Below are 56,808 nucleotides of genomic sequence, written 5' to 3'. Positions count from 1 at the left end.
CGAAGGCCAGGCGCTGGTCCTGCGACGGCTCGTAGCCGGGGATCGCCGGGGCAACGAGCGCGCCGGTATTGCGCGAGAGGCCCCGCATCGCCCGCTTCTGCACCGCGTCGATGTCGATGGCGCGGTAGAGCGCCTCGCGCACCTTGATGTCCTTGAAGGGGTTCTTGTCCTTGACGTCGCTTTCGACCAGCTTGTCGGTGAGGTTGAAGGCGAAGAAGACCGAGCGCAGTTCGTTGGTCTGCAGCACCTTGACCTCGTTCGAGGCCGAGAGGCGCGGCAGGTCCTGCAATGGCGCGACATTGGTGAAGTCGATCTCGCCGGAGAGCATCGCCGCGACACGGGTCGAAGACGAGGTGATCGGGATGAACTCGATCACATCGATATTGTGCTGCGGCTTGTCCCACCAGCTCGGATTCCTGGCGAAGATCGTCTTGGAGTCGGCACGCCGGCTTTCGACCTTGAACGGTCCAGTGCCGTTGGCATTGTCGGTGGCGTAGCCCTTCACGCCCTTGCCGGAATCGGTCGGGAGCAGCGAGTTGTTCGCCTCCATCCACTCCTTGTCGAAGATGAAGATGTTGGTGAGGTCGTTGAGCAGCAGCGGATAAGGGCCGTTGACCTCGATCTCGACGGTATAGTCGTCGATCTTCTTCGAGCTCTTATAGGCCGGCAGATTGCCCTTGAGCGGCGAGGTGTCGTGGGTGACGCGCGCCAGCGAGGCGATGACGTCGTCGGCCGTGAATGGGTTGCCGTTGTGGAATTTCACGCCCTGGCGCAGCTTGAAGCGCCAGAGGGTCGGCGACACCGTCTCCCAGGATTCCGCCAGCGCCGGCTCGATCTTGAGATCGCCGGTATAGCGGACCAGCCCCTCATAGACGTGGTTCAGCACCGACAGCGTGAAGGTCTCGCCGAAGGAGTAAGGATCGAGCGAGGCGATCTCGCGGGCCGAGCCCCATTTCAGCGTCTTGGCTTCGACCGCGCCGTTCAGCGCAAGAGCGGCGACAGCCGCCAGCAACCAGGCCTTCTTCATCGATCTCTCCCCTTCTCGTTGCTTGCCGGCCCGCTTCGCGCACCGGGGAATGCCGTCCGTTGCCACCTCTGTGATCACCGTGGCGCTTTGCGCGCCATCTCGTGTGCGATCGTTGAGCAAACTTGCATACGATACAAGAACCGTATTGTATGCGATTATTGAAGACAAGCGGAAACTCGATTCATGCCGCGCCCTGCCCGCCCGCTCGCTGCGAACAAGTCCGGCCCCAACGGCAAGATGTCCGAAACGGGCGCGCCGGTGCCGCGCGCGCAAGCGGTCTACAAGGCGTTGCGCCGCGCCATCATCGAGCAGGCGCTGAAGCCCGGGATGAAGCTGCCGGAGGATTCGATCGGCGAGCAGCTCGGCGTCAGCCGCACTTTGGTGCGCGAGGCCTTCGGGCGGCTCGCGGTCGAAGGGCTGGTCGAGCTCAAGCCCAATCGCGGCGCCAATGTCGCCTATCCGACACTGGAAGAGGCGCGCGACGTCTTCGAGGTCCGCCGCGGGCTGGAGCGCCTCGTCGCCGAGAACCTCGCGGGCCGGCTGACCCCGGCGCAATCGGCCGAACTCGAAGCCCATGTCCGGCTGGAAGAAAAGGCGCATGAGCAGGACGGACCGGAATCGATCCGTCTCTCCGGCGAATTCCACATCAAGCTCGCCGAGATGACCGGCAACGCCCTGCTGCTGCGCTATGTTCAGGAGGCGTCGTCGCGCTGCTCGCTGATCCTCGCGATCTACGGCCGCCCGCACTCCTCCGAATGCGCCGTCTCCGAGCACCGCCAGTTGATCGAGGCCCTGCGCGCCGGCGATGCCGCCCGGGCCGCGGCGCTAATGGATCACCACCTGCAATCGGTCGTCACCCGCGCCTTGCTGGCGCCGCGCGGCGAACGCGACATCCGCGACGTGCTCGCACCCTATGCCTTGAGTGAAGGATTGACCCCATCGTGACCCAGACGCTGACGCAGGACCGGTCGGCCGCCGCCGAGATCGTCACCTTCGACTTCGCCGCGTTGACCCCGCGTGAGCGCTACAAGCTGCTGATCGGCGCGGTGGTACCGCGCCCGATCGCGCTGGTGACCACGATCGACGCCAACGGCGTCGTCAACGCTGCGCCGTTCTCGTTCTTCAACTGCCTCTCCGCCGATCCGGCGATCCTGGCGCTCGGCGTCGAATACCGCCAGACCGGCGGGCAGAAGGACACCGGCCGCAATGTCCGCGAGAGCCTCGCCTTCACCGTCAACATCGTCTCCGACGCGCTGCTCGACGGCATGAACGCCTGCGCCGTGCCGTTCGAGCCGGGCACGAACGAACTCGCCGAGGCCGGCCTCACCGCCATGCCCGGCGTCAAGGTGCCCTGCCCCTGGATCGGCCAGGCGCCGGCCGCCTTCGAATGCCGCCACCACACCACGCTCGGGATCGGCAATTCGCGCGAGATCATCCTCGGCGAAGTCGTCTACGCCCATTTCCGCGCCGATACGGTCGATCAGGTGAAGCACTATGTCGACCCGGTCGCGCTCGACGCGATCGGCCGCATGGGCGGGCATGGCTATGCCACCACGCGCGACTATTTCGACCTGCCGACCATGTCCGTCGCCGATTGGCGCGGCGACCGTTCCAAGGCGAAGCGCACACGGCCCGGCAAGCGCTGAGCGAATGCATCATCTGCTCGGGAGCGGTTGACCCGCGGCCGATTTCCGCCAGCAATGCGGCCTCGAAAAATCACTCCGACGAGGCCCCTCATGAACAAGCACGTCTCCGGCATCGATGCCAACAAGCTCGATCGTTTGGCCGAGGTCGCGATCAAGGTCGGCCTCAATCTGCAGCCGGGGCAGGACCTGTTCCTGACCGCCCCCGTCGCAGCGCTGCCATTGGTCCGGCGCATCGCCGAGCACGCCTACAAGGCCGGCGCCGGCTTGGTCACGCCGATCCTCTCCGACGAGGCGCTGACGCTGGCGCGCTATCGTTTCGGCCAGGATGCCAGCTTCGACCGCGCCCCGTCCTGGCTTTATGAGGGCGTCGGCAAGGCCTTCGCCGCCAACACCGCGCGCCTCGCCATCGTCGGCGACAATCCGATGCTGCTCGCCGAGCAGGATCCGGCCAAGGTCGCCCGTGCCAACAAGGCGAACTCGATCGCCTACCAGCCGGCGCTGGAGAAGATCGCCAATTTCGACATCAACTGGAATATCGTCTCCTATCCCGGCGCAGCCTGGGCCCGGCAGGTTTTCCCGGGAGATGCCGAGGAAGTCGCGGTCGCCCGGCTGGCCGAGGCGATCTTCGCGGCATCGCGTGTCGACCGCGACGATCCGATCGCGGCCTGGGCCGAGCATAACGCGGCGCTGGCGCAGCGCACGAAGTGGCTGAACGGCCAGCGCTTCTCTGCGCTGCACTTCACCGGCCCGGGCACCAACCTCACCATCGGCCTCGCCGACGGGCATGAATGGGAGGGCGGCGCCTCGACCGCGAAGAACGGCATCACCTGCAACGCCAACATCCCGACCGAGGAGGTCTTCACCACCCCGCATGCCCGCCGCGTCGAAGGCCATGTCTCCTCGACCAAGCCGCTCTCCTATCAGGGCACGCTGATCGACAATATCCAGGTGCGCTTCGAGGAAGGCCGGATCGTCGAGGCCAAGGCGAGCCGCGGCGAAGAGGTGCTGAACAAGGTGCTCGACACCGACGCGGGCGCGCGCCGGCTCGGCGAGGTCGCGCTGGTGCCGCACTCCTCGCCGATCTCGCAGAGCGGCATCCTGTTCTACAACACGCTCTTCGACGAGAACGCCTCCTGCCACATCGCGCTCGGCCAGTGCTACTCGAAGTGCTTCATCGACGGCACCAAGCTGACGCCGGAGCAGATCGCAGCGCAGGGCGGCAACAAGAGCCTGATCCATATCGACTGGATGATCGGCTCGGGCGAAGTCGACATCGACGGCGTCAAGCCCGATGGCAGCCGCGTCGCGGTCTTCCGCAAGGGCGAGTGGGCCTGACGATCATCTCCACCGGCACCTACCGCCTGAAGCGGTTGCGGTAGGCCGCCGGCGACGTCCGGGCGATCTCGAAGAAGGCCTTGCGGAAGCTCTCCGGCGAGGCGAAGCCGCAGGCGGCGCCGATATCGGCGAGCGCCATGTCGCTCTCTTCCAGCAGCTTCATCGCCCGGACGATACGCTCGCGCCTGAGCCATTTCAGCGGCGTCACCCCGGTGCCGTCGCGGAAACGGCGCAGGAAGGTGCGCTCGCTCAGGCCAGCATGGCGCGCCATTGCGCCGATCTCCAGCGGCTCGGACAGGCGCTCGCGCGCCCAGTCGAGCACCGTTGCGATAGAGCGGCCGGGCCTTGCCTGGATCGGCGCCTCGACATATTGCGCCTGGCCGCCATCGCGATGCGGCGGCATCACCAGCCGGCGCGCGACGATATTGGCGATCTTCGCGCCATGGTCGGCCCGGATCAAATGCAGGCAGGCGTCAATGCCGGCGCTGCTGCCGGCCGAGGTGACGACGCCCTCGTCCTCGACATAGAGCACGTCGTCGACCAGCGTCGCGCCCGGGCAGGCATCGGCGAGATGCGGGGCGTGTCGCCAGTGCGTCGTGGCCCGCCGTCCGTCGAGCAGGCCGGCGGCTGCCAGCACGAAGGCGCCGGAGCAGATCGAGAGCAGCCGCGCCCCGCGCCGATGCGCCGCCCGCAGCGCTTCGATCAGCGCCGCAGGAGGCGCCTCATCGCGATTGCGCCAGCCGGGAATCACGATGGTCTGGGCTTCGCTGAGGATCTCCAGCCCAGCATCGACCTGCAGCGAGAAACCGCCCATCGCCCGGATCGGCCGCTCGGCCGCAGCAACACGGAAGCGATACCAGGAAAAGTCGAACTCAGGGCGCGGCAAGGCGAAGGCTTCGACGACGATGCCGAACTCGAAGGTGCACAGGCCATCATAGGCGATGGCGACGACCTCGTGCGGCGTGGCGAGACGGTCCATTCCGGCGTCAGCGTGCATTTGGCGGAAACCTGCCAGATATTGTCATTTCCGCTACTGCCTGAAATCCGCTGCGGCCGCTACCCCTGTCGCCATCGCAACCTTCTGGAGGATCGCCATGGCCACCGCCGTCACCGAAATAGCCGCCGCTCCCTCGCATATCGCCCGCGCTCATTTCGAGGCGATGCTGACCTTCGAGACCGATTGCTGGGATACCCATGAGGCGCTGAAGACGAACGACCGCGACTTCGTCCTCGTCGATGTGCGCTCGCCGGCACTTTACGCCGAGGGCCATATCGACGGCGCGATCAACATCCCGCACGGCAAGATGACGGCCTCCCGGATGGCCGAGCAGCCGGAGGGCAAGACCTTCGTGGTCTATTGCGCTGGCCCGCACTGCAATGGCGCCAACCGCGCCGCGGTCCGGCTCTCGCGCCTCGGCCTGCCGGTCAAGCTGCTGATCGGCGGCGTCACCGGCTGGCTCGACGAGGGCTTTTCGCTGACCAGCGCCGGCTGAGCTAGGCGATCCGCCCCAGCGCCTGCTCGATCGCGGTGAAGATCTCCTCGATCTCGGCGGGCGCAATCACCAGCGGCGGCGACAGCACCAGCGTGTCGCCGGCATTGCGGATCAGCACGCCGGCGTCGAGGCAGAGCTTGTTTGCCTCCCCGCCCCTGGCGCCATCGGCGCCCGGACGCGGCGCAAGATCGATCGCGCAGAGCAAACCGGCGGTGCGGATGTCGACGACATGGGCCGCGCCCTTCAACCGATGCGCCCGCTCCTCCCAGAGCGGCAGCATCTTGGCGAGCCCGCCAAGGATATCCTGCTCGGCGAAGACGTCGAGCGTCGCGAGACCAGCGGCGCAGGCGAGCGGATGGGCCGAATAAGTGTAGCCGTGCAGGAGCTCGATCGCCTCGGGCGGGCCGGCCATGAAGGCGTCATAGACATGGCCGGCAACGAGAACGCCGCCCATCGGCACCGCGCCATTGGTCATGCCCTTGGCGCAGCTCATCAGATCGGGTGTGACGCCATAGGCCTGCGCCGCGAAGGGGCTGCCGAGCCGGCCAAAGCCGGTGATGACCTCGTCGAAGATCAGCAGGATGCCGTGCCTGTCGCAGATCGCGCGCAGGCGTTCGAGATAGCCCTTCGGCGGCGGATAGACCCCGCCCGAGCCGGTCACCGGCTCGACGATCACGGCGGCGACCGTCTGGGGATCATGGATCTGCAGCAGGGTCTCCAGCGCCTCGGCAGCCGCGAGCCCGCCTTCCGGCCGGCCGCGCGAGAAGGCCATGCTGGTGCGGTCATAGGGCAGCGGCAGATGCGCGACATCGGGCAGCAGCGGCCCGAAAGCGGCCTTGTGCCGGCCGATTCCAGAGACCGAGAGCCCACCCCAGCCCATGCCGTGGTAGCCCTTGGCCCGGCCGATCAGCTTGGTGCGCGAGGCTTGGCCGCGGGCCTGATGATAGGCACGGGCGATCTTCAGGGCGGTATCGACCGCCTCCGAGCCGGAATTGACGAAGAAGACATGGCCGATGCCCTCCGGCGCGAAATCGCAGAGCCTGGCAGCATAGGCTTGCGCATCGGGGTGGCTCATCCTGAAGGAGGAGACGAAATCGAGCCGGCCGGCGGCTTCGCGGATCGCCTCGGTGATCCTGGCCTGGCCGTGCCCGGCATTGACGCACCAGAGCCCGGCCATGCCGTCGAGCACGCGCCGTCCGTCCGGCGTGATGTAGTGCATGCCTTCCGCCCGCTCGAACAGCAGCGGCGCCTGCCGGAAGGCGCGCATCGGCGTGAACGGCATCCAGAACGCGTCGGGAGCGTTGTCGCGGCGGCTTTCGGCGGCAAATGCAGGCGCGGTCATCGGCAGGTCCTCGCTATGGATCACCGCATGATGTCTTTCTTAAGTTCAAAAGACAATAGCGAGAATAGCAGACCGCTTCAGTCCAGCCCGTCCGGCCGGCGCAATTGCATGGCGCGCTGGAGATGGCTGCGCATCAAGGCGCTGGCGAGCGCGTAGTCGCCCGCCTCGATCGTCGCGAGCATCTGCAGGTGCTCGCGGCTGTTCACCACGACGCGCTCATAGCCATAGGCCCAGTCATAGTTGGAAAGCCGGCGCATCTGGTTCTGCCGGCGGATGGCGGAGTGGATGAAGCGGTTGCCCGAGGCCGCCGCCAGCCCCTCATGGAAATCGGCGTTCATCTCGTAGAAGCCGACCGGCGAGCTGTCTTTCCAGGGCTGCAACAGCGTCAGCTCATGCCGCACCCGCATCTCGTCGATCCAGCTCTGCTCCAGCGAGAAGCCGGGCTCGAGAAAGACCATCGGCTCGATCAGCAGGCGGAAGCGGTAGCGCTCGTCATGGGCCGACTGGTCGCGTGCCTCGTGCAGGAAACGCCAGCCATAGCCGCGCTTGCGCTCGACCATGTCGAGATCGGCGAGCCGCGCCATCAGGCGCTGCACCTCGGGTCGGCCAAGCTCGTAGCGCCGCATCAGTTCGAGCTCGGAGATCTCGTCGGGCAGGCGCCCGCCATGGCGGTCCTGCGCCACCTTGACCATGGCAAGCTCGGTCGCGTCCGTGCTCGCGCCGGTTTCCACTGATGCCGCGGGCGCGCTCAGCAGCTCGACGCCCTTGTTGGGATGCCGGCGCACCAGCCCCTGCTGCGCGAGATGATCGATCGCTGCGCGTACCGGCGTGCGCGAGACGTTGAGGCGGCGGGCCGCGCTGTTCTCGTTGAGCCAGGCGCCGGCTTCCAGCCCGTCCTCGCGGACCATGCGGAGGATCCGCTCGGCGATGTCCTGCTGCAATCGTGTCGGTGCCGTCATCGAAAACTCTTGATTGTCTTAGTTCGAAATGAAATACATTATAGCCAGACACAGCACCAGTGCGAACGCGGAGATCCGGTCATGACCTCGCCCTTTCCCTTCGTCGATGTCTCCGGCACGCCCTATGAGCGCGGCCGCCAGCATGGTGCGGCGGTGCCGGGGCGCGTCAAGCGCTCGATCGAACTCTATGGCGGACAGCTCGGCGATCTCGGCTATGACGCCACCGCAAAGTCGCGCCTGATCGGCGAGTTCGCCCGCGAGATCGAGGCGTTCGGCAAGCACTATGTCGAGGAGATGCGCGGCATTGCCGACGGCGCCGGCGTCGCGCTCGAAGACGTCATCATGATCAACGCCCGCACCGAGGTGATCGCCAAGGCGCGGCTGGAGAGGAACAAGCCGGTCGAGGCGACCGAAGAGCTCGACGATGGCTGCACCGGCGCAATCATCCTGCCGGAGCGCAGCGCCTCGGGCGAACTGATCCACGGCCAGAACTGGGACTGGAAGGCCGAATGCGCGGAGACGGCGATCGTGCTGCGCGTGCGCCGCGAGGACGGCCCGGATTTCCTGACCTTCGTCGAGGCTGGTGGCCTCGCCCGCTGCGGCATGAACGCGGCCGGCATCTCGATCACCGCCAACTATCTCGAAAGCGAGCGCGACTTCACCCAGACCGGCGTGCCGCTGGCGCTCATCCGCCGCAAGGTGCTGGAGCAGGAGCATCTCGCCTTCGCGATCAAGGCCGTCGCGACCACACCCAAGGCCTGTTCGAACAACATGATGCTCTCGACCGTCGCTGGCTTCGGCATCGACTTCGAATGCGCGCCCGACGCCGCCTTCCCGCTCTATCCCGAGGACGGGCTGATCGTGCACGCCAACCACTGGGTCGGCCAGGTCGCGCTGACCAAGATCACCGATACAGGTACCCCACGCGTGCCCGAGAGCTTCTACCGTGACTGGCGCGTCAGGAAGCTGCTCAATGAGGCCGGCCGCAAGCTGACCGTCGATGATCTGAAAGAGGCCTTCTTCGACGATTTCCTGACCCCGCACTCGGTCTGCCGGCCGCCGCGCCTCAACGACACCGGCAATCTCTCGGCCACCGTTTCGATGGTGATCATGCAGCCGGCCAAGGGCACGATGGAGGTCGCGCCGCTGCCCGCCCTCAACCGCATCTTCACCCGCTACAGCCTCACCGACGAGCCGGTGACTTTGGCGCAAGCCGCCGAATAAGGCAGCACCGACAGCGTCCAAGCCAGAACCATAAAACAAGGGGAACCCGCCGATGCACAGCCGACGCCGCCTTTCCCTCGCCCTCACCGGATTGGGCCTCGCGACCGCAGCCGCCTTGCCGGCCGCGGCGGCGACGCTGCGGGTGCAGCTGCCCTTCGACATCCGCTCGGTCAATCCGGGCGTGAACCGCGACCACAACACCGACGGCGTCGTGCTGCACATGGTCGAAGGCCTCGTCGCCTATGGCGAGGATGCGGCGCCCAAGCCCTTGCTAGCCGAGAAGGTCGACATCTCCGGCGACGGGCTGGCCTACACCTTCACTCTGCGACAGGGCGTGAAGTTCCATAACGGGGCGGCGCTCACGGCCGAAGACGTGCTGTGGAACTGGAACCGCTACATGGATCCGAAGACGGACTGGCGCTGCCTCTCCGAATTCGACGGTCGCGGCCAGGTCAAGGTCGAGCAGGTGACGGCGCCCGATGCCCGCACAGTCGTCTTCAGGCTCGACAAACCGAGCGCGCTCTTCCTGACATCGCTGGCCCGGACCGACTGCGCCATGACCGGCATCCTGCACAAGGATTCGGTCAAGGCCGATGGCAGCTTCGACAAGCCTGTCGGCACCGGGCCGTTCAAGCTCGCCGAATGGAAGCGCGGCGAATTCATCCGTCTCGAGCGCTTCGCCGACTATTCCGCCCTGCCCGGCAAGATCGACGGGCTCGGCGGCGCCAAGCGCCCGCTGGTCGACGAGGTCCGCTTCGTCATCATTCCCGATAGCGCGACGGCCAAGGCGGCCCTGCTGCGCGGCGATGTCGACATCGTGCCCGACGTCGCCAATGCCGACATCTCCGAGCTGAAAAAGAGCCCCGACAAGGTCGGCCTTTCGGTGGTGACGCATATGGGGCTGGTCGGGCTGATCATCCAGACGCGCGATCCGGTGCTCGGCAACGCCAAACTGCGCCAGGCGATGGCGGCGGCGATCGACACGCCGGAGCTCGTCGCCCAGGTGACCGACGGCATCGGCAAGCCCAACCAGTCGATCGTGCCGGCGCTCTCGGCCTATTACGGCCCGGTGCAGAAGCAGGGCCGCGCCTATGATGCGGCCGCGGCGAAGAAGCTGCTTCAGGAAGCCGGCTACAAGGGCGAGAAGATCGTCATGCTGGCGAACAAGCGCTATCCGCAGAGCTTCGACGCAGCCGTGGTCTCGCAACAGATGCTGAAGGCCGCCGGCATCAATGTCGAGATCGAGGTGCTGGAATGGGCGACCCAGCTCGACCGCTACAACAAGGGCAACTACCAGATCCAGGCTTTCCCCTATTCGGGGCGGCTCGACCCGGCGCTCTCCTTCGAGTCGATGACCGGGCCGAAGGACAAGCAACCGCGCAAGCTCTGGGACGACCCTGAGGTCCAGGCCCTGCTCGACAAGTCGATGGTCGTCGGCGACAAGGCTGAGCGCCAGAAGATCTTCGACGAGCTGCATCGCCGCTTCATCGCCGACGTGCCGATGGTGATGCTTTACAACGGCATCGTCGGCGGCGCCCATGGCAAACGCGTCAAGGGCTACACCTCGTCGCTGACCTCGCTGCCGCGTCTTTGGGAAGTGAGCATCGCCGACTAAGCGGCGCCATTGACCTCGATCAGGTCCTTGGTGATGTGATGACTGGTGAGCGCGGCGAGGCGCTCACCGTCTCCGGCGCGGATCGCCGCGACCATGGCGTGATGGTCGGCGTCGCTGGCGAGCAGGGCTTGATGCGAGGCCCAGACCGTGACCGCCGAGCCGCGCGAGCGGTCGCGCAGGCTCCAGATCGTCTCCACCAGCACCGGATTGCCGCAATGGTCATAGATCAGACTATGGAAGGCGCGGTTGATCTCGCTCTGCTCGACGCGCGTGCCGCTCTGGACCGCCCGGCTAAACTCGTGGGCGAGCGCATCGAGCTTTACAAGCGCGGCGTCGTCCATCTTGCCAATCACAAGGCGGGACGCGGCACTTTCGAGAATGATGCGGGTGTCGCGGATGGCGCGATAGGTCTCGAGGTCGATCTCGATGACACGGTAGCCGCGATTGGGCACATGCTCGATCGTCTTGCGCACGGCAAGCTCGTCGAGCGCGGCGCGGACATCGAAGCGCGTCGCCTGGAAGGCCTCTTCGAGATCGATCTGCCGCAGCCATTCGCCCGGCCGATAGGCGCGGACATGAATCGCCCGGGCGATCTCATTGGCGAGTTCGCCCTTGGCGCGCTGGGTCTTGGGACGAGGGGCCATAGCGGGTCTCTAGAGCATTTCAGCGACGCTTGTGAACTGGTTCACCCGCATCGCACACAGCCGGCACGACGTCTGTCGAATCCCGCTTGCAGCGCCCATCGTATCATGCAACAAAATTGGCGCCAATCTTATAACCAATCAGGAAACGCCGCATGACTGCTCCCGTCGCAAGCCAGGCCAAGCAGGACGACGCGGCTTCAATCGCCCGCGCACTCTACGATTTCGGCCCGACGCCTGTGGTCGCCTGCAAGGCCGACCCGCGTTTCAGCTACTGCCTCTATGTGCCGAAGAACCTCGGCAAGGGCGGCCAGGCCCCTGAGCTCGTCGTCACCATGCACGGCACCGGCCGCGGCTTCATCGGCTATCGCGACGCCTTCGAGGCTTTCGGCCGCTGGAACAACTGCGTCATCCTCGCCCCGCTCTTCCCGATCGGCGTGATGGGCGACGGCAACCGCAACGGCTTCAAATATATGCGCGAGGGCGAGGTCCGCTACGACCACATCCTGCTCGCCATGGTCGAGGAGGTCGCCCAGGCCTATGGGCTGCACTTCGACCGCTTCGCTTTGTTCGGCTATTCCGGCGGCGGCCATTTCACCCACCGCTTCCTGATGCTGCAGCCGAACAAGCTCTGGGCCGCTTCAATCGGCGCGCCGGGCTCGGTGACCCTGCTCGACCCGACGCGCGACTGGTGGGTCGGCACCCGTAACATGGCCGAACTCTTCGGCAGCGCACCCGACATCGAGGCGATGCGCAAGGTCGCGGTCCAAATGATCGTCGGCGCCGCCGATCTCGAAACTTGGGAGATCACCCACAAGCCCGGCAATGCCAGCTGGATGCCCGATGCGAACCATGCCGGCGTGAACCGCCCGGAACGGCTCGATACCCTGCGCCGCAACTTCGAGGAGCACGGCATCACCGTGCGTTTCGACCTTGTGCCGAACATGCCGCATGACGGGCTGAAGGCGGTCTCGCGGGTCGAGGACTTCTTCGCCGACGTGCTCGCCAAGCGCCGATCCGGTGCTGCCAAGGCGGCCTGAGACCGTCCGAACCGGGACAGCGAACAGCGAGGGGAACGACAATGAACCGCCGACTCATCTCCGCCTTCGCTCTCCTTGCTCTCGCGAGCCCCGCAACGGCGCAGACGATCAATGTCGCGCTCAACGCCGACATCCGCTCGACCAATCCGGGCGTCAACCGCGACGACAACACCGACGCGGTCGTCCTGCACATGGTCGAGGGCCTGGTCGGCTATCGCGAGAACGGCGCGGTCGCGCCACTGCTGGCGGAGAAGGTCGCCGTCTCCGCGGACGGGCTGACCTACAGTTTCACCCTGCGCAAGGGCGTCAAGTTCCACAACGGCGCCGAGCTGACCTCGGCCGACGTCATCTGGAACTGGACCCGCTACATGGACCCGAAGACCGACTGGCGCTGCCGGTCGGAGTTCGACGGCCGCATCGGCATGAAGGTGACCGGCGTCACCGCGCCCGATCCGTCGACCGTCGTGATGACGCTGGAAAAGCCGAGCGCGCTCTTCCTCGACACCATGGCGCGGACCGACTGCGCCATGGTCGCGATCATCCACAAGGACTCGCTGAAGCCCGACGGCACTTTCGACAAGCCGATCGGCACCGGCCCTTTCATGCTCGGCGACTGGCGCCGCGGCGAGTTCGTCTCGCTGAAGCGTTTCGATGCTTATGTCTCGCCGGCGGGCGACAAGCGCGACGGCTATGTCGGCCGCAAGAACGCGCTGGTGCCGGAGGTCAAATTCCTCGCCATCGCCGACGGCGCGACCGTCAAGGCAGGTTTGATCTCGGGCGCGCTGCATGTCGCCGACATCCCGGATTCCGACCTGCCGGAGATGCAGAAGAGCAATAACGTGCAAGTCGTGACCGCGCCGAGCGCGACCAAGCATGCCCTGCTGCTGCAGAGCCGCGATCCGCTGCTATCCGATGTCCGCATGCGCCAGGCGATCGCGGCGGCGCTCGATCTCGACGAGCTCGTCGCCCAGGCCTCGAACGAGCTGGGCAAGGTCAACAACTCCGCCGTTCACATGGCTTCGCCCTATTACAGCGAGGTCCAGCGCCAGCGTTACAGCAACGATCCGGCCCGGGTGAAGAAGCTGCTCGCGGAGGCCGGCTACAAGGGCCAGACGATCAAGCTGATCGCCAACAAGCGCTCGACCGTGCCGAGCTTCCCGGTCGCGGTGGTGGCGCAGGCGATGCTGCAGGCTGCCGACATCACCAGCGAGATCGAAGTGCTGGAATGGGCGACGCAGCTCGACCGCTACAGCAAGGGCAACTACCAGATGATGTCCTTCAGCTATTCCGCCCGCATCGATCCGGCCCAGAGCTACAACCAGTTCAGCGGTCCCAAGAACATCTATCCCTCAAAGGCCTGGGATAGCCGCCGCGCCGATGAGTTGATCGAGAAGGCGACGATCACCGCCGACGAGGGCGAGCGCCAGAAACTGTTCGACGAGTTGCACAGACTGATGCTGGCCGATGCGCCGCTGATCTTCCTCTACAACCAGGTCGACACCGCCGTCGTGTCGAAGCGTCTGCAGGGCTTTGCGCCCTGGGTCGCCTCGAAGCCGCGGCTCTGGGAGGTCGGCCTCGCCAACTGAGCCGTCGCGGACGCGGCGGCCTCACGATCACAACGACAACTTAAAAAACGACAGGGGACCGAGATGAAGTATCTTTTTGCGCCGGCCGCCGCCCTCATCGCCACCGCCGCCCTCGCCGCGCCAGCCACGGCGCAGTCGATCACCGTCGCGGTCGCCGCGGACATCCGCAGCAACAATCCCGGCGTCAACCGCGACGACAATACCGACGATTTCGCGCTGCAGCTGGTCGAGGGCCTCGTCGGCTACAATGAGGGCGGGGTCGCGACGCCGCTGCTCGCCGAAAAGGTCGATCTTTCCGCCGACGGCAAGACCTACACCTTCACGCTGCGCCAGGGCGTCAAGTTCCACAACGGCGCCGAGCTGACCTCGGCCGACGTGCTGTGGAGCTGGAATCGCTACATGGATCCGAAGACCGACTGGCGCTGCACCATCGAGTTCGATGGTCGCTCGGGCCTCAAGGTCGAGGAGGCGACGGCGCCGGATGCGCGTACTTTCGTCATGAAGATCGACAAGCCGAACGCCCTCTTCCTCGACACGCTCGCCCGCACCGACTGCGCCATGACCGCGATCCTGCACAAGGATTCGGTCAAGGCCGACGGCTCCTGGGACAAGCCGATCGGCACCGGCCCCTACAAGTTCGGTGAGTGGAAGCGCGGCGAGTATTTCACCATGACCGCCTTCGAGGGCTACAAGTCGCCATCCGGCGGGCAGCGCGACGGCTATGTCGGCTCAAAGCGGCCGCTGCTCAAGGACGTGAAGTTCCTGATTGTCAAGGACCCCGCGACCGTCAAGGCCGGCCTCATCTCGGGCGCGCTCGACATGGCTGATATCCTGCCGAGCGACGCCGCCGAGTTGCGGAAGAACCCGAAACTTGCCGTTGCGGTCGAGCCCAATGCCGTGCGCCATGTCTTCCTGATCCAGACCAAGGACGCGGTGATGGGCAACCAGAAGCTGCGCCAGGCGATCGCCGCTTCGCTCGACATGGATGAGATCGTCGCATCCTTCTACAACGACCTCGGCAAGCCCAACACCTCGCCGATCTATTCCGGCTCGAGCTATTTCGGCGAGATCGAGAAGAAGGGCCACACCTACGATCCGGCCCGCGCCAAGAAGCTGCTGCAGGAAGCCGGCTACAAGGGCGAAAAGATCGTGATCCTCGCCAATAAGCGCCCGGTGGTGCCGAGCTTCCCGGCCGCGGTGGTTGCCCAGCAGATGCTGCAGGCCGTCGGCGTCAACGTCGAGATCGAGGTGCTGGACTGGGCGACCCAGCTCGACCGCTTCAATAAGGGCAACTACCAGATGCAGTCCTTCTCCTTCTCGGCCCGCTTCGACCCTGCCATCGCCTTCGAGCAGTTCTCGGGGCCGAAGGACAAGCAGCCGCGCAAGGTCTGGGACAATCCGGAAGCGCAAAAGCAGATCGACAAGCTCTTCGTCACCTCCGATCGGGCCGAGCGCCAGAAGATCGTCGACGAACTGCACAAGCGCGTCATCGACGAAGTCCCGATGATCTTCGCCTTCAACGGCCTCGACATCATCGCTCATGCCAAGCGCGTCCAGGGCTTCAAGCCGTGGCAGTCGAAGCTGCGCATGTGGGAAGTGACGCTGGCGAACTAACGTCACTCGGATCATCCGCACGCCGGGAGGAAACCGATGCTGCGCTTTGCGCTGACGCGCATTCTCATGTCCGTGCCGACACTGCTGATCGTGTCGGTGGCGGTCTTCGGGTTGATCCGTCTGATCCCGGGTGATCCGGCTTCGCTGATGCTGGGCGATCTGGCGACGCCGGCCTCGATCGCCGACCTGCAGGCCCGGCTTGGCCTCGACAAGAGCATCCCGGTCCAGTTCGGCATCTGGTTCGGCAACCTGCTCAAGGGCGATCTCGGCCAGTCGATCAACTCGCAGCAGGCGGTGCTGCCGCTGATCCTGCAGCGCTTCTGGATCTCCGCCCAGATCGTGCTGGTCGCGGTTGCGCTCGCCAGCCTGGTCGCGGTGCCAGCCGGCGTGCTCGCCGCCTGGAAGCAGGATTCGTCGCTCGACCTCAGCCTGGTCGCCGTCGCGACGCTGCTCCTGTCGATCCCGACCTTCTGGCTCGGCCTTTTGCTGCTGCTGTTCTTCGGGCTCAAGCTCGAATGGCTGCCGGTGGTCGGCTATGTCTCGATCGCCGAGAACCCCGTCGCCGGCATCCTCTATTTGATCATGCCGATCATGACGCTCTTCCTGCACGAGATCGGCGTCATCCTGCGCATGGCCCGCGCCTCGACGCTGGAGGTGCTCCGGCTCGACTACATCACCCATGCCAGGGCCAAGGGCCTGACCGAGAGCGCGGTGCTCTGGAACCACGCCTTCAAGAACGCCTTCGGCCCGACCTGGACGCTGATCGGGCTCGTGCTCGGCAACCTGCTCGGCGGCATCGCCGTCGTCGAGACCGTCTTCACCATCCCCGGATTGGGCCGCCTGCTGGTCGATTCGATCTTCGCCCGCGACTATCCGGTGATCCAGGGCTGCATGCTCTTCGTCGCCTTCACCTATGTCCTGGTCAATCTGGTGATCGACCTCTGCTATCCGATCTTCGACCCGAGGGTGGCTGCGCAATGAGGCTTCCCGCTCCCAACGCCCTGGTCGGCGGCACGCTGATCGGCTTCCTCGGCCTCGTCGCCGCAGTCAGCTCGGTCTGGACGCCGTTCGACCCGCTGAAGCTCTCCTTCCGCGCCAAGCTGGCGGCGCCCTCGGCCATGCACTGGCTCGGCACCGACGAGTTCGGCCGCGACGTGCTCTCGCGCCTGATGGCGGGCGCCGCCACCTCAGTCTGGATCAGCCTGCTGACGGTCGCGCTCGCCGTTTCGCTTGGCACGGTCATCGGCCTGTTCTCGGGCTATGTCCGCGGCTGGGTCGACCGCACCATCATGGCCTTCAACGACGCGCTGCTCGCCTTCCCCGGCATCCTCCTGGCGCTCGGCCTGCTCGCGGTCGTGGGCGCCAACAAATACGGCATCATCCTGGCGCTCGGCATCGCCTATGCGCCCTCGGTCGCCCGCATCGTACGCGGCACGGTGCTCTCGCTGCGCGAGCGCGAGTTCATCTCGGCCTCGCGGGTGATGGGCAATTCGGAGGGCTTCACCATGGCCCGTCATATCCTGCCGAACTGCATCGCGCCGCTGACCGTGCTGGCGACCTCGATGTTCGGCTGGGTGCTGCTGGCCGAGAGCTCGCTCTCCTTCCTCGGCCTCGGCGTGCCGCCGCCGGCCCCAACCTGGGGCAACATGCTGGCGGGCTCGCGGCCCTATATCGGCCAGGCCGTCTGGCTCGGCATCTTCCCGGGCCTTTGCATCTCCCTGACCCTGCTCGGCATCAACCTGCTCGGCGATGCGCTCCGCGACAAGCTCGACCCGCGGATGAGGGGTGCACGATGACCTCCACCAAACCTCTGCTCGAGGTCGATGGCCTCACCCTCAGGATCGGCGCGAGCGGCCGCACCGTGGTCAACGATGTCAGCTTCAGCGTCTCGCCCGGCGAGATCGTCGGCATCGTCGGCGAGTCCGGCTCCGGCAAGACACTCGCCGCCCGCGCGGTGATGGGCTTCATCCCGCCGGCGGTCCGGCTGATCTCAGGCTCGATCCGCTTCGACGGCGAGGAGGTCACGACCATGGCGCCGAAGCGCCTGCGGGCGATCCGTGGCGCCAGGGTCGGCATGGTCTTCCAGGAGCCGATGACCTCGCTCAACCCGTCCATGCTGATCGGGCGACAGCTGGAAGAAGGCCTCGCACTGCATCGCAAGCTCGACGCTGCCGGCCGGCGCGAGCTCATCCTCGACATGCTCCGCCGCGTCGGCATCCGCGATCCCGAGGGCGCCTTCAACGCCTATCCGCACCAGTATTCCGGCGGGATGCGCCAACGCATCATGCTGGCCTCGGTGATGCTGCTGAAGCCGGCGCTGCTGCTCGCCGACGAGCCGACCACCGCGCTCGACGCCGTCGTCCAGCGCGACGTCATGGAGCTGATGGTCGACCTGACCAAGGAGAACGGCACCGCCGTGCTCCTGATCTCGCACGATCTCGGCATGGTCGCGCGCTATTGCAGCCGCATCGTCGTGATGTGCCAGGGCGATGTCGTCGAGCAGGGCAAAAGCGAGGATATCCTCGCTCGCCCGCAGCACCCCTATACCCGCAAGCTACTCGCCGCGATGCCGCATCGCGAGCCGGCGCGGGAACTGCCGGAGGCGGCAACGCCGCTGGTTTCCGTCGACGGCCTCGTCGTCGACTATGGCGGCCGCCAGGGCTTCTTCCGCAAGGAACAGCCGAAGCGGGCCCTGCACGGCATTAGCCTGTCGGTGAAGCCGGGCGAGGTCGTCTCGGTCGTCGGCGGCTCCGGCTCGGGCAAGACCACGCTCGGCCACGCCATCGCCGGCCTGATCAAGCCGAGCGAGGGCGCGATCCTGTTCAACGGCAAGCCGATCGCCAGGAACGAGACGGCCTATTGGGACTACCGGCTGAACTGCCAGATGGTCTTCCAGGACCCGTATTCCTCGCTCGATCCGCGCATGACCATCGGCGAACTCGTCGGCGAACCCTTGCGGCTGGTGAAGGGCATGGGCGCGGCCGAGAAGAAGGCGCGCCTGCAGGAGGTCTTAAGCGAGGTCGGGCTCGGCGACGGCTTTTCCGAGCGTTATCCGCATGAGCTCTCCGGCGGCCAGCGCCAGCGCGTCGCCATCGCCCGCGCCATCATCCGCCGCCCGAGCTTCGTCATCGCCGACGAGCCGGTCTCGGCACTCGACGTCACCGTCCGGGCGCAGGTGCTGGAACTCTTCGCCGAGCTGCAGAAGAAGCACGGCTTCTCCTGCCTGTTCATCAGCCATGACCTCGGCGTGGTCGAGCAGGTCTCCGACCGCGTCGTCGTCATGCAGGACGGCCGCATCGTCGAGGAAGGTACGCGCGACCAGATCTTCGACGCGCCCCAGCACGACTACACCAGAAAGCTCCTCTCCGCCGTCCCAGGCCTCGAAAGCATGAAAGATGGCGGCGTCAGGCTCTTCTGGAGGCTGGGCGAGCCGGCCACGGCGTGACGAAAGCCGTCATGCTCGGCCTTGTGCCGAGCATCCACGTCTTGAACACCGCCCTCGACCAGCGAAGACGTGGATGGTCGGGACAAGCCCGACCATGACGGGAAGTGCAATGCGAACTGAAGAGCCTTGCCCATGAAGAACGGAATGATCGTCGCCCCGCAGCCGGAGGCCGTTGAAGCAGGCGCGACCGTGCTGGAGCGCGGCGGCAATGCGATCGACGCGGCGATCGCCTGCGCCTTCATGCAGGGCGTCGTTGATCCGCTGATGTCGGGCATTGGCGGCTTCGGCTCGATGCAGCTCTACATGCCCGGCAGGGGCATTCATGAGATCGTCGAGTTCTACGCCCGCGCCTCTTACGCCGCGAAGCCGGACATGTGGCAGGACAAGCTACGCGGCCAGTCGCGCGACGGCTTCGCGTTCCTGCTCGAAGGCGGCATCAACGAATTCGGCCATCTCGCCGTCTGCACGCCCGGCAGCGTCAAGGGCTATGACTACGTGCTGTCGCGCTTCGGCACGATGGCCTGGGCCGACATCATGGCGCCGGCGATCAGACAGGCGCGCGAGGGCGTGCTGGTGCGCCCGCACATGCACTGGTTCTGGTCGCAGGATCAGAGCGGCTCGGGCCAGGTCAACACCTCCGACAAGCTGCGTTACAGCGAGACCGGCAAGCGCCTCTATTTCCGCCCCGATGGCAGCGCCAAGCGCCCGGGCGACGTCATCGTCAACGCCGACATGGCCAACACGCTGGAGCGGCTCGCGAAGGGTGGCGCCGACCTGTTCTATCATGGCGAGCTCGCTGAAGAGATCGCAGCCGACTTCGCGGGGCATGGCGGGCTGATCTCGCGCGAGGATCTCGCCCGCTACGAGCTTTCCGTCGCCGAGCCGATCTGGGGCTCCTATCGCGGCCATCGCATCTCGACCTCGCCGCCGCCGGCGAGCGGCATGTCGATGCTGCAGATCCTCAACATGCTGGAGCCCTTCGACATCGGCGCGCTCGCCCATAGCGGCAGCGAGCATATCCGCCTGCTGGCCGAGGCGATGAAGCGCATGACCATCGACAAGGACCAGTTCATGGGCGATCCGGCCTATGTCGACGTGCCCGTGGAGCGCCTGATCTCGAAGGAACATGCGGCGGAGCAGGCCGAGAGCATCCGCCGCGGCGAGCGCGCCGACGTCAAGCGGCTGGAGCGCTCCTCCTCGCGCGAGACCACCCATGTCACCGTGGTCGACCGGCACGGCAACGCGGTGGCGCTGACCCATACGCTCGGCAGCCCGTCGGGCGCGATCACCGAGGGGCTCGGCTTCATCTACAACGGCACGATGAGCCGCTTCGACCCGCGCCCCGGCCGCGCCGGCTCGATCGCGCCCGGCAAGCGCCGCTCCTCCTCGGCCGCGCCGACCATCGTCTTCAAGGGCGACAAGCCCTTCATCGTGATGGGCGCGCCGGGCGGCAGCTATATCGCCCCGGCGATGGCGCAGGGGATCATGAACGTCATCGATTTCGAGATGTCGATGCTGGAGGCGGTGGCGGCGCCGCGCGTCATGGGCGTCTCGAATTCCATCGACATCAGCAACCGCATCCGCCGCAGCGTCGAAGCCGAGCTCAAGTCCATCGGCTACGACGTCAAGCGCTCGGCCCAGAGCTATCCCTTCGCCGCCCTCCACGGCGTCAAGATCGAGGACGGGCTTGCAACCGGCGGCGCCGACCCGCAGCGCGACGGCATGGCGATCTCCGTGCCGGCGTAAAGGTTTCCGTCTTTCCGGGGCAAGCCGAAGGCTTGAGCCCGGACCCCATGAACACCGCCTACCCGTCATGGTCGGGCCTGTTCCGACCATCCACGTCTTCCTCGGGCGAGCGTAGTGTTCAAGACGTGGATGCTCGCCACAAGGGCGAGCATGACGGCGTTGGAGCAACGTTGTGGTCATGGGTTCCGGGTTCGCTGCTTCGCAGCGCCCCGGAATGACGGCTAAACCGGCGCGATCTGCAGCGGGTCGACCGAGATCGCCCGCTTCAGCGTGCGCAAGCCGAAGGTCGTGCGCGACTGCCGCATGCCGGGCAGACGGTAGATCTTCTCGCGCAGGAAACGCTCATAGTGCTCGGTGCCGCTGACCACGGCCTTGACGAGGTAGTCGTAGTCGCCGGTGACGAGATGAGCCTCGACCACTTCGGGAATCCGCGTCAGCGCCTCGCCGAAGCGGTCGAGCAATTTGTCGTCATGCTTGTCGAGCGTGATCTCGATGAAGACGACATTGTCGAGCCCGAGCGCGCGGTGGTTCAGCACCGCGACATATTTCTCGATCGCACCGTTCTCCTCGAGCCGCTTCACCCGCGTCCAGCACGGCGAGGGCGAGAGGCCGACCTTCTCGGCCAGCGCATTGATCGTCAGCCGGCCATCCTCGTTCAGGGCCGAGAGGATGCGCCGGTCGATCGCATCGAGCTCCTCGCCACGCCTTGCCTTGACCACCATCGAATGAATTTTCCGCCTGATATCGATATTGCAGAAAGATCATCTGATCAAAAGTAAATCACAAGGCCATTTCGGCAAGAAATAGGCATTTCACAGCCCTAACATGCCCGCATAAGGACGACGCCCCGTCGGGCGTCCCCGCAGACACGTCTTGCGGCGGTGGCCGCGGCGCGGAATGCTGGGTCGGACAGAGCCTAGGGAGCGTGGACATGACAGACCCCTCACCGCTTCGGTTCCATGTTCCCGTTCCCGCCAGTCGTCCCGGCGAAAAGCCCGATTTTTCGCATGTCGTGATCCCCAAGGCCGGCTCGGTGCAGCGCCCGCCGGTCGATGTCGATCCCAAGGAAATCCGCGACCTCGCCTATTCGATCATCCGCGTCCTCGACCGCGAGGGCGAGGCGGTCGGCCCCTGGGTCCCCGATCTTTCCAAGGACGAGCTGATCCGCGGCCTGCGCCACATGCTGACGCTGCGCGCCTTCGACGCCCGCATGCAGATGGCGCAGCGCCAGGGCAAGACCTCGTTCTACATGCAGCACACCGGCGAGGAAGCTGTCAGCTGCGCTTTCCGCATCGCGCTCAATGACGGCGACATGAACTTCCCGACCTATCGCCAGGCCGGGCTCCTGATCGCGCACGATTATCCGCTGGTCGAGATGATGTGCCAGATCTACTCGAACGAGCGCGATCCGCTGCGCGGCCGCCAATTGCCGATCATGTATTCAGCCAAGGCGCACGGCTTCTTCTCGATCTCCGGCAACCTCACCACCCAATATGTCCAGGCGGTCGGCTGGGCCATGGCCTCGGCGATCAAGGGCGACAACAAGATCGCGGCCGCCTGGGTCGGCGACGGCTCGACGGCGGAATCCGACTTCCACGCGGCGCTTGTCTTCGCCTCGACCTACAAGGCCCCGGTCGTCCTCAACGTCGTCAACAACCAGTGGGCGATCTCGACCTTCCAGGGCATTGCGCGCGGCGGCTCCGGCACCTTCGCCGCCCGCGGCCTCGGCTTCGGCATCCCGGCCCTGCGCGTCGACGGCAACGACTATCTCGCGACCTATGCCGTGGCGCAATGGGCGATCGAGCGGGCCCGCCGTAATCTTGGGCCCACGCTGGTCGAATACGTCACCTATCGCGCCGGCGCGCATTCGACCTCGGATGACCCCTCCGCCTATCGGCCCAAGCACGAATCCGACGACTGGCCGCTCGGCGACCCCATTGTGCGGCTGAAACAGCACCTGATCGCAATCGGCGCCTGGACCGAGGAGCGTCACAAGCAAACCGAGGCCGAGATCATGGCGACAGTGATCGCCGCGCAGAAGGAAGCCGAGAGCTTCGGCACGCTGCATGCCGGCGGCAAGCCTTCCTCGCGCGACATGTTCGAGGACGTCTATGCCGAGCTGCCGCCGCATCTGCGCCGCCAGCGCCAGCAGATCGGAGTCTGACCATGGCCCGCATGACCATGATCGAGGCGATCCGCTCGGCCCTCGACGTCTCCATGGGCCGCGACGACAATGTCGTCGTCTATGGCGAGGATGTCGGCTATTTCGGCGGCGTCTTCCGCTGCACCCACGGCCTGCAGCAGAAATACGGCGTCAACCGCTGCTTCGACGCGCCGATCAGCGAGCTCGGCATCGTCGGCACTGCGATCGGCATGGCCGCCTATGGCCTGCGCCCCTGCGTCGAGATCCAGTTCGCCGACTACATGTACCCGGCCTATGACCAGATCGTCTCGGAAGCGGCGCGCCTGCGTTATCGCTCGGCCGGCGACTTCACCTGCCCGATGGTGATCCGCATGCCGACCGGCGGCGGCATCTTCGGCGGCCAGACCCACAGCCAGAGCCCCGAGGCGTTGTTCACCCACGTCTCCGGTCTGAAGACGGTGGTGCCGTCCAATCCGCGCGACGCCAAGGGCCTGCTGATCGCGGCGATCGAGGATCCCGATCCCGTGATCTTCCTCGAGCCGAAGCGGCTCTATAACGGCCCGTTCGACGGCCATCACGACCGCCCGGTCACGCCCTGGTCGAAGCATGAGCTCGGCGAGGTCGAGGAAGGCCACTACAGCGTCCCGCTCGGCAAGGCCGCGATCCGCCGCGAAGGCTCCGCCGTCACCATCGTCACCTACGGCACCATGGTCCATGTCGCCCAGGCGGCGGCCGAGGAAACCGGGATCGACGCCGAGATCATCGACCTGCGCACCCTGCTGCCGCTCGATCTCGACGCGATCACCGAGTCGGTCTCGAAGACCGGGCGCTGCATCGTCCTGCACGAGGCGACGCTGACGTCAGGGTTTGGTGCGGAGCTCGCCGCGCTGGTGCAACAGCACTGCTTCTACCATCTGGAGGCGCCGATCATGCGCGTCACCGGCTGGGACACGCCTTATCCGCACGCCCAGGAATGGGACTATTTCCCCGGCCCCGCCCGTCTCGGACGGGCGCTTCGCGACATCATGGAGGCACGCTGATGGCCGAGCGCATCATCAAGCTGCCCGATGTCGGCGAGGGCATCGCCGAGGCGGAGCTGGTCGAGTGGCACGTCAAGGTCGGCGACATCGTCCGCGAGGACGATCTCATCGCCGCGGTGATGACCGACAAGGCGACGGTCGAGATCCCCTCGCCGGTCGAGGGCGAGGTCACCTGGGTCGGCGCCGAGATCGGCGACACCGTCGCGATCGGCTCGGCCCTGGTGAAGCTCGAGGTCGCCGGCGGCGCTACGAGCGAGGAGCCGGCCGAAGCCGAAGCGACGGCAGAGCCCGAGCCGCCGAAGGAAAAACTCGTCCCGGCTGCCCCGGCCACGCCGGCAGCGGCTCCCGAGCCCGCCCCCAAGCAGTTGCCGACGCCCAAACCCGCGGCTCCCGCCCGCCCGGCGCCAGTCGCGACCACGCCGGCGCCGCACCGCCCGGTCGGCGAGAAGCCGCTTGCGTCTCCGGCCGTCCGGCTGAAGGCGCGCGAGGCCGGTATCGACCTGCGCCAGGTCCAGGGCTCCGGCCCGGCCGGCCGGATCGGCCATGAGGACATCGACGCCTTCATCCAGCGCGGCCCCGAGGCTCCGGCCAAGGGCGGGCTCGTCGCGAAGACGGGGATCACTGACGTCAAGGTCGTCGGCCTGCGCCGCCGCATCGCCGAGAAGATGGCGCTGTCGAAGTCGCGCATCCCGCACATCACCATCGTCGAAGAGGTCGATGTCTCCGCCCTCGAAGACCTGCGCGCCGCGCTCAACAAGAAACCGACCGCGGAACGCCCGAAGCTGACGATACTGCCCTTCCTGATGCGGGCGATGGTCAAGGCGCTCGGCGAGCAGCCCAATCTCAACGCGCTCTATGACGACGAGGCCGGCATCGTCCACCAGCACGCCGGCATCGATATCGGCATCGCCACGCAGGCTCCGTCAGGCCTGATGGTACCGGTGGTCAAGCATGCCGAGGCGCGCGATCTCTGGGGCTGCGCCATCGAGCTCTCGCGCCTGGCAGAGCGGGCTCGCGACGGCTCGGCGACGCGCGACGAGCTCACCGGCTCGACCATCACCATCACCTCGCTCGGCGCGCTCGGCGGCATCGCCACCACCCCGGTGATCAACCATCCGGAGGTCGCGATCGTCGGCGTCAACAAGATGATGATCCGGCCGGTCTGGGACGGCACCACCTTCGTGCCGCGCAAGATGATGAACCTCTCCTCCAGCTTCGACCACCGCGTCATCGACGGCTGGGACGCGGCGGTCTTCGTGCAGCGGCTGAAAGAGCTGCTGGAGACCCCGGCGACGCTGTTCGTGGACATGTGAGCGGCGGGAGCGAGCCATGACCGACATCACCTGCAAGCTCCTCGTCATCGGCGCCGGCCCGGGCGGCTATGTCTGCGCCATCCGCGCCGGCCAGCTCGGCATCGACACCGTCATCGTCGAGAGCACCAAGCTTGGCGGCACCTGCCTCAACATCGGCTGCATCCCCTCCAAGGCGATGATCCATGTCGCCGAGGAGTTCGAGAAGGCCGCCCATGCCGCCGCCGGCAAGACGCCCTTCGGCCTGACCGCGGCCGAACCCAAGCTCGACCTGAAGCAGGCCGTGGCCTGGAAGGACGGCATCGTCCAGCGCCTCAACAACGGCGTCGCCGGCCTGCTGCGCAAGGCCAAGGTCAAGATCGTCCATGGCCAGGCCCGCTTCCGCGACGGCAAGACCGTGGCGGTCGAGACCGAGACCGGCCCGAAGACCATCACGGCCGAGACGATCGTGATCGCAACCGGCTCGGTTCCGGTCGAGCTGTCCTTCCTGCCCTTCGGCGGCAACGTCATCTCCTCGACCGGCGCGCTGGCGCTGACCGAACTGCCGAAGCGCCTCGTCGTGGTCGGCGGCGGCTATATCGGGCTCGAGCTCGGCACCGCCTTCGCCAAGCTCGGCAGCAAGGTCACCGTCGTCGAGGCGCAGGAGAAGATCCTGCCGCTCTACGATGCCGAACTGACCGCGCCGGTCGCCAAGAACCTCTCAGGCCTCGGCGTCGAGGTCCTGCTCGGGGCCAAGGCGCTCGGCCAGACCGCCAAAGGCGACGGCCTGCGCATCGAGACCGCCGAGGGCAAGGAGCGTGAGCTGCCGGCCGACAAGATCCTGGTCACGGTCGGCCGCACTCCCGCGACAGCCAAGCTCGGCCTCGACGAGCTGGTGCTCGACATGGACGGCCGCTTCATCCGCATCGGCGAGCGCTGCGAGACCTCGATGCGCGGCATCTACGCCATCGGCGACGTCACCGGCGAGCCGATGCTGGCTCATCGCGCCATGGCGCAGGGCGAGATGGTCGCCGAGATCGTCGCCGGCGAGCCGCGCATCTGGGACAAGGCCTGCATCCCGGCGATCTGCTTCACCGATCCGGAGATCGTCTCGGCAGGCCTGTCGCCGGCTGAGGCCAAGGCCACCGGCTTCGAGACCAAGATCGGGCTCTTTCCCTTCCAGGCGAATGGCCGTGCCATGACCCGCCATGGCGAGGCCGGCTTCGTCCGCATCGTCGCACGGGCCGACAACCACCTTGTCCTCGGCATCCAGGCGGTCGGACAGGGTGTCTCGGAGCTGTCCGCCGCCTTCGGCCTCGCCATCGAGATGGGGGCGAGGCTCGAAGATGTCGCCGGCACGATCCACGCCCATCCGACGCTCGGCGAGGCGTTCCAGGAATCGGCGCTGAAGGCGCTGGGCCACGCCTTACACATCTGAGCCTTGCACATCTGAGGCGAACGCAGGCCGGGGTTCAACCCGGCGAGGGTTGACGCAGGAGCGCAGGCCGCTTCGACTGGCAGGACGGGTCAGGATGGACCCGCCCTGACTGCCGGAGCTTTCTGCCGTGACCGAACCCTGCGATCTCGATGCCGTCACCGCCCGCCGCCTGATCGGCGAGAAGAAGCTTTCGGCCAGCGAGCTGCTCGAAAGCTGCCTCGCCCAGATCGATGCGGTCGACCCCGCCGTCAACGCCATGGTGGCGCGCGACGACGAGCGCGCCCGTGCCACGGCGAAGGCGGCCGACGCCGCTACCATGCGCGGCGACGCGCTGCCGGCGCTGCACGGCCTGCCGATCGGCATCAAGGACCTGGAAGACGTCGCCGGCCTGCGCACCACCTATGGCAGCCCGCTCTTCGCCAACCATGTCCCGGACAAGGACCAGGGCATCGTCGCCTCCGTGCGCAGGGCCGGCGCCGTCATCGTCGGCAAGACCAACACGCCCGAATGGGGCGCCGGCGCCAATACCCGCAACGCCGTCTACGGCGTCACCGGCAACCCGTTCGATCCCTCGCGCTCGGCCGCAGGCTCCTCCGGCGGCTCGGGCGTCGTACTCGCGACCAATATGGTGCCGATCGCGACCGGCTCGGACACCGGCGGCTCCTTGCGCAATCCCGCTGCCTTCAACGGCATCGTCGGCTTCCGCCCGACGCCGGGGCTGGTGCCGAGCGACAAGCGCCCGCTCGGCTGGAACCCGCTCTCAGTGCTCGGCCCGATGGCACGCACCGTGCCGGATCTCTGCCTGCTGCTCTCGACGATGGTCAGCGATGACGGCGTCGACCCGCTGGCGACGACGATTCATGGCAGGCAGGTCAGGCGCGCGGAAGACTTCGCCCGCCCGGACCATTGCGACCTCGCCTCGCTCAAGGTCGCGATCACCCCGGATTTCGGTTTCGCGCCGACCGAGAAGCACATCCGCGAGGTCTTCGCCGACAAGGTCGGCCGCTTCAGCAAGGTCTTTGGCCGGGTGGACGAGGCGACGCCCGATTGCGCCGGCACCGATGAGAGCTTCGAGGTGCTGCGCGCCGTCTCCTTCCTCGCCAGCCATCACGACCGCGCGACCAAGACGCCCGACCAGGTCGGTCCCAATGTCCGCGCCAATGTCGAGGAAGGCCTGCGCTATGGCGCGCTCGACGTCACCCAGGCCCTGAAGCAGCAGACCGTGCTCTATCATGAGTGGCAGCGCTTCTTCGAAACCTACGACGTCATCCTCTCGCCCGCGATGACGCTGAGCCCGCGGCCCTGGTCCGAGCTCTACCCCGCCGAGATCGACGGCAAGCCGACGCGCACCTATTTCCACTGGCTCGCCATGGCTTATGCCGTGACCATCGTCGGCCATCCCGCGATCTCGCTGCCGGTCGGGCTCGATCGCAACGGCATGCCCTTCGGCCTGCAGATCGTCGGCCCGCGCGGCGGCGACGCCAAGGTGCTTGCGGTTGCCGCAGCGCTCGAGTCACTCTTGGCCGGCGATCCTCTGACGGCACGCCCCGTGCCGGATATCGCCAGGCTGAAGGCCGCGCCGAAGCTCGCGGACAGCCCGAATTTCCTCGGCTTCGACTAGGGCATTTTCGAGCGAAGTGGACACCGGTTCGCGTGAAGAAAATGCGATAAAACAAGAAGCTAGAGCCTTTCCGCGTTCCGAAGGAGCGCGGAAAGGCTCTGGTCGAGGCCAACCATTTTCGTCCTATCAAAAGCAGAAAAGAACAGGGTTCATCGGCAGTCGGATTCAATCATAAAAGGGGAGAGATCATATGAACCGTCGTCAGTTCCTGCAGGGCACGGCAGCCGCCGCCCTGTTCGCTCCAGCGCTCGCCCGCGAGGCAATGGCACAGGCGCCGAGCGCGACCGTGCTCAAGATGGCGCCGCAAGCCAACCTCACCTCGCTCGATCCGATCTGGACGACCGCGACCGTCACCAACAACCACGGCTACTACGTCTTCGACACGCTCTATGGCGGCGACCTCAATCTCAAGCCGCAACCGCAAATGGCGGAAGGTCACGAGATCTCGGCCGATGGCAAGGTCTGGAAGATCAAGCTGCGCGAGGGCCTCGCCTTCCATGACGGCCAGCCGGTCCGCCCGGCCGACTGCATCGAGAGCCTGAAACGCTGGTGCCAGCGCGATCCCTATGGCCAGCTCTTGATCAAGGCGGTCGAGGCCTGGGGCGCCCCGGACGAGCGCACCATCGAGATCAAGCTGACCCGGGCCTTCCCGATGATGCTCGACTGCATGGCTAAGGCCGACAACCCGCCCTTCATCATGCCGGAGCGTCTGGCCAAGACCGACGCGACCAAGCAGGTCACCGAGATGACCGGCTCCGGCCCTTACAAGTTCGTCGCCAGCGAGTACGTCTCCGGCAGCCGCGTCGTCTACGAGAAGAACGAGGCCTACAAGCCGCGCAGCGAGCCGCCAAGCCGCAATGCCGGCGGCAAGGTCGCCCATTTCAAGCGGATCGAATGGCCGATCCTGCCCGACCCCGCGACCGCCGCCGCTGCCCTGACCAAGGGCGAGATCGACTGGTGGGAGCGCCCACTCGCCGACCTGCAGCCCCTGCTCGCCAAGAGCCCGGACATCACTCGCGAGGTCATCGACAAGAACGGCCGCGGCTCGATCATGCGGCTGAACCATCTCCAGCCGCCCTTCAACAACCCGAAGGTCCGCGCCGCCGTCCGCCTCGGCGTCAATCAGGAAGACTATATGCGCGCGTCGCAGGGCGACGACACCACCGCCTGGCAGGTCTGCCGGAACCTGTGGTGGCGCGGCACGCCCTATTATACCGGCGAGCTCGAGGACCTGATGCCGCAGAGCCTCGACAAGGCCAAGGCGGCGCTGAAGGAGTCCGGCTACAACGGCGAGAAAGTCGTCATCATCAACCCGACCGACTTCCCCGATATCGGCCCGCTCGGCGACGTCACCTACGAGTTGCTGAAGGCGATGGGCATGAACGTCGAGATGGCCGCCAGCGACTGGGGCACGGTGATCCAGCGCCGCAACAGCCGCGAGCCGGTCGAGAAGGGCGGCTGGAGCATCTTCCACACCACCGGCGCAGCGGTCGGCTGGGGCAACCCCGCTTTGTCCAATCTCGTGCGCGGCCCCGGCGACAAGGGCTGGTTCGGCTGGTGGACCAACGCCAAGGCCGAGGAGATGGCCGAGGAATGGCTCTACGCGCCGGACGAGGCCAAGCAGAAGCAGGTCGCAGTCGCGCTCGGGCGCCTCGCGCTGGAGGAATGCGCCACCATCCCGCTCGGCCAGTTCGTGATCAAGACGGCCTATCGCAAGGGCCTGACCGGCATGCTGCCGGGCTCGGCGCCCTACCCATGGGGGCTGAAGCGGGGGTAGCGCTCCGCCGTCATTCTCGGGCGGTGCACAGCGCCGACCCGAGAATCTCAAGACGAGAAGACACCGGATTCAGAGATGCTCGGGTCAAGCCCGAGCATGACGCGTCTGCTACGACGCCGCCACCGCTGCCGACCAGGGCGAGGCGGCGTCGCTGATGCCCTCCTGCCCGTCCTGTCCGGTCCGCACCATGTTCGGGCAGGCGAAGTTGAGCGGCAGCACGCCGTGCTCGACCACCGTCAGTGGGCCGGCGGCCGCCAGCGCATCGAGCGTCCCTTCGGGCAAGCGTGCATCGGCGCTGGTGCCGTCGGGACCGGAGACATCGATGCGCGGCTGGTGCGAGGCATCGTCCAAGCTCATGCCGCTGTCGAGGGTGAAGGCCAGCATCTGGTAGACGCTGGCGAGGATGCGCCGCCCGCCCGAGGCGCCGGCGCCATAGCGCGGATAGCCGCCATCGGCAGGGGTCACCACCACCGGACACATATTGCACAAAGGGCGAGCGCCCGGCGCGATGGCATTGGCACTGCCCGGGCGCGGGTCGAACCACATCATGCCGTTGTTCATCAGCACGCCGGTGTCGGACAGGACGAGGCGGCTGCCCATCGACGAGAGCAAGGTCGTGGTCAGCGCGACGATGGTGCCCTCGCCGTCGACCACGGTGAGATGCGTGGTGCAGGTCTCGCCCGGCTCCTTCGCAGCTTGCGCCGCGCCTAAGCCTTCGAGCCGGCTGGCATAGGCTTCGCGCATCACCTGCGAGAGCCTGGCGAACCAGGCCGAGTCCGGCCCGCCCTCCGGCGGTGGACTTGCCGCCATGCCCTCGACCACCGCCTGCAGCGTCGGCGCCGCGGTCAAACCCCCGGCGGTGTGGATGCGGTGCGTGCCGCGCCAGTCGATCACTGGCGCCTCGCGCACGGTCGCTCGGCACTCGGCGAGATCCTGCGCATCGACCACGCCGCCAACTGCGGCGATGTCGGCCGCCAGCCTCTTCGCCAGGTCGCCGCGATAGAAATCGTCGAGCCCGGCTTTGGCGAGATGCTCAAGCGTCCCACCTAGGTTGCCGAGCGTCCGGAAGCCCGGCACGCCCTGATAGGGCGGCACCGGCGGCAACCCGCCCGGCAGATAAATGCGGGCGCTCTCCTCATAGAGCCTGAGCACCGAGGCCGAGGAGGCGATCTTCAGCGTCGTGTACCAGTCCTGGGCCAGACCGCGCTTCGCCAATGCGATCGCGGGCTGAAGCAGCTCGGATACCGGCATGCTCGTCCCGAACGTCTCCTTCAGCCGGGCGTAGCCAGCGACAGAAGACGGGATGCAGAAAGACAGTGGTCCGTGGATGTTGCGGTCGCCTTCCACCTCTGGCCAGGCGAACAGGTCGAACTTCATCGCTCCGGTCAGCGGGTAATCAGCCGGATCGGCGCGGCGCGGCGCGACAGGGCCGAAATCGACGACTTGGGCTTTGCTTTCGCCGGCCTTGAGCACGACGCCGAAGCCGATACCGCCAAGGCCGCTGTTCCAGGGCTCGACAGCCGCCAGCGCGAAAGCGGTTGCGACGGCAGCGTCGGCGGCGTTGCCGCCGGCTTCGAGGATCGCCGCCCCGGCTGCCGCTGCCTCATGGTTCTGCGAGACGACGACGCCCTTGCGTCCGCGCGCCGAAGGCTTGGTCAGACTCCAGTTCTGGGTGCGGTAGGCACGATGCGGCGCGGCATTAGGCATGGCGGTCCCGGTCGACAATGGCAGTGGCAGGCATCGTGGCATGCATGTCCGGAAAGGTCATCGGCCGGTGATGCGGAGCCGCTCCGCGCCGCGCGTCGATCCTGCCAAAGCCCCGCTGGATCGACCGGGCCGTTCCGTGCGAGATTTGCTGCTCCTTCTCTATCGTCTGGAGGGGGAAATCCGGGTGGCGCGCCGATGGCAGTCGGCGCGCCACCTATCGTTCGCGCCTACTTCGCCGGCGCGACCTTGCCGGGCAGGCTGAGATTGCCCGAGGCGACCTTGAAGACATTGGCAACGCAGAGCAGTGGCGCGTGCAGGTTGGCGTTGACCCGCAGGCCCGCTGTGACGCCGTCGAAGGAGGCTCCCTTCAGCGCGCCGAGCTTGTCGAGCGGAACGTGGACCTCGACCGTGCTGCCGGCAAGCGCGGTCTTGTAGGCGGGGCTGTCGATCAAGAGCGGCACGCCGGGCCAGGTCTCCGGTACACGCGGCTTCACCCCATCGGGAATGTCGCGGACTTTCAGCCCGCCGCCACAGGCCTTGTCCTCGACCAGCACGACCCAATGCGGGTGCCAGACGTCGCGGTTCTTCGCACCCTTGGCGCCATCGTCGAAATCGGGGTGGAAGGTGACGGCGAGCGCGACGATGCCCTGGCCCTTGTCGAAGCCGACCTCGGCGCTGTCGAGCGAGGTCGGCCACACATAGGCATAGACCTCGGAGCCGGCGAAGTTCCCGGTCGCGGCCGGCTTGGCCACTCCCGCATCGCCACGCAAGCGACTACGGAAAACGGCGTGGCCATGATCGGTGGTGATCGTCGTCTCGACGATGTCGAACGAGGCCTGCATCGCGGCATTGCTGGCGCTCTTGATCTCATGTGCCCCGGCCGCGCCGATCAGGCCGAGCGCAGCCGTTCCGGCGAGGCCGATGCCCCGCAGCCCAAAACTCTTCATGGTGTTTGATCCTTCCTGCCTAGCGGTTCGTCTGGAGGGGTGCGGAAGCCCTTATGAAAGCCCGCCAGGTGGCAGCCTGGGCGGATGGCTCCGCAGTTTCATGCTCGCCGCAATCGAGTCGGAGATGCCGAGTCCCGAAAGCGGCGTTCACGAAGGCGCAATGATGTGGCGCATCTGCGCCGGGATGGGCATTGGGCCGGAAATGGCGGCAGGTCACGCAGGTCCGCTGCTCCGGCAGCGCGCCGGCGAGTTGCAGCGAGCGAATCAGCTTGACGACTAGCAGCAGCAGATCGGCTTGCTCGGCAGCGGACAGGCCGGCAAGCGCCGTATCCGTCGCCATCGTCGAGAGCCCGATCGCCTTGACCGCGTCGCGCCCGGCCTGCGTCACCGTCACCGCGACGGCCCGCGCATCGCTGGCGTCGGGTTCCTTGGCGACCAGGCCCTTGCGCTCCAGCGCCGCGATCGAATCCGTCGCCGTCGGCTGCGTCACACCGAGATGCTCGGCGATCGCCTTGACCCGCATTCCCGCCTTGCCGCGACCCGCCAGGAATGAGAGGACATGGGCCTGGGTCGGGTTGAGCCCGACCACATTGGCCGCCGACCACTGATCAGCCTTCAGGACGCTCGCCAGCCGCTCCAGCCCGTCCCGGAGACGGCGCGGCAGGGGCTCGGAACTGGCATCGAAGAACGACATCTTTTTTTAATAGGATTCCTATGTAAAATCGTCAAGCCGGTTGATAGCCCGCCCGCTCTCAGCCGACAGATTGCTCTAATGCGCCTGGCGATCCTCGCCCGGCAGGTGCACCATCGCCTTGATTGGCAGATGGTCGGACGCCAGCCGCGACAAGTCGGTATCGTGCAGGTCGACCTGCGTGATGGTCTCGGCCGGATAGGCGACGATACGGTCGAGTGCCCAGATCGGGAAGCGTGAGGGGAAGCTCGGGATCGCCGCCTGCAACGGCCCGAATTTCGGCGCCAGCCCGTGCAGGCTCGATTTCTTGCCGATCCGCCACTCGTTCAGATCTCCCATCAGGAAGATCGGGCGCCCGTCCGTCGGCCTCGAGGCGGCGATCAGCGTCTCGACCTGGCGCGAGCGTGAATGGCGTAAAAGGCCGAGATGCGCGGCGACCACACGGATCGGCGCGCCGCTGACGGTGAGGTCGGCGATCAGCGCTCCGCGCGGCTCGACACCGGGCAGCACGAGCTGTCGAGTCGCGGTGACCGCGCCGTCGCGGAAGAGCACGACATTGCCATGCCAGCCATGGCCCTGCCAGGCGCTCTGCACCGGCACCGGCTTCAGGCCGGTCCTGCGCTCGAGCCGGGCGAGATCGAGCAGCCCGGCGCGCTCGCCGAAGCGCTGGTCGGCCTCCTGCAGTGCGACGACATCGGCGTCGATCTGCCGGATCACCTCGATGATCCGATTCGGATCGAAGCGGCGATCACGCCCCACCGCCTTGTGGATGTTGTAGGAGGCGATCCTGAGCTCGGTGGCTGGCGGCGCGCTGGCAGGCGCCTGCTGCGCAGCAGTCTCGCGCGTCCAGCTCGACATCTGCGGCGGCCGCAGCACCCTGATCCGGCGCAGGCCGCGCCCTTCGAACTCTAGCATCCGGCCGGCATCTCCAATCGCTCGCCCCAGCTCGTTAGCAAGAGCCCTGCCATGATCAATCCCTGACGCACGCTACGGTTCGATCGGCCCGGGGCGAACGACCCGCTCGAATCAGCGTTAGCGGAAAAATTCGGCTGATACAGCCTGTCTGATGCCACGTCTCGACCTGTTGATCGCCTACGCGGCGGGACCGCACCACGACCAAGCTGTGTCCTTGTTCCGGCTCGCCCGCTGCGCGAGCCACTATGCTGCGGGCATGGTGTCGGCGGCGGCTGACGGGCCAGCGTCCCCTGCCGCCGGATTGCGCACAAGGCGCGGCGCAATTGCATCGAGGAGAGGCAGCGCAGCCGCGCCGAGCGCCGCCGTGAGCTGACCGGTCGTGCCACGCTGGAGACGTGGGATGGCGCGACCGTCGCGCCTGGCGACGGAAATCGGCAACGGTTCGGCCGCCGCGATCAGGGCGTCGATGACGCTATCCGGCAGCGCCCCTCCCAGGATGATCGTCTCCGGGTCGAACAGGTTCTCCAGCATGGCGAGCACCGGCGCGAGCAACGGCCCGACCTGGGCGATCCAGCCGAGCACCGCCGGATGCCCGCCGGCATGGAGCCTGGCAATGCTGGCCGCATCGACTTGGGCGATGCCCGCGCCACGCAGCGTCTCCTGCAGGGCTGACGGCGAGACATAGCGCTCGAGGCAGCCTTGACGGCCGCAGACGCAAGGCAGGCCCTCCGGCACCGCCGGAACATGGCCGATCTCGCCGGCATTGCCGAAGGCGCCGCGATAGGGCTCGCCGCCGAGCATAAGGCCGAGACCGAGACCAAGCCCGAAATAGATCAGGCAGAAATGGCGCAGGTTGCGACCGATGCCGTAGAGATGCTCGCCAACCGCCGCCGCCGTCGCATCGTTCTCGACCGTCACGGAGGTCCCAAGTGCCGCGCCCATCAGCGCCGTCACGTCGCGCCCGGTCCAGCCTGGCAGCGCCGTCGAGCCAACGGTGATCGTCCCCTCGAAATCGAACGGCCCGGGCATGACGACGCCGCAGCCGAGCAGGCGATCCGGTAGATCCTTCCCCGCCCGCGCTCGCCTGAGCTCGGCGGCCGCCAGCGCCTGCACAGCCTCGACCGTAAGATCCGGCAAGGGCACGACCCGCTGCGCCCTGACCTCGCCAGCGAGGTCGACCAGCACGGTGGTGATGTGGTCGGCAGCGATCTCCATGCCGGCCGTCACGCCGCCATCGGCGTTGAGCGCGAACTCGACCGGCGGCTGGCCGCGCGCCGTGCGCCGCCGCCCGAGCTCCATCAGGAAGCCCTCTTCGAGCAATTCGGCCACGATGTTCGAGACCGCCTGCGCGGTCAACCGCGTCAGATTGGCGATGTCGGAGCGGCCGAGCCGGCCATGCTGGCGCAGCGTCTCCAGCACGACGCGTCGGTTGTGGCGGCGCGCCCGCTCGGGATTGGCGCCGAGGGCGACGCTCTGCGCGGCTGGAGGCTTGCGGTGCGGCATCGTGGGTCGGCCCGTCCTGTGTGCACAAGCTGCGACGGTCATTAATCAAACTCAAGTGAATTAATCTATTGACAGTAGGCGAGCTGCGGGAAAGCATGCCTGCCGAACGTCCGGCAGCCGGGAGCGAGCATGCGGGCGGACGTCGCAACGAGACGGGGAGGAAGACCCATGCGCGGCTTTCGCGGATCAGTCCTGGGCATTGCCATGTCGATCGGCGCCATTGCCGGCGCCCGCGCCCAGGCGGTCGAGATCGAGTACTGGCAATATGTGTTCGACGCTCGCATCAAGGCAATGAACGAGCTGATCAAGCGCTTCGAGGCCGCCAATCCCGGCATCAAGGTCAAGCACACGACCTTCCCCTATGCCGACTACCAGACCAAGATCGCCGCGGCCGTTCCCGCCGGCCAGGGGCCGGACGTGGTCCAGCTCTATTATGGCTGGCTCGACAATTTCGTCGGCGCCAAATTCATCCAGCCGCTGCCGCGCGACGCCTTCCCGCACGATGTGATCGAGAAGGAGTTCTACCCGATCGTCCAGACGATGAAGCGCGACGGCGAGTATTACGGCCTGCCGACCGCGGTGCGCACGCTGGCGCTGTTCTACAACAAGAAGCTGTTCCAGGAGGCGGGGCTCGACCCGAACAAGCCGCCGCAGACGCTCGACGAGTATCTCGAAGCCGCCAAGAAGACGGTAAAGCGCGACGCCGCCGGCAATATGCTCTCGGCCGGCGCGGTGATCGACATGCCCGGTCAGGACCTGCACTGGTGGCGCGAGGTGCTGCTGCGCCAGATGGGCGGCAAGCCCTATTCCGACGACAACAAGACCATCGCCTATGACAGCGAGGCCGGCGCCAAGGCGCTGAACTGGTATGCCGACCTGCAGCGCGTCCACAAGGTTGGCCAGGCCGGCTTCATGGACGAGGGCCAGGCCGCCTTCCGCGCCGGACGTGCCGCGATGACGGTCGACGGCTCCTTCCGTCTCGGCGCCTTCGGCGGCATCAAGAACTTCGAATGGGGCGTGGCAGAGCTGCCGGCAAGCGCCGACGGCAAGCGCTCGAACTTCGCCAGCTACTGGGTCAACGCCATCACTGCCAAGCCGACCGGCGCCAAGCTCGAGGCGGCCAAGAAGTTCATGGCTTTCACCACCTCGCCGGAGGCGATGCAGGTCTGGCTCGACATGGTCGGCGAGCTCCCCGCCCGCAAGGCCGCGGCCGAGACCGAGAAGAACCTGAGCCACCCGATCTACGGCCCCTTCCTCAAGGCGCTGAACTATTCGCAGGCGACGGTCTTCGTCGACGAACTGGCGCAGCGCCAGGTCGGGCTCGACATGGCCAACCGGGTCTTCATCCAGAACCAGGACGCCAAGGCCTCGCTCGCCGAGGCGGCCAAGGCCGAGCAGGCGATCCTCGACCGCTTCTACAAGAAGTGATCACGGCTTCCTGAAGACCAGCACGGCAGGACGCGCCATGACCGCCAATACCGAAGCCGCCCGCTCCGGCGGGCGCCTCTGGCAGGGCCTCACCTTGCAGCAGAAGCAGGTGGTCTGGGCCTGGGGCTTCCTGGCCGTGCCGATCCTGTTCTACGGGCTGATCCGCTTCTACCCGACGGTCGAGGCTTTCATCATCTCGACCACGAACTGGAACCTGATGAGTTCGCCCGCCTTCGTCGGGCTGGCGAACTTCAAGCGATTGATGGCCGATCCGGTGTTCTGGCAGGTGTTCCGCAATACCTTCCTCTATCTGGTCATCGGCACACCGCTCAGCCTCGTGCTCGCCTTCACCATCGCCTACCATCTCGACCGCGTCCGCTTCATGCACGGCTTCATCCGGGCGCTCTACTTCCTGCCCTTCCTGACCACGGCGACGGCGATGGCCTGGGTCTGGCGCTGGTTCTACCAGCCAGTGCCGATCGGCCTGATCAACGACCTGCTCTCCTCCTTCGGCTTTGCCCAGCAGCCCTTCCTGCGCTCGACCGTGCAGGCGCTGCCGGCGGTGCTGGCTCCGGCGATCTGGGCCGGGCTCGGCTTCCAGGTGGTGATCTTCCTCGCCGGCCTGCGCGCCATCCCGACGACCTATTACGAGGCCGCCCGCATCGACGGCGTCTCCGATTTCGCCATCTTGAGGAAGATCACGCTGCCGCTGCTCAAGCCGACGATCATCTTCCTCGTCGTCTTCTCCTCGATCGGCTTCCTGCGCATCTTCGACCAGGTCTACAACATGACCAGCGGCGATCCTGGCGGCCCGCTCAATTCGACCAAGCCGCTGGTGCTGATGATCTATCAGACCGCCTTCTCGTCCTTCGACATGGGCTATGCGGCGGCACAGACGGTCGTGCTCTTCCTCGTCCTGCTCTGCGTCTCACTGCTGCAATTGCGCCTGCTGAGGGATCGCTGATGACCGGCTCGTCCCTCATGCACCGCTTCGCCCCGGGGCGCGTTATCGCCTGGCTGCTGCTGCTCGCCGGCGGCCTCCTGATGCTGACGCCGCTGCTCTTCATGTTCTCGACCTCGCTAAAGGACTCGGCCGACATTTACGATCTCCGGCTGATCCCCGCGGCGCCGACGCTCGACAACTACGTGACGGTGCTCTCGGACGGGCGCTTCCTGCGCTGGTTCTGGAACTCGCTGGCGATCGCGACGATCGTCACCCTGTCGAACGTCTTCTTCGACAGCCTGGTCGGCTACACCCTTGCCAAGTTCCAGTTCCGCGGCCGCTATCTCGTCTTCCTCGCGATCCTCTCGACCCTGATGATCCCGACCGAGATGCTGGTCATCCCCTGGTACGTCATGGCCAAGAACTTCGGCTGGCTCGACAGCTATTGGGGCATCATGTTCCCGGGCATGATGACGGCCTTCGGCACCTTCCTGATGAAGCAGTTCTTCGAGACGGTGCCGAACGACTTCCTCGAGGCGGCCCGCGTCGACGGGCTCAACGAGTTCACGATCTTCTGGCGCATCGCCCTGCCGCTGGTGACGCCGGCGCTGTCGGCACTGGCGATCTTCACCTTCCTCAGCAACTGGACCGCCTTCATCTGGCCGCTGATCGTCACCACCAGCAAGGAACTCTACACGCTCCCGGTCGGGCTCGCCTCCTTCGCGGTCGAATCGCAGATCCAGTGGGAGCTGATCATGACCGGCGCGGCGCTGGCGACGATCCCGACGCTCGCCGTCTTCCTGCTGCTCCAGCGCTATATCGTCCGCGGCGTCGTGCTCGCCGGGCTCAAGGGATAGTTGTCATGACCGCCCATACCGATCCGCGCACCAGCGACACATCCGTCTTCCCCGATCCGGTCTACAAGGAGACGGTGCTGCGCCCGCTCTTCGACGCGGTGAAGACGCATCATGTCGCGGGTTTCCGCGCCGTCGATCGCGCCCATCTCGTGATGCTGGCCGAGACCGGCATCCTCCCACGCGGCACAGCTGCCGAGATCGCCCGCGCCCTGATCGAGATCGAGCGCGAGATCGATCCGGCGGCGCTGACCTACACCGGCGAGGTCGAGGATTATTTCTTCCTGGTCGAGGCCGAGCTACGCAAGCGCCTGAAGCCCGACGACAATGGCCGCCTGCACACCGGCCGCTCGCGCAACGATATCGAGCACACCCTGTTCAAGCTGGCGCTGAAGCCGAGGCTCGACAAGCTCGCGACCCAGCTGCGCGCCCTGATCGCCGCCGCGCTGACGCTGGCCGAGCGCGAGAAGGACACGCTTATCGTCGCCTATACCCATGGCCAGCCGGCCCAGCCCTCGACGCTCGGCCATTACCTCTCGGCGGCGATCGAGGTGATGCTGCGCGACCATCAGCGCCTTGTGCAGGCGCGCGAGCTGCTCGACCTCTGCCCGCTGGGCGCCGCCGCGATCACCACCTCCGGCTTCCCGCTGGACCGCCATCGCACCGCCCATCTCCTCGGCTTCAAAGGCCCACTGCAGAACTCCTATGGCTGCATCGCCGCGGTCGACTACGTCACCGGCGTCTTCGGCGCGGTCGAGCTCGTCTTCCTGCATCTCGGCCGGCTGATCCAGGACCTGCAGTTCTGGACCGCCTTCGAGGTCGGCCAGGTCTATGTGCCCAACGCCTTCGTGCAGATCTCCTCGATCATGCCGCAGAAGCGCAATCCGGTGCCGATCGAGCATCTGCGCCATCTGGCGTCGCAGACAGTAAGCCGCGCGAGGCTTGTCCGGGATGTCGTCCACAACACGCCGTTCACCGACATGAACGACAGCGAGGGCGAGACGCAGGAAGCCGGCTACCAGACCTTCGAGAGCGGCGGACGCGTGCTCGAGCTGCTCGCGGCGCTGCTGCCGGCGCTCTCGGTCGACAGCCGCCGCGTCGCCGAGACGATCCGGCGCTCCTGCATCACCATCACCGAGCTCGCCGACACGCTGGTGCGCAAGGAAGGGCTGTCCTTCCGCGCCGCCCATGAGGTCGCCTCGGCGGTGGCGCGCGCCGTCGTCGCCCGTGACGGTGATCTGCCGCGCGATGGCTACGAGCCTTTCGCGGATGCCTTCCGCCACGCCGCCGGCCGTGAGCCAAACCTCAGCCGCGAGGACTTCGCCACCGCGGTCTCGCCGGAGAACTTCGTCGCCTTGCGCGAACGCTTCGGCGGCCCGGGGCCGACGGTCCTCGGCGAGGCCCTTGCCGGCTATCGCGCCGAACTCGCCGCGGCCGAGAATGCCACAGCCGCGATCGCCAAGCGCGAGGACACAGCCCGCCGCGAGCTCGACGCCGCCTTCACCGCCCTCGCAGGAGCCGCCTGATGGCCGGGATCGCGATCGAGAAACTGGTCAAGCGCTACGGCACGACTCAGGTCGTGCATGGCATCGACCTCGACATCAAGGACGGCGAGTTCGTCGTCTTCGTCGGCCCCTCCGGCTGCGGCAAGTCGACGACCCTGCGCATGATCGCCGGGCTCGAGGAGATCAACGACGGCACGATCGCGATCGGCGGCCGGACCGTGAACCGGCTCGAGCCGAAAGAGCGGAACATCGCCATGGTGTTCCAGAACTATGCGATCTACCCGCATATGAGCGTCGCCGAGAACATCGCCTTCGGCCTCTACACCTCCGGGCTCGACAAGGCCCAGAAGCGCAAGCGCGTCGAGGAGGTCGCCGAGGTGCTCGGCCTGACCAAGCTGCTGGAGCGCCGCCCCTCGGCGCTCTCCGGCGGCCAGCGCCAGCGCGTCGCCATCGGCCGCGCCATGGTGCGCGATCCCGCCGTCTTCCTGTTCGACGAGCCGCTCTCCAATCTCGACGCGCAATTGCGCGCGCAGATGCGGCTGGAGATCAAGCGGCTGCACCAGCGGCTCGGCACTACCATCGTCTTCGTCACCCACGACCAGGTCGAGGCGATGACGCTGGCCGACCGGATCGTGGTGATGCGCGACGGCCATATTCTCCAGGTCGGCGCCCCTATGGACCTTTACGAAAAGCCGGCCGACGTCTTCACCGCCCGCTTCATCGGCTCGCCGACAATGAACGTCGTGCCGGCAAAGGCGACGCCAGAGGCTGGCCGCAGCACGCTGCAGCTCGGTGAAACCCCACTCGCCTGGTCTGCAGCGCTCCCGACCGATGTCCTCGTCGGCGTCCGGCCACAGGAGCTACGCGTGCTGGACCAGGGCGAAAATGCCGACCTCATCCTCTCCGGAACGGTCGCGGTGGTCGAGCCCCTCGGACCGGAGACCTTCGTCCATGTCGAGGCTGAAGGCGGGCTGCTGCTCGCCTCTGCTTCGGCCAAGAACCCGCCTGCCGTCGGCAGCGCCGTCAGGCTCGGCGCTCCCGCTTCGGCGTTGCGGCTGTTCGACGCCAAGAGCGAGCGCGCCTTGTGACGTCCCGGCTACTTCGGCCGGACGGCCTGGTCCTGAGCACCGGCCGGCTCTATTGCGATCTCGTTTTCCGCGGGCTGGACGCGATGCCGCGCCTCGGCGAGGAGCGCTTCGCCGATGATATCGCGATTGTGCCAGGCGGCGGCGGCTTCATCACCGCGGCCCATCTCGTCGGGCTTGGCCGCGCCGCCGCCCTGCTGGCCCGCCTTGGCGAAGACCCGTTCTCGCAATCGCTCCTGCCCGCGCTCGAGGGCAGTGGTGTCGATCTCGCCTTTCTGGAGCGTGCCGTCGATGCCGGCCCGCAGCTCACCGTCGCCATGGTGCAGGATGACGAGCGCGCCTTCCTTTCCCGACGCGCCGGCTCCGCTCGTCCTGCGACGCTTCCCATCGCCCTCGGCGATGTCCGCGCCTGCCATCTTCATATCGCCGAATTCGCGACCCTGGCCGAGATCCCGCCTCTGGTGACCGACGCCAGGCATCATGGCCTGACCATCTCGCTCGATCCGAGCTGGGACGACACGCTGATCCGCTCGCCCGACCTCGTCGCGCGCTGCAACGGCGTCGATGTCTTCCTGCCGAATGCATCCGAAGCCCGCGCGATCGCGGCCTGTGACGATCTAGACGAGGCGGGCCGGCGGCTCGCCCAGCATTTTTCGCTGGTGGCTATCAAGGATGGCGGCGCCGGCGCCCGCCTCTACCAAGGCAATGAGCGCCTTACGCTTCCCGCCGCGCCGTGCCAGGCCGTGCTCGACACCACCGGCGCAGGTGACGCCTTCAACGCCGGCTTCCTCGCCGGCTGGCTCGCCGGGAGGATGCCCGAACGCGCCCTCGCCGAAGGCATCGCCTGTGGTACGCTCTCCGTCCAGAGTGTCGGCGGCGCCGGCCGCAGGCTGGACCCGCGCCAAGTCGCTCTCATCGCCGATCAATTGCTCGAAGGGCCCTTGCGCCGCCATGGCTGAAGCCCTGCTCACTTGCGAGGCGGCCGAAGCCGCCGCTGTCGCGCACCGCCAATTCACGGAGAATGGCGCGATCGTCGCCGATCTCGTCCAGCGCCTGCGCATCAAGCGGCCGGCCTTCGTCGCGACCTGCGCGCGGGGCTCCTCCGACCATGCCGCGACCTATGGCAAATACCTGATCGAGCGCGCGCTCGGCCTGCCCGTCGCCTCGTTGGGGCCGAGCCTCGCCTCGGTCTATGGCGGCGAGCTCGACCTCTCCCGCGCCGTCTTCATCGCCGCCTCACAATCCGGCCGCAGCCCCGATGCTTTGCTGCTGACCGAGGCGGCGAAGCGCGCCGGCGCCCTCGTCGTCGGCTTCGTGAACGACGAGGCCTCGCCGCTCGCCGGCATGGTCGACGTGCTCGTGCCGCTGTGGGCGGGACCCGAGCGCAGCGTCGCCGCGACCAAGAGCTTCCTCGCCACCTGCCTCGCCTTCCTGCATCTCACCGCGCAATGGGCCCGCGACGAAGCCCTGTCCGTCGCGCTGGCGCAGGCTCCCGAGGCGCTCGATGCCGCCGGGCACTGCGACTGGAGACCTACCCTCCTGTCCTGGCGCGAGGCACGCAGCCTCTATGTGATCGGCCGTGGCCTCTCCTTCGGCATCGCCCAGGAGATCGCGCTCAAGTTCAAGGAAACCTGCCGCATCCATGCCGAGGCCTTTAGCGCCGCCGAGGTGCTGCACGGGCCACTCGCCTTGGCCGGACCGGGCTTTCCGGCGCTGGCGCTCGATCCTGGCGACGAGGGCAGCGACAGCGTCCGTGCGGCCGCTACAACATTCAGAGGTCTCGGCGCCGATCTGCGTTATTCCGGCAGCGGCACCGGAGAAAGCCTGCCGCTCCCACACGACCTGCCTGCCGCTCTGCTCCCACTGACGCAGGCCCGCGCATTCTACGGAGCACTCGCCGCCCTCGCCGAGAGCCGTGGCCTCGATCCGGACCGCCCGCCCCACCTCTCCAAGGTGACGCGGACGGTCTGAGCCGGACTCATTTGCCGAGCACGAGGTTCGGCAGCCAGGTCGTCAGCGGCGGCCAGAGTGTGATCGCGACGAGCACGGCCAAGAGCGGCAGGAGCCAGGGCACGATCGCCCGCGACATCGCCTCGAAGCTGATCTTGGCGATCTTCGAGGTCACGAACAGCACGACGCCGACCGGTGGCGTGATCGTGCCGATCATCAAATTGAGCACGAAGATCAGGCCGAACTGGATCGGATCGATGCCGAACTGCGCCGCGGCCGGCGTCAGGATCGGGATCAGGATCAGCATCGCCGCCAGGGCTTCCATGAAGCAGCCGACGAAGAGCAGCAGCAGGTTGACGATCAGGAGGAAGATCAGCGGGTTGCCGGCGAGGTCGACCAGCATCGGCCCGACGGTCTGAGGAATGCGCGAGATCGACAGGCACCAGCCGAGCGCCGCCGCCGTCATCACCAGCGCCAGCACGACGCCGGTGGTCTCGACGGTCTGCACCACCAGCTCCGGCAAGTCGTTCAGCGAAAAGCTCTTGTAGACGAAGAGGCCGAGCACGATGGCATAGGCGGTCGCGACCGCCGCCGCTTCCGTCGGCGTGAAGATACCCGCCATCATCCCGCCGAACAGGATGACCGGGGTCATCAGCGCCCAATGCGCTTCCTTGTAGGCGATCCAGAGCTGGGCCGCACCGGGGAAGGGATGGCGCGGCAGGTCGCGCTTTTTGGCGACATAGACGACCATCGCCATCAGCGCGCCGGCCATCAGCAGGCCGGGGATGACGCCGGCGAGGAAGAGCCCACCGATCGAGACATCGGCGCTGACGCCATAGATCACCATCGGCAGCGAGGGCGGGATGATCGGGCCGATCGTGGCGGACGCCGCCGTGATCGCCGCCGCCGTCTCGGGATCGTAGCCCTCGTCCTGCATCGCCTTGATCTCGAGCGTGCCGACGCCGCCGGCATCGGCCACCGCCGAGCCCGACATGCCGGCGAAGATCACGCTGGCGAGAATGTTGGCGTGGCAGAGGCCGCCACGCAGCCAGCCGACGCAGGCCGTGGCGAAGGCGAAGATCCGGTCGGTGATCCCCGCCGAATTCATGATGTTGCCCATCAGGATGAAGAGCGGCGCCGCCAGAAGCGGGAAGGAGTTGGCGGATTGCGCGATCTTCTGCGGCACGATGCCGAGCGGGAAGGCGCCGAAATAGGCGAAGGCGATCGCCGCCAGCCCCATCGAGACGAAGAGCGGCACGCCGAGCAGCAGCGCGATGAACCAGACCGGCAGGATCTGCAGCATCAGGGTGCTCATAGCGGCTGCGTCCCCGGCTCGGCGGTTTCGATCTTGCGGCCGGCGAGCACGTCGCCGATCTCGGCGAGCGCCTGCAGGACCAGCGCGAGGCCGGCGAGCGGCATCACCACGTAAAGCGCCGCGCTCGATACCGGCAGCGCGATCGATTCGACATCCCAGGTCCGCTCGATCAACCCGAAGGAATAGCGGATCAGGATCGCGGCGAAGAGGATGATCGCGGCTTGCGTCACGACCTCCAGCAGGCGCCCGGCCGGCTTCGGCAGCAGGTCGGCGAAGACGGTAATGCGGATATGCGAGCGCCGCCTGGCAGCGATGATCCAGCCGACGAAGCCGGTCCAGACCAGAAGGTATTGCGCGAGTTCGTCGGTCCAGGCGAGCGGGGCGTTGAGCTGGCGCGAGAGGACGCCGAGCAGAACGGCGATCAGCAGGGCCAGCAGCAGGCCGACGGCCGCGGCGCGGACGAGGCGGTCGGAGAGTGCGACGAGGGATTTCACGGAACGACAGACCCCGATGTCAGATGTCCAAATGTTCGGGCAACACCGTCATGCTCGCCCTTGTGGCGAGCATCCACGTCTTGAACACAGCATTGGTGAAGGAAGACGTGGATGGTCGGGACAAGCCCGACCATGACGAGGAAAGGCGTTGGACGCCCTTGTCACAACGCCGCGAGCGCGTCCCAAGTGCCCTTGCCCCATTTGCTCTCGAACTGCTTCGGCAGGCTCGCCAGCACCGGCTTGCTGAAGCTTTCGAGGTCCGGCTCGGTGACGCTCATCCCGGCCGCTTTCAGCGTCGCGACGAGGCTGCCCTCCTGGCTCGCCAGCTCCGCATCCTGCCAGGCGACGCCATTGGCGATCGCCGCCTCCAGGATCGTCCGATCGGCGTCCTTCAGCCCCTTCCAGAAGTCCTGGTTGATCACGATCAGGCGCGGCGTGATGATATGGCCGGTCAGGATCAGGTGCTTTTGCACCTCCTGGAGCTTGGCGCTGTGGATCGTCGGCAACGGGTTCTCCTGGCCGTCGACCGCGCCCTGGCTCAGCGCCAGGTAGAGCTCGTTGAAATTGACCGGCGTCGCCTTGGCGCCCCAGGCCTCGACCATGGCGCGGAAGGTGTCCACCGGCGGCACCCGCAGCTTCAGGCCGGCGACATCCGCCGCGCTCTTCACCGCCTTCGAGCCGGTGGTGAGGTGGCGCTTGCCGTAATAGGTCACCGCCGCCATGCGCATGCCGCGCTTCTTGATCAGCTCCTCATTCATCTGGGTGAAGACCGGCGCCTTGGCGACCTTGGCCATATGCGCCGGGTCGCGCCAGAGATAGGGCGCCTCGACCACCGAGAGCTGCGGCAGGAAGGAGCCGAGCGCGGCGGCACCGTCCGTCGTCATGGTCAGCGCGCCAGAGGCGACCGATTCCATCATGTCCTTGCCGGAGCCGAGCTGGCCAGCCGGGAAGGACTGGATGTCGACGCGGCCCGAGGTCTTTTCCTTCACCTCCTTGGCGATGCGGTCGACCATCTGCACCTGCGGATGCGTGGTTGGCAGCATCTCGCCCCAGCGCATCACCGTCGCCTGCGCGCGCAACACGGTCGGCATCGCGATCATGGCGCCGCCGGCAGCCGAACCGGCGAGAAAGGCGCGTTTCGTCAGCTTCGTCATCGTCGTTCTCCTCCCTGAGCGGCCGGTTTTCCGGCTCGCTGTCCTGGCGCCTTGTCTCGATCGGCGCCTGATCGCTCGTCAGTAGCTCATCGCCCTCGTCCGGGCGTTGTTGATGTGCGCGCTCATCTCGGCGGCAGCCGCCTCCGGATCGCGCGACTCGATCGCAGTGATGATCTTGAGATGGTCCTGCATCACCGGGATCAGGATGTGGTTCTGGATCCGCGTCTCGTATTGCCGGATCAGCCTGATCTTCAGCCAGGTGACGCGGAAGGCCTGGCTGACGATGTCGTTGTCGAGATGGTCGATGATCATCTCGTGCATCAGCCGATCGACGTCCTCGGCGTCCTCGATCAACGTCTCGTCGCCACCGGCCTCGGCCCGGCGGATGATCGCCTCGTGCCGCTGGCGCTGCTCGGCGATCTCCTCGTCGGTCGCGGTCCGCGTATAGGCGGCCGTCGCCTCCTTCTCGAGGAAGAGGCGGAACTGGAAGGCGTTGCGGATCAGGTTGAGGTCGACATGAGCGACCTGCATGCCGCGCTGCGGCACGGTCTTGATCAGCCCCTCCGCCTCCAGCCGCGGGATCAATTCGCGGATCGCCCCGAGCGGATAACCCGTCATGGCGACGAGCTCGCGCTGGGTGACGAACTGGCCCGGACGGATTTCGCGCGCGAGCAGCCGCTCGGTGAAGCTGGCATAGGCCCGCTCCCTGAGCTTCAGCGGTTCGCCGTCGCGGTCCGGATCGGGCTGGCTCATCACATCCTCCTTCAGGCGGCCTTGGCGCGGGTAATCCGGTCGAAGGCGGCGCAGAGCGCCTTGCGCTGGCCCTCGTCGAGCGCGGTCAGCGGCGCCCGCATCGGGCCATAGCCGTCATCGCCATGGAGATGGCCGACCAGCGCCTTGACCGCCGGCAGCACCGGATAGGAGCAGATCTCGTCGACCAACTCGTTCACCGTGGCGTTCTCGGCGCCCTCATAGACGATCGGACGCAGCAGATGCGGCACGAGGTTGGCGACACCGCAGATCGAGCCTTGCGCACCATTGCGTACGGCGCGGCCGAGCAGGCGCTCGTCGCCGACCAGGATGGCGAGCTCGCCATGCGCCTTCAGGAAGGCCTCGGTCGTCGGGTAGTCGCAGGAGGAATCCTTGACGCCGGTGACGACGCCCGGGAAAGCCTTCTTCAGTCGCTCGACCAGCCCGACCGAGATGTCGACCGCCGTCACCGAGGGGATGTGGTAGAGGATGGTGTTGCGGGCGGAAGGCCCGAGCTTCTCGAAGAATTGCGAGAACCAGGCATAGAGCCCCTCGTCGCCGACGCCCTTGAAGTAGAAGGGCGGCGCGACCAGCAGGCCCTTCGCTCCGACGTTCAGCGCCGTCTGCGCCTGGTCGACCGCCTCGTGCAGCGAGGCGGCGGCGACGCCGGCATAGATCTGCGTCGCCGGATCGATGCCGGCGCCGACGAGCGCCCCGAGCATCGCCGTGCGGGCCGGAGCACCTAGCGCTGCACCTTCCCCAGTCGTGCCGAACAGCGTGACCGAGTCGCAGCCATTGGCGAGAACGTGCTTGGCGTGGTGGACGAGCCGCGGCAGGTCGACGGCGCCGCCTTCCCGCATCGGCGTGGTGATGGCGCAGGAGAGGCCGAAGCGGTTGGGATTCAGAGCCATTGCGAAGCGTCTTTCCGTGAAGTGATCGATTAAGGCGTTGAAGAGGTCCGGCACGCAGCAAGGCCGATGCCAATGAAATCAGCCATCCTTGAGCCCTCCGGCGGAAAGGCCGGCGACGATCTCGCGCTGGGCGAGAACGGTCAGCAGCAGGACGGGCAAGGTGACGAGCAGGGCGGCCGCGGCGAGCGGCCCCCAGGAGATCTGCTCGAAGGTCAGCGAGTTGTAGACGGCCGACGGCAGCGTCCGGCTCGCCTTGCCGCCCAGCACCACCGAGAAGATGAAGTTGTTCCAGGAGAAGATGAAGGCGAGGATGCCGCCAACGACGATGCCCGGCCGGGCGAGCGGCAGCGCGACATGGCGAAAGGCCTGCCAGGTCGTGGCGCCGTCGATGCGCGCGGCGTCCTCGAGCTCCATCGGCACGTTCTCGAAATACCCGATCATGATCCAGACGATGATCGGGATGGTGATGACGAGATGGGTGATCACCAGCGCCGTGATCGTGCCGACCAACCCGGTGATCTGGAACAGCAGGAAGAGCGGGATCAGATAGGACAGCGCCGGCGTCATCCGCGCGACCAGGATCAGGATCGCGAACTTATGCGCCTTGCCGCGGGCGATGCCGTAGCCGGCCGGCACGCCGACGCCAAGGCCGATCAGCACCGCCCCGCCCGTCACCAGGATCGAGTTCCAGAGATAGAGCGCGAAATTGTTCTTGGCGAAGACGTCGACATAGTTCGCCAGGGTCGGCGGGCTCGGGATGAACACCGGCGGGAAGGCGGTGTTGTCGAGCTCATTCTTGAACGAGAGCGAGATCATCCAGAGGAAGACCAGCACCGCCGGCGAGACCAGCACGAAGACCGAGGCGTAGAAGCCGAGCTTGGTGGCGAGGCGCTTCATCACGCGTTCCACTTCGACTTCTGGCGCGCATAGAGCAGCAGCAGCGACAGCATGATGATGATGACGAAGAAGATCACCACAACGGCGGAGGCGTAGCCGATCTTGTAGAACTGGAAGGCCTGCAGATAGAGGAAGATGTTGAGCGTCTCGGACGCCGTGCCCGGCCCGCCCTGGGTGATTACGAAGATCGTGTCGAAGGCTTTCAGCGCATCGATGGTGCGGATCACGATCGCGACCATGATGAACGGCCAGACCAGCGGCAGCGTGATGTGGCGGAACATGTGCCAGGCATTGGCGCCGTCGATCAGCGCGGATTCATAGGGTTCGCGCGGCAGGCCGGCGAGGCCACCGAGCACGATCAGCATGACCAGCGGCGTCCAGTGCCAGACCTCGACCAGGATCAGCGTCGGGATCACGGTGTTCGGCGAATAGACCCAGGCCTGCGGGCCGATGCCGACCAGCGAGAGCAGGTAGTTCAGCACGCCGAGCTGGGGATGGAACATCATCGTCCAGACCAGCGCGACCGCGACCGGCGTCGCCATCATCGGCATGACGAAGATCGTGCGCAACAGGCCGCGGAACGGGAACTCGCGATGGAAGACGAGCGCCGCAGCCGTACCGAACAAGATCGGCAACACGACGGCGAGCACGGTGAAGTAGAAGGTGTGCCCCATCGATTCGATGAAGCGCGCATCGCGGAAGAGCTCGGCGAAGTTCTGCAAACCGACGAATTCCGGCCCGCCGCCGATCTTCCAGTCCTGGCTCGACATGTAGAGCGTGAACAGCCAGGGGAAGACGATCACGCCGGCGACGATCAGCACCGCCGGCAGGGAGAACAGCCAATAGCGTGGCGTGAAATCTCGCGAATCCGCTGCAGGGACTTGCGCGGGGCTTACGAGGCTGGGGGCTGGGAGGGTGGTACTGGTCATTATCTGCTCTGGAAACTCACACCGTCATGCTCGCCCTTGTGGCGAGCATCCACGTCTTGAACACCGCCCTGCCGCAGGAAGACGTGGATGGTCGGGACAAGCCCGACCATGACGCTTCTCGTGGCTAGCCGGTCAGCCTCAACCCTGCTCGCTCTTGACCAGCACCGGCGCGAAGGCTTCCGTCGCCTTCTTCAGCTCGGCCGCGACATCGGCGCCGCCGATCGCATTGGTCAGCGCTACCCCGAACACGTCGCGGAACTCGGTGACCGGGACGATCTGCGGCAGCGCGGCGCGGGCGATCTTGGCCGAGTTCAGCAGGCAGTCGAAATACTGCTTGCCGAACTTCGACGCCTCGATCGTCGCCGTGTCGAGATAGGCCGAGGAGCGGGCCGGCGCGCCGGCGCCGGCCTTCAGCATGGCGAGCTGCTGCGCCTTGTTGGTCATGAACTGGATATAGAGCCAGGCCGCCTCCTTCTTCGAGGAGCCGCGCGAAATGCCGATGCCGTCGCCGAACATGCCGGCATGATGCGCTTTTGGCCCGGGCGGGGTGACGCCGTAGCCGACCTTGCCGACGATGCGCGACTTGCTGGGATCCTCGAGCGGGGTCGCAAAGCCGATACCGTCGAGCCACATCGCGGCGCGGCCCTGCATGAAGGTGGTCTGGCACTCGTTCCAGTTGAAGCCGACCTGCCCGACCGGGCCGGTATCCTTGTTGAGCTTCTTGTAGAGCTCGCCGGCCCAGATTGCCTCCGGCGTGTCGGTGAGCAGCTTGCCCTCGGCCGAGGTCGTCTCGATGCCCTGTCCAAGCACCAGGCAGGCCCAGACCGGGACATTGGCGTTCTTCAGGCCACGCGAGACGAAGCCGGCGACACCCTTGGCGGGATCGTGCAGCTTGGCGGCAGCGACCGCCATCTCGTCCATGGTCTTGGGATAGGCCACGCCCTTCGCGTCGAAGAGCTCCTTGTTGTAATAGACCATCCAGTAATCGACGAAGAAGGGCAGCGTATCGAGCGCCCCGTCGCTCTGACGGGCATAGGCCACAGCGCCTGCGCCGAAATCCTCGAAGTTGAAGTCCGGCGAGGTCAGCGAGGCATCCTTGATCATGGGCGTCAGGTCTGCGAACCACTTGCCCTTGGCGGCCATGCGCTTTTGCACATGCAGCGAGATGCCGCTGACGTCGAAGCTTGGCTTGCCGGAGGCGAACTCGATCACCGCCTTCTGGCGCTGTTGCTGCTCCGGCACCTGCTCAGCCGAAACCTTGATGCCGGTGAGCTCGGTGAACTCCTTCTCCGCGGCCTGGAACAGGTCCGAGCGCGGGTTCTTGACCAGCAATACGTCGATCGACTGGCCGGAGAAGCGCTTCCAGTTGAAGGCAGCCTGGGCCCGCGCCTCGCGCAACACCAGCGGCGAGGCGATGGCGCCGGTCGCGCCGAGCGCGGCAGCGCCGCGCAGCAGGCCACGCCGTGTCGGCTTCAAGATCTCGGTCATGGATGTCCTCCCGTGGACTGGTGCGCGGCCGTTGCGGGCCGTCTTGATGCTGTTCCGGCGAGCTGGTTCGTCATCGCCCCTCGCCCACCGGAATGGTGCGCACGCTAGTCCGGAACGAAGGCGGTTGCAAGCTGACATGTTGGCGTGCACATAGTGATGCAACACGACCAAGCACCCGGCTTCCAATGACGACTTCCACGCTTCCCGTTCGACCGCTCGGCCGCTCCGGCCTCGAGGTCACGACGCTCGGCTTCGGCAGTGCGCCGCTCGGCGATCTCTATGCCCGTCTCGACGAGGCGGGGGCGATCGCCACGGTCGAGGCTGCGCTGGTGGCCGGCATCAACCTGATCGATACCTCGCCGCTCTATGGCCACGGCCTCTCCGAGCACCGGATCGGCGCCGCCCTGCGGCGCTCGGGGCGCAAGGACGTGGCGATCTCGACCAAGGTCGGCCGCGTCGCCGAGCCTTTCGCCGGGCGCGGCAACGGTTCCGGCTATCTCGGCGGCCTGCCGCACGGGCTGCGCTTCGACTATTCCTATGACGGCGCCATGCGCTCGCTCGAGCAATCGGCGCTGCGCCTCGGCGTCGACCGCATCGACGTCGTGCTGATCCACGACGTCGACGTCTGGACCCACGGCAAGGACGCGATCGAGGAGCGTTTCGCCGAAGCGATGAACGGCGCCTATCGTGCCCTCGACAAGCTGCGTGCCGCCGGCACGGTCAAGGCAATCGGCGTCGGCGTCAACGAGGCCGAGATGTGCGAGCGCTTCGCCCGCGCCGGCGATTTCGACACCATGCTGCTCGCCGGACGCTACTCCCTGCTGGAGCAGCCCGGGCTCGCCTCCTTCATGCCGCTGGCGCAGAAGAAGGGCATTGGCCTGATGCTGGGCGGCGTCTTCAATTCCGGTATACTCGCCACCGGCCCGGTCAGCGGCGCCAAGTATAACTATCAGCCGGCCCCGCCCCATATCCTTGCCCGCGTCGCGGCGATCGAGGCGGTCTGCGCCCGCCATGGCGTGCCGCTGCGCCGTGCCGCCCTGCAGTTCCCCCTCGGCCATCCGGCTGTCGCGAGCCTTGTCATGGGCGCGGTCAAGCCGGAGGAGGTCACCGATCAGGTCATCGAGCTGTCCGCCCCGGTTCCGGCTGCTCTCTGGACAGAGCTGAAGGCCGAGGGCCTGCTCGGCGCCGATGTCCCGATCCCGGAATGACGCCATGCGCATCGACGCCCATCAGCACTTCTGGAGCCTCACCCGCAGCGATTATGGCTGGCTGACGCCGGCGCTCGGAACGATCTATCGCGATTTCGGTCCTGCCGACCTCGCACCGCTCCTTGCCGCGCAAGGCATCGACCGCACCATCCTGGTCCAGGCGGCCCCGACTGAGGCCGAGACCGCCTACCTGCTCGACATCGCGGCGAAGACGCCCTTCGTCGCCGGCGTCGTCGGCTGGACCGATTTCGATGCGCCAGATGCGACGGAACGCGTCGCCGCTTTGGCCGGCAATCCACTGCTCGTCGGCCTGCGGCCGATGGTCCAGGACATCCTCGACGACAACTGGCTGGCGCGCCCAGCACTGGCACCAGCCTTCGAAGCGATGATCGCTCATGGCCTCGTCTTCGACGCGCTGCTGAAGCCGCGCCATATCGCGCCGATGCTCACGGTGCTGGAGCGGCACCCGGACCTCGCCTGCGTCATTGACCACGGCGCCAAGCCCGACCTCGTCGCCGGCGATCTCGCCGCCTGGCGCGACGGCATGACAGCGCTCGCAAAGCACCCCGGCCTTACCTGCAAGCTTTCCGGGCTCGTCACCGAGGCCGGCCCGGACTGGACGCTGGAGACGCTCCGGCCAGTCGTCGATCATCTCCTCACGACCTTCGAGCCGGAGCGATTGATCTTCGGCAGCGACTGGCCGGTGGTGACGCTGCGCGCATCCTATGCTCAATGGGTCGAGGCGGCCGAAACGCTCCTCGCCAGCCTCGCTGAAGTGCAGCGCACTGCCGTCTTCGGCGGCAATGCCGAAAAACTCTACCTCTCGCAGCGCGGGCGCAGGTGACATGCTGAAGAACGTCGACCCGGTCCTCTCCGCCGATCTGCTCTGGGTACTGGCCGCCATGGGCCATGGCGATGATCTCGCCCTCGTCGACGCCAACCACCCGGCCGAGACGATCGCGCGCGGCACGACGAGCGGCCGGCTGGTGCGCTTGCCGGGCCTCTCCATGACCCGGGCGACGCGCGCCATCCTCTCGGTGCTGCCCATCGATGATTTCGAGCCACAGCCGGCAAGGCGCATGCAGGTCGTCGGCGACGCCGGCGCGATCCCGGAAGTGCAGACGCAGGTGCAGGCGGAGCTCGACCGGGCGCTCGGGCGCTCGGAGCCGTTCGCCGGCATCGAGCGCTTCGCCTTCTACGAGGCGGCAAAGCAGGCCTTCGCGGTGGTGCAGGTCGGCGATCCCCGCCCCTATGGCTGCTTCCTGTTCCGCAAGGGCGTGATCGCCGGCGAGCCCGGCTGAGCGGTTCAGCCCTGCCCGATCAAGCCGAGGATGCCGCCGGCGATCGCGATATTGGCGACGAAGCCATTGATGCGGTTGGCACGATCCAGGCCCTGATGGTCCCAGAAATTATTGAACATCGGCGTCGCCGCCACGAGGAAGGCGAGCAGCATCAGCGCGGCCAGCGAGACCTGGATGCCGCAGATGATCATGAGACCGGCGATGACCTGCCAGCTGATGCCGAGCCACAGGGTGACGGCCGGCAAAGGCACGCCGCGGGCTCCGATCAGGCTCGCCAGCGGGCCTCTGTTGACGATGTTGCGCAGGCCGGCGAAGGCGAAGGCTCCGCCCAGGAGAAGCCGCGCCGCGACAGTGGCGCTTTCCGCGCCAGCCAGGAAGATGTCCGTTGCCATGTCCGTCCTCGTCCAGTGAAGCGCGCCTCACAGGACGGCATGGCCGCTGCAGCGCTCTCCAACAGGACGAATCGGTTCGGCCAGATGTGACATGCCGGGCAATTTTTTGTCGCCGGCCGAATTCGGACGCTCCCCGCCCGCAACGGGAACTAGGGCTTTGCGCCAACCGCTCCCGGCATCGAGATCACCTTGCCGTCCGGCAGGATGACATCGCCCGGCTTCTGGCCCGGCCCGCACTCGCCGAGACGCTTGGCCTCGACCACGAGCTTGCGCTCGACCGTTCCCGCCTGGCCGGGCATGCCGGTGAGCTTGGTTGTGCCTTCGGTGCGCACGGTCGCCTGGAAATCGCCGGTGACGACGCTGTTGCCGACCGCCTTGATCTGGCCGACCGTGCATTCGGTCGCAACGGTATAGCCGGCCCCGGTCTTCTTCACCTCGACCTTCGCGCAGGCGCCGCCGGTCATCCCGCCCAGCATGGCGCGATCGGTGCCGGGACCGACGCATTGCTTGGCGGTGGTTTCGCCCTCCGCGCCCGTCGATTTGGTCTCCCACAATCCCGCCTTGCGCTGCGGAAGTTCATCCGCAAGCGCCGGAATGGCTCCAAAAACGCTGGCTGCAAGGGTGATGGCGACGGCCCGCATGCTTTGACTCCTCGGCTGACTGGAATCGTCGATTCGAGGCGGCAAGACAGAGCGGGGGTGAGCGGCGATTTTAGGGCGGGTTTCAGTCCGCCGCACGATGGGCGAACTCAGATGCTCCGCCCGGGGAGAAGAGGACAACCTGAAGTACACTAATTCAGCGAAGCTTCTCCCAGAAAGACGCTTTCGTTCGAATCAAAATTCGAATTTGCCGGCTAAAGCCTAGATATCGCAATGTCGACCGAAAATAATAAACCCCGACGAATTTCCCAGGCAGGAGAAACTAAAAACTTGAATCCCTTCTATCTGTACAGAGACAAAGATAATCATCGGATCATCCTAGAAAAATTTCTGTAGATACCTTAACTACTTCGAACAAGATTCTGCTTGACGCGCAGAAATCAAGGGCAGAAAACTTGACTGACCATTCACTCGGCGGCCGCTTGCAAGCAAGCCTTTGGGAGAAGTGATATGGCTGATGATATCTATGGCGCCAATTCGAACCCCATTTTCTACGAGTATATCGATGATGGCACCGGGACCGACACGTTCATTGCACGGGGCACCCATGGGGCGCCCGCGACGATCGATCTTGCCTATGGCGGCGACAATACCGTGGCTTTCGGACGCGCTCCGACACCAATCGGAGCGGATTCGGGCTATACCATCGTCAGGAACGGCCCCATTGAGAATGCCATCGGCGACCCGAACGCGCGCAATACCATTTCGGGAAACAATGTCGCGAATACGCTGACCGGCGGCAATTTCGATGATCTGATCTCCGGACGCGACGGGAATGACACGCTGTTCGGACTGAACGGCAACGACAGGCTCTCCGGCGACGCTGGCGATGACACGCTCAATGGCGGGGCCGGCAACGACTATCTCGACGGCGGCGCAGGCGCCGACATCGTCTCGGGCGGCGACGGCGACGACTTCATCGTCTGGGAAGGCTGGGGACGCTTCTCGCCCAATCCAGGCGATTCTTACAACGGTGGCGCCGGCTTCGACCGTCTCATCATACAAGCGGTCGATGCGGAGGTCGGCGTCAGGCAATTCGACCTATCGGACAATGGTTTCGAGTTCGCCGAAGTCCGGGGAAGTTACAATACCGACTACTATGTCGATGGGTGGGTATTGTATGCTCAGAATATCTATGACTATCAGAACCGTCTTTCAGAGACGATCGTCTACGACTATGATGGAACGAATTCCTGGTCGAGATATCGACAGAAATTCACATCGAGCGGCGCCACGGAATGGCAGGTGACCTATAACGACGACAGCACGCGCACGGAGCAGGTCTTCGACGCTGCGTCGACGCAATCCTGGTCCTCGTACACAGACTTCTATGCAACCGGTGGAGTGCTAGCCGCAAGGCAGGTCTTGAATGACAACGGCAGCTATGAGTCGACCTATTTCGACACGACCGGTCAGTCCTGGAGCCGATACACGGACTTCCATGCGAACGGTGGAAATCTGATCGCTCGCCAGGCTCTTTTCGATGACGGCTCCTACCAGAACACCTATTTCGACGCGGACAACGCGAACGCCTGGCAGCAATACACCGACTATTACGACGCTGCCGGCACCTATGTCGGCCGAACCGGCATCTACGACGACGGCAGCTATTTCTGATCGCTCCGCGAGCCGTACATTCGGCAGGATGCCTGCGGGTGAACGAAGGCGCTTGCTAGGCAGCGTCCTCGTTCGCCCGGACGCGATGTGCTGTTGTTAGGAGCGGCTGGACAGTCGAGTCCGCACGGCGGCCGCTGGGCAACG

Annotated in this window: 51 protein-coding genes (1 of these 51 cut by a window edge); 30 read left to right on the top strand and 21 right to left on the bottom strand. The window is 66.4% G+C overall.

The genetic code is table 11. The features are described from left to right. Positions 1–1,027 carry the 5' portion of an ABC transporter substrate-binding protein gene (locus AC07O0_RS23340; protein ID WP_494626156.1) on the bottom strand. The gene continues 542 nt to the left of window position 1, outside the view, so the window shows 1,027 of its 1,569 coding nt (coding positions 1–1,027); its start codon is at positions 1,025–1,027; its stop codon lies off the left edge, out of view. Positions 1,028–1,210: 183 nt separating this feature from the next. Between AC07O0_RS23340 and AC07O0_RS23335 the strand changes: the two genes are divergently transcribed. The 3 genes from AC07O0_RS23335 (at position 1,211) to AC07O0_RS23325 (ending at position 4,008) form a co-directional block, all read left to right on the top strand. After that, a complete protein-coding gene (locus AC07O0_RS23335; RefSeq protein WP_494626154.1) occupies positions 1,211–1,972 on the top strand; it encodes a GntR family transcriptional regulator in 762 nt (253 codons plus the stop codon). Then, positions 1,969–2,673, top strand: coding sequence for a flavin reductase family protein (locus tag AC07O0_RS23330; RefSeq protein ID WP_494626152.1), 705 nt, complete (start codon positions 1,969–1,971; stop codon positions 2,671–2,673). The genes AC07O0_RS23335 and AC07O0_RS23330 overlap by 4 nt, the downstream gene beginning before the upstream one ends. Positions 2,674–2,763: 90 nt before the next feature. Next, entirely contained in the window at positions 2,764–4,008 is a 1,245-nt protein-coding gene (locus AC07O0_RS23325; protein ID WP_494626150.1) for an aminopeptidase, read from the top strand. Between the two features lie 19 nt (positions 4,009–4,027). On the opposite strand, the gene ftrA is transcribed toward AC07O0_RS23325, so the two are convergent. Next, complete coding sequence (ftrA, locus tag AC07O0_RS23320) at positions 4,028–4,987, bottom strand: transcriptional regulator FtrA (RefSeq protein ID WP_494626148.1); 960 nt, start codon at positions 4,985–4,987, stop codon at positions 4,028–4,030. Positions 4,988–5,102: 115 nt separating this feature from the next. Between ftrA and AC07O0_RS23315 the strand changes: the two genes are divergently transcribed. Continuing rightward, on the top strand, positions 5,103–5,501 hold the full coding sequence (locus AC07O0_RS23315) for a rhodanese-like domain-containing protein (protein ID WP_494626147.1): 399 nt from the start codon (positions 5,103–5,105) through the stop codon (positions 5,499–5,501). 1 nt (position 5,502) lies between these two features. Here AC07O0_RS23315 and aptA read toward each other — a convergent pair whose 3' ends face one another. Both aptA and AC07O0_RS23305 read right to left on the bottom strand, forming a co-directional pair. Further along, entirely contained in the window at positions 5,503–6,843 is a 1,341-nt protein-coding gene (gene aptA / locus AC07O0_RS23310; RefSeq protein WP_494626145.1) for an omega-aminotransferase AptA, read from the bottom strand. Between the two features lie 77 nt (positions 6,844–6,920). After that, entirely contained in the window at positions 6,921–7,802 is an 882-nt protein-coding gene (locus tag AC07O0_RS23305) for a GntR family transcriptional regulator (RefSeq protein WP_494626143.1), read from the bottom strand. Between the two features lie 81 nt (positions 7,803–7,883). On the opposite strand from AC07O0_RS23305, the gene AC07O0_RS23300 reads away from it, so the two are divergent. Continuing rightward, positions 7,884–9,026 carry a C45 family autoproteolytic acyltransferase/hydrolase gene (locus AC07O0_RS23300; RefSeq protein WP_494626141.1) on the top strand — a complete coding sequence of 381 codons (1,143 nt, stop codon included), beginning with the start codon at positions 7,884–7,886 and terminating at the stop codon, positions 9,024–9,026. 52 nt (positions 9,027–9,078) lie between these two features. Then, the gene (locus AC07O0_RS23295) at positions 9,079–10,641 is read left to right on the top strand and encodes an ABC transporter substrate-binding protein (RefSeq protein ID WP_494626139.1); all 1,563 of its coding nucleotides are present in this window, start codon (positions 9,079–9,081) and stop codon (positions 10,639–10,641) included. Here the strand turns inward: AC07O0_RS23295 and AC07O0_RS23290 are convergent. Then, positions 10,638–11,285 (bottom strand): GntR family transcriptional regulator, encoded by a 648-nt coding sequence (locus AC07O0_RS23290; protein ID WP_494626137.1) that lies wholly within the window; start codon positions 11,283–11,285, stop codon positions 10,638–10,640. The two genes, AC07O0_RS23295 and AC07O0_RS23290, sit on opposite strands and share 4 nt — an antisense overlap. Before the next feature lie 152 nt (positions 11,286–11,437). Here AC07O0_RS23290 and AC07O0_RS23285 point away from each other — a divergent pair, with 152 nt between their 5' ends. The 7 genes from AC07O0_RS23285 to ggt all read left to right on the top strand — a co-directional run bounded on the left by AC07O0_RS23285 (position 11,438) and on the right by ggt (position 20,713). Further along, the gene (locus AC07O0_RS23285; protein WP_494626135.1) at positions 11,438–12,322 is read left to right on the top strand and encodes an alpha/beta hydrolase family protein; all 885 of its coding nucleotides are present in this window, start codon (positions 11,438–11,440) and stop codon (positions 12,320–12,322) included. 41 nt (positions 12,323–12,363) lie between these two features. Beyond that, entirely contained in the window at positions 12,364–13,908 is a 1,545-nt protein-coding gene (locus tag AC07O0_RS23280) for an ABC transporter substrate-binding protein (RefSeq protein WP_494626133.1), read from the top strand. A 63-nt stretch (positions 13,909–13,971) separates the two neighbouring features. Beyond that, a complete protein-coding gene (locus AC07O0_RS23275) occupies positions 13,972–15,522 on the top strand; it encodes an ABC transporter substrate-binding protein (RefSeq protein WP_494626131.1) in 1,551 nt (516 codons plus the stop codon). A 36-nt stretch (positions 15,523–15,558) separates the two neighbouring features. Beyond that, entirely contained in the window at positions 15,559–16,503 is a 945-nt protein-coding gene (locus AC07O0_RS23270; protein ID WP_494626129.1) for an ABC transporter permease, read from the top strand. Beyond that, positions 16,500–17,318, top strand: coding sequence for an ABC transporter permease (locus AC07O0_RS23265; protein WP_494626127.1), 819 nt, complete (start codon positions 16,500–16,502; stop codon positions 17,316–17,318). The genes AC07O0_RS23270 and AC07O0_RS23265 overlap by 4 nt, the downstream gene beginning before the upstream one ends. Next, positions 17,315–18,967 (top strand): ABC transporter ATP-binding protein, encoded by a 1,653-nt coding sequence (locus AC07O0_RS23260; RefSeq protein ID WP_494626126.1) that lies wholly within the window; start codon positions 17,315–17,317, stop codon positions 18,965–18,967. The genes AC07O0_RS23265 and AC07O0_RS23260 overlap by 4 nt, the downstream gene beginning before the upstream one ends. 132 nt (positions 18,968–19,099) lie before the next feature. Beyond that, a complete protein-coding gene (gene ggt, locus AC07O0_RS23255; RefSeq protein ID WP_494626124.1) occupies positions 19,100–20,713 on the top strand; it encodes a gamma-glutamyltransferase in 1,614 nt (537 codons plus the stop codon). A gap of 221 nt (positions 20,714–20,934) precedes the next feature. On the opposite strand, the gene AC07O0_RS23250 is transcribed toward ggt, so the two are convergent. Further along, positions 20,935–21,435, bottom strand: a complete 501-nt coding sequence (locus AC07O0_RS23250; RefSeq protein WP_494626122.1) for an Lrp/AsnC family transcriptional regulator — start codon at positions 21,433–21,435, stop codon at positions 20,935–20,937. A 209-nt stretch (positions 21,436–21,644) separates the two neighbouring features. Here AC07O0_RS23250 and AC07O0_RS23245 point away from each other — a divergent pair, with 209 nt between their 5' ends. The 6 genes from AC07O0_RS23245 to AC07O0_RS23220 all read left to right on the top strand — a co-directional run bounded on the left by AC07O0_RS23245 (position 21,645) and on the right by AC07O0_RS23220 (position 30,021). Next, positions 21,645–22,877 (top strand): 3-methyl-2-oxobutanoate dehydrogenase (2-methylpropanoyl-transferring) subunit alpha, encoded by a 1,233-nt coding sequence (locus tag AC07O0_RS23245; protein WP_494626120.1) that lies wholly within the window; start codon positions 21,645–21,647, stop codon positions 22,875–22,877. 2 nt (positions 22,878–22,879) lie between these two features. Continuing rightward, positions 22,880–23,896 (top strand): alpha-ketoacid dehydrogenase subunit beta, encoded by a 1,017-nt coding sequence (locus tag AC07O0_RS23240; RefSeq protein ID WP_494626118.1) that lies wholly within the window; start codon positions 22,880–22,882, stop codon positions 23,894–23,896. Beyond that, positions 23,896–25,209: a dihydrolipoamide acetyltransferase family protein gene (locus tag AC07O0_RS23235; protein ID WP_494626116.1), complete on the top strand. Its 1,314-nt coding sequence runs from the start codon at positions 23,896–23,898 to the stop codon at positions 25,207–25,209. Before AC07O0_RS23240 ends, AC07O0_RS23235 begins: the two co-directional genes overlap by 1 nt. A gap of 16 nt (positions 25,210–25,225) precedes the next feature. After that, positions 25,226–26,623: a dihydrolipoyl dehydrogenase gene (lpdA, locus tag AC07O0_RS23230; protein ID WP_494626114.1), complete on the top strand. Its 1,398-nt coding sequence runs from the start codon at positions 25,226–25,228 to the stop codon at positions 26,621–26,623. A gap of 127 nt (positions 26,624–26,750) precedes the next feature. Beyond that, the gene (locus AC07O0_RS23225) at positions 26,751–28,244 is read left to right on the top strand and encodes an amidase (RefSeq protein ID WP_494626112.1); all 1,494 of its coding nucleotides are present in this window, start codon (positions 26,751–26,753) and stop codon (positions 28,242–28,244) included. A gap of 190 nt (positions 28,245–28,434) precedes the next feature. Continuing rightward, entirely contained in the window at positions 28,435–30,021 is a 1,587-nt protein-coding gene (locus AC07O0_RS23220; protein WP_494626110.1) for an ABC transporter substrate-binding protein, read from the top strand. A gap of 108 nt (positions 30,022–30,129) precedes the next feature. On the opposite strand, the gene AC07O0_RS23215 is transcribed toward AC07O0_RS23220, so the two are convergent. The 5 genes from AC07O0_RS23215 to AC07O0_RS23195 form a co-directional block, all read right to left on the bottom strand. Then, positions 30,130–31,728 (bottom strand): gamma-glutamyltransferase, encoded by a 1,599-nt coding sequence (locus AC07O0_RS23215; protein WP_494626108.1) that lies wholly within the window; start codon positions 31,726–31,728, stop codon positions 30,130–30,132. A gap of 227 nt (positions 31,729–31,955) precedes the next feature. Next, positions 31,956–32,675: a hypothetical protein gene (locus AC07O0_RS23210; RefSeq protein ID WP_494626106.1), complete on the bottom strand. Its 720-nt coding sequence runs from the start codon at positions 32,673–32,675 to the stop codon at positions 31,956–31,958. 19 nt (positions 32,676–32,694) lie between these two features. After that, on the bottom strand, positions 32,695–33,369 hold the full coding sequence (locus tag AC07O0_RS23205; protein ID WP_494626104.1) for a MarR family winged helix-turn-helix transcriptional regulator: 675 nt from the start codon (positions 33,367–33,369) through the stop codon (positions 32,695–32,697). 75 nt (positions 33,370–33,444) lie between these two features. Continuing rightward, positions 33,445–34,281, bottom strand: a complete 837-nt coding sequence (locus AC07O0_RS23200; RefSeq protein ID WP_494626102.1) for an endonuclease/exonuclease/phosphatase family protein — start codon at positions 34,279–34,281, stop codon at positions 33,445–33,447. Positions 34,282–34,524: 243 nt separating this feature from the next. Continuing rightward, entirely contained in the window at positions 34,525–35,784 is a 1,260-nt protein-coding gene (locus tag AC07O0_RS23195) for an ROK family transcriptional regulator (protein ID WP_494626100.1), read from the bottom strand. A gap of 168 nt (positions 35,785–35,952) precedes the next feature. Here AC07O0_RS23195 and AC07O0_RS23190 point away from each other — a divergent pair, with 168 nt between their 5' ends. The 7 genes from AC07O0_RS23190 to AC07O0_RS23160 are packed head-to-tail and all read left to right on the top strand — an operon-like array spanning position 35,953 to position 43,570. Next, on the top strand, positions 35,953–37,212 hold the full coding sequence (locus tag AC07O0_RS23190) for a sugar ABC transporter substrate-binding protein (protein WP_494626098.1): 1,260 nt from the start codon (positions 35,953–35,955) through the stop codon (positions 37,210–37,212). Positions 37,213–37,249: 37 nt separating this feature from the next. After that, a complete protein-coding gene (locus tag AC07O0_RS23185) occupies positions 37,250–38,176 on the top strand; it encodes a carbohydrate ABC transporter permease (RefSeq protein WP_494626096.1) in 927 nt (308 codons plus the stop codon). Then, the gene (locus AC07O0_RS23180) at positions 38,176–39,012 is read left to right on the top strand and encodes a carbohydrate ABC transporter permease (protein WP_494626094.1); all 837 of its coding nucleotides are present in this window, start codon (positions 38,176–38,178) and stop codon (positions 39,010–39,012) included. The genes AC07O0_RS23185 and AC07O0_RS23180 overlap by 1 nt, the downstream gene beginning before the upstream one ends. Before the next feature lie 5 nt (positions 39,013–39,017). After that, entirely contained in the window at positions 39,018–40,535 is a 1,518-nt protein-coding gene (argH, locus tag AC07O0_RS23175; RefSeq protein WP_494626092.1) for an argininosuccinate lyase, read from the top strand. Next, the gene (locus AC07O0_RS23170; RefSeq protein ID WP_494626090.1) at positions 40,535–41,602 is read left to right on the top strand and encodes an ABC transporter ATP-binding protein; all 1,068 of its coding nucleotides are present in this window, start codon (positions 40,535–40,537) and stop codon (positions 41,600–41,602) included. The genes argH and AC07O0_RS23170 overlap by 1 nt, the downstream gene beginning before the upstream one ends. Beyond that, positions 41,599–42,558, top strand: coding sequence for a carbohydrate kinase family protein (locus AC07O0_RS23165; RefSeq protein ID WP_494626088.1), 960 nt, complete (start codon positions 41,599–41,601; stop codon positions 42,556–42,558). Before AC07O0_RS23170 ends, AC07O0_RS23165 begins: the two co-directional genes overlap by 4 nt. Beyond that, a complete protein-coding gene (locus tag AC07O0_RS23160) occupies positions 42,551–43,570 on the top strand; it encodes an SIS domain-containing protein (RefSeq protein WP_494626086.1) in 1,020 nt (339 codons plus the stop codon). Before AC07O0_RS23165 ends, AC07O0_RS23160 begins: the two co-directional genes overlap by 8 nt. A 7-nt stretch (positions 43,571–43,577) precedes the next feature. Here AC07O0_RS23160 and AC07O0_RS23155 read toward each other — a convergent pair whose 3' ends face one another. The 8 genes from AC07O0_RS23155 to AC07O0_RS23120 all read right to left on the bottom strand — a co-directional run bounded on the left by AC07O0_RS23155 (position 43,578) and on the right by AC07O0_RS23120 (position 51,487). Continuing rightward, positions 43,578–44,864 (bottom strand): TRAP transporter large permease, encoded by a 1,287-nt coding sequence (locus tag AC07O0_RS23155; protein ID WP_494626084.1) that lies wholly within the window; start codon positions 44,862–44,864, stop codon positions 43,578–43,580. Beyond that, positions 44,861–45,358 (bottom strand): TRAP transporter small permease, encoded by a 498-nt coding sequence (locus AC07O0_RS23150; protein WP_494626083.1) that lies wholly within the window; start codon positions 45,356–45,358, stop codon positions 44,861–44,863. Before AC07O0_RS23150 ends, AC07O0_RS23155 begins: the two co-directional genes overlap by 4 nt. A 161-nt stretch (positions 45,359–45,519) precedes the next feature. Further along, positions 45,520–46,512: a sialic acid TRAP transporter substrate-binding protein SiaP gene (locus tag AC07O0_RS23145; protein WP_494626082.1), complete on the bottom strand. Its 993-nt coding sequence runs from the start codon at positions 46,510–46,512 to the stop codon at positions 45,520–45,522. A 78-nt stretch (positions 46,513–46,590) separates the two neighbouring features. Further along, the gene (locus tag AC07O0_RS23140; RefSeq protein ID WP_494626080.1) at positions 46,591–47,265 is read right to left on the bottom strand and encodes a GntR family transcriptional regulator; all 675 of its coding nucleotides are present in this window, start codon (positions 47,263–47,265) and stop codon (positions 46,591–46,593) included. An 11-nt stretch (positions 47,266–47,276) separates the two neighbouring features. Continuing rightward, positions 47,277–48,173, bottom strand: coding sequence for a dihydrodipicolinate synthase family protein (locus tag AC07O0_RS23135; RefSeq protein WP_494626079.1), 897 nt, complete (start codon positions 48,171–48,173; stop codon positions 47,277–47,279). Between the two features lie 78 nt (positions 48,174–48,251). Next, on the bottom strand, positions 48,252–49,070 hold the full coding sequence (locus tag AC07O0_RS23130; RefSeq protein ID WP_494626077.1) for a carbohydrate ABC transporter permease: 819 nt from the start codon (positions 49,068–49,070) through the stop codon (positions 48,252–48,254). Further along, positions 49,070–49,999 carry a carbohydrate ABC transporter permease gene (locus tag AC07O0_RS23125; RefSeq protein ID WP_494626075.1) on the bottom strand — a complete coding sequence of 310 codons (930 nt, stop codon included), beginning with the start codon at positions 49,997–49,999 and terminating at the stop codon, positions 49,070–49,072. The genes AC07O0_RS23130 and AC07O0_RS23125 overlap by 1 nt, the downstream gene beginning before the upstream one ends. Before the next feature lie 138 nt (positions 50,000–50,137). Further along, entirely contained in the window at positions 50,138–51,487 is a 1,350-nt protein-coding gene (locus AC07O0_RS23120; RefSeq protein ID WP_494626073.1) for an ABC transporter substrate-binding protein, read from the bottom strand. Positions 51,488–51,672: 185 nt separating this feature from the next. Between AC07O0_RS23120 and AC07O0_RS23115 the strand changes: the two genes are divergently transcribed. The 3 genes from AC07O0_RS23115 to AC07O0_RS23105 are packed head-to-tail and all read left to right on the top strand — an operon-like array spanning position 51,673 to position 53,996. Further along, positions 51,673–52,695 carry an aldo/keto reductase gene (locus AC07O0_RS23115; protein ID WP_494626071.1) on the top strand — a complete coding sequence of 341 codons (1,023 nt, stop codon included), beginning with the start codon at positions 51,673–51,675 and terminating at the stop codon, positions 52,693–52,695. 4 nt (positions 52,696–52,699) lie between these two features. Continuing rightward, positions 52,700–53,539 (top strand): amidohydrolase family protein, encoded by an 840-nt coding sequence (locus AC07O0_RS23110; RefSeq protein WP_494626069.1) that lies wholly within the window; start codon positions 52,700–52,702, stop codon positions 53,537–53,539. Position 53,540: 1 nt separating this feature from the next. Continuing rightward, positions 53,541–53,996 carry an RbsD/FucU family protein gene (locus AC07O0_RS23105; protein WP_494626068.1) on the top strand — a complete coding sequence of 152 codons (456 nt, stop codon included), beginning with the start codon at positions 53,541–53,543 and terminating at the stop codon, positions 53,994–53,996. Between the two features lie 5 nt (positions 53,997–54,001). On the opposite strand, the gene AC07O0_RS23100 is transcribed toward AC07O0_RS23105, so the two are convergent. Then, positions 54,002–54,388 (bottom strand): DoxX family membrane protein, encoded by a 387-nt coding sequence (locus tag AC07O0_RS23100; protein ID WP_494626066.1) that lies wholly within the window; start codon positions 54,386–54,388, stop codon positions 54,002–54,004. A gap of 149 nt (positions 54,389–54,537) precedes the next feature. Continuing rightward, on the bottom strand, positions 54,538–55,029 hold the full coding sequence (locus tag AC07O0_RS23095) for a DUF3617 domain-containing protein (protein WP_494626064.1): 492 nt from the start codon (positions 55,027–55,029) through the stop codon (positions 54,538–54,540). 468 nt (positions 55,030–55,497) lie between these two features. On the opposite strand from AC07O0_RS23095, the gene AC07O0_RS23090 reads away from it, so the two are divergent. Next, positions 55,498–56,664 carry a calcium-binding protein gene (locus AC07O0_RS23090; RefSeq protein ID WP_494626062.1) on the top strand — a complete coding sequence of 389 codons (1,167 nt, stop codon included), beginning with the start codon at positions 55,498–55,500 and terminating at the stop codon, positions 56,662–56,664. Positions 56,665–56,808 lie beyond the last annotated feature (144 nt).

Source organism: Allobosea sp. GW821-FHT10B12, assembly GCF_059415545.1.
The sequence above is the reverse complement of the archived record's forward strand: the minus strand, read 5'-3'. Positions and strand labels throughout refer to the sequence as shown.

Coding starts and splice junctions, on each gene's coding strand:
- AC07O0_RS23300 (WP_494626141.1), top strand. CDS start 7,884: ATGACCTCGCCCTTTCCCTTCGTCGATGTCTCCGGCACGCCCTATGAG.
- AC07O0_RS23305 (WP_494626143.1), bottom strand. CDS start 7,802: ATGACGGCACCGACACGATTGCAGCAGGACATCGCCGAGCGGATCCTC.
- AC07O0_RS23095 (WP_494626064.1), bottom strand. CDS start 55,029: ATGCGGGCCGTCGCCATCACCCTTGCAGCCAGCGTTTTTGGAGCCATT.
- AC07O0_RS23190 (WP_494626098.1), top strand. CDS start 35,953: ATGCGCGGCTTTCGCGGATCAGTCCTGGGCATTGCCATGTCGATCGGC.
- AC07O0_RS23135 (WP_494626079.1), bottom strand. CDS start 48,173: ATGGCTCTGAATCCCAACCGCTTCGGCCTCTCCTGCGCCATCACCACG.
- AC07O0_RS23285 (WP_494626135.1), top strand. CDS start 11,438: ATGACTGCTCCCGTCGCAAGCCAGGCCAAGCAGGACGACGCGGCTTCA.
- AC07O0_RS23245 (WP_494626120.1), top strand. CDS start 21,645: ATGACAGACCCCTCACCGCTTCGGTTCCATGTTCCCGTTCCCGCCAGT.
- argH (WP_494626092.1), top strand. CDS start 39,018: ATGACCGCCCATACCGATCCGCGCACCAGCGACACATCCGTCTTCCCC.
- AC07O0_RS23195 (WP_494626100.1), bottom strand. CDS start 35,784: ATGCCGCACCGCAAGCCTCCAGCCGCGCAGAGCGTCGCCCTCGGCGCC.
- AC07O0_RS23335 (WP_494626154.1), top strand. CDS start 1,211: ATGCCGCGCCCTGCCCGCCCGCTCGCTGCGAACAAGTCCGGCCCCAAC.
- AC07O0_RS23265 (WP_494626127.1), top strand. CDS start 16,500: ATGAGGCTTCCCGCTCCCAACGCCCTGGTCGGCGGCACGCTGATCGGC.
- AC07O0_RS23220 (WP_494626110.1), top strand. CDS start 28,435: ATGAACCGTCGTCAGTTCCTGCAGGGCACGGCAGCCGCCGCCCTGTTC.
- AC07O0_RS23240 (WP_494626118.1), top strand. CDS start 22,880: ATGGCCCGCATGACCATGATCGAGGCGATCCGCTCGGCCCTCGACGTC.
- AC07O0_RS23115 (WP_494626071.1), top strand. CDS start 51,673: ATGACGACTTCCACGCTTCCCGTTCGACCGCTCGGCCGCTCCGGCCTC.
- AC07O0_RS23100 (WP_494626066.1), bottom strand. CDS start 54,388: ATGGCAACGGACATCTTCCTGGCTGGCGCGGAAAGCGCCACTGTCGCG.
- AC07O0_RS23280 (WP_494626133.1), top strand. CDS start 12,364: ATGAACCGCCGACTCATCTCCGCCTTCGCTCTCCTTGCTCTCGCGAGC.
- AC07O0_RS23120 (WP_494626073.1), bottom strand. CDS start 51,487: ATGACCGAGATCTTGAAGCCGACACGGCGTGGCCTGCTGCGCGGCGCT.
- AC07O0_RS23205 (WP_494626104.1), bottom strand. CDS start 33,369: ATGTCGTTCTTCGATGCCAGTTCCGAGCCCCTGCCGCGCCGTCTCCGG.
- AC07O0_RS23170 (WP_494626090.1), top strand. CDS start 40,535: ATGGCCGGGATCGCGATCGAGAAACTGGTCAAGCGCTACGGCACGACT.
- AC07O0_RS23180 (WP_494626094.1), top strand. CDS start 38,176: ATGACCGGCTCGTCCCTCATGCACCGCTTCGCCCCGGGGCGCGTTATC.
- AC07O0_RS23105 (WP_494626068.1), top strand. CDS start 53,541: ATGCTGAAGAACGTCGACCCGGTCCTCTCCGCCGATCTGCTCTGGGTA.
- AC07O0_RS23130 (WP_494626077.1), bottom strand. CDS start 49,070: ATGAAGCGCCTCGCCACCAAGCTCGGCTTCTACGCCTCGGTCTTCGTG.
- AC07O0_RS23145 (WP_494626082.1), bottom strand. CDS start 46,512: ATGACGAAGCTGACGAAACGCGCCTTTCTCGCCGGTTCGGCTGCCGGC.
- AC07O0_RS23140 (WP_494626080.1), bottom strand. CDS start 47,265: ATGAGCCAGCCCGATCCGGACCGCGACGGCGAACCGCTGAAGCTCAGG.
- AC07O0_RS23290 (WP_494626137.1), bottom strand. CDS start 11,285: ATGGCCCCTCGTCCCAAGACCCAGCGCGCCAAGGGCGAACTCGCCAAT.
- AC07O0_RS23235 (WP_494626116.1), top strand. CDS start 23,896: ATGGCCGAGCGCATCATCAAGCTGCCCGATGTCGGCGAGGGCATCGCC.
- AC07O0_RS23295 (WP_494626139.1), top strand. CDS start 9,079: ATGCACAGCCGACGCCGCCTTTCCCTCGCCCTCACCGGATTGGGCCTC.
- AC07O0_RS23260 (WP_494626126.1), top strand. CDS start 17,315: ATGACCTCCACCAAACCTCTGCTCGAGGTCGATGGCCTCACCCTCAGG.
- ggt (WP_494626124.1), top strand. CDS start 19,100: ATGAAGAACGGAATGATCGTCGCCCCGCAGCCGGAGGCCGTTGAAGCA.
- AC07O0_RS23215 (WP_494626108.1), bottom strand. CDS start 31,728: ATGCCTAATGCCGCGCCGCATCGTGCCTACCGCACCCAGAACTGGAGT.
- AC07O0_RS23270 (WP_494626129.1), top strand. CDS start 15,559: ATGCTGCGCTTTGCGCTGACGCGCATTCTCATGTCCGTGCCGACACTG.
- AC07O0_RS23250 (WP_494626122.1), bottom strand. CDS start 21,435: ATGGTGGTCAAGGCAAGGCGTGGCGAGGAGCTCGATGCGATCGACCGG.
- AC07O0_RS23210 (WP_494626106.1), bottom strand. CDS start 32,675: ATGAAGAGTTTTGGGCTGCGGGGCATCGGCCTCGCCGGAACGGCTGCG.
- AC07O0_RS23155 (WP_494626084.1), bottom strand. CDS start 44,864: ATGAGCACCCTGATGCTGCAGATCCTGCCGGTCTGGTTCATCGCGCTG.
- AC07O0_RS23110 (WP_494626069.1), top strand. CDS start 52,700: ATGCGCATCGACGCCCATCAGCACTTCTGGAGCCTCACCCGCAGCGAT.
- AC07O0_RS23125 (WP_494626075.1), bottom strand. CDS start 49,999: ATGACCAGTACCACCCTCCCAGCCCCCAGCCTCGTAAGCCCCGCGCAA.
- AC07O0_RS23090 (WP_494626062.1), top strand. CDS start 55,498: ATGGCTGATGATATCTATGGCGCCAATTCGAACCCCATTTTCTACGAG.
- AC07O0_RS23275 (WP_494626131.1), top strand. CDS start 13,972: ATGAAGTATCTTTTTGCGCCGGCCGCCGCCCTCATCGCCACCGCCGCC.
- lpdA (WP_494626114.1), top strand. CDS start 25,226: ATGACCGACATCACCTGCAAGCTCCTCGTCATCGGCGCCGGCCCGGGC.
- AC07O0_RS23160 (WP_494626086.1), top strand. CDS start 42,551: ATGGCTGAAGCCCTGCTCACTTGCGAGGCGGCCGAAGCCGCCGCTGTC.
- aptA (WP_494626145.1), bottom strand. CDS start 6,843: ATGACCGCGCCTGCATTTGCCGCCGAAAGCCGCCGCGACAACGCTCCC.
- AC07O0_RS23185 (WP_494626096.1), top strand. CDS start 37,250: ATGACCGCCAATACCGAAGCCGCCCGCTCCGGCGGGCGCCTCTGGCAG.
- AC07O0_RS23325 (WP_494626150.1), top strand. CDS start 2,764: ATGAACAAGCACGTCTCCGGCATCGATGCCAACAAGCTCGATCGTTTG.
- ftrA (WP_494626148.1), bottom strand. CDS start 4,987: ATGGACCGTCTCGCCACGCCGCACGAGGTCGTCGCCATCGCCTATGAT.
- AC07O0_RS23200 (WP_494626102.1), bottom strand. CDS start 34,281: ATGCTAGAGTTCGAAGGGCGCGGCCTGCGCCGGATCAGGGTGCTGCGG.
- AC07O0_RS23315 (WP_494626147.1), top strand. CDS start 5,103: ATGGCCACCGCCGTCACCGAAATAGCCGCCGCTCCCTCGCATATCGCC.